This is a genomic window from Petrocella sp. (genome assembly GCF_059865615.1).
In genome coordinates this window covers 1-47,128 of record NZ_JCBCDA010000111.1, presented here as the reverse complement: position 1 = coordinate 47,128, position 47,128 = coordinate 1, and the positions used below count along the sequence as shown (strand labels likewise).

At 39.0% G+C, this 47,128-nt stretch carries 41 protein-coding genes; 4 read left to right on the top strand and 37 right to left on the bottom strand.

Features of this window, described 5'->3' with window-relative positions:
• The 9 genes from AC6F8J_RS12800 to AC6F8J_RS12760 form a co-directional block, all read right to left on the bottom strand.
• Positions 1–764 (bottom strand): ATP-binding cassette domain-containing protein (locus AC6F8J_RS12800; protein WP_500723798.1); only part of this gene is annotated, 764 nt, incomplete at its 3' end.
• The gene (locus AC6F8J_RS12795; protein WP_500723796.1) at positions 757–1,971 is read right to left on the bottom strand and encodes an FtsX-like permease family protein; all 1,215 of its coding nucleotides are present in this window, start codon (positions 1,969–1,971) and stop codon (positions 757–759) included. The genes AC6F8J_RS12795 and AC6F8J_RS12800, both read right to left, overlap by 8 nt.
• A complete protein-coding gene (locus AC6F8J_RS12790) occupies positions 1,968–3,200 on the bottom strand; it encodes an efflux RND transporter periplasmic adaptor subunit (RefSeq protein WP_500723794.1) in 1,233 nt (410 codons plus the stop codon). The genes AC6F8J_RS12795 and AC6F8J_RS12790 overlap by 4 nt, the downstream gene beginning before the upstream one ends.
• A 124-nt stretch (positions 3,201–3,324) precedes the next feature.
• Entirely contained in the window at positions 3,325–6,423 is a 3,099-nt protein-coding gene (locus AC6F8J_RS12785) for an efflux RND transporter permease subunit (protein ID WP_500723792.1), read from the bottom strand.
• Positions 6,423–7,685: an efflux RND transporter periplasmic adaptor subunit gene (locus AC6F8J_RS12780; RefSeq protein WP_500723790.1), complete on the bottom strand. Its 1,263-nt coding sequence runs from the start codon at positions 7,683–7,685 to the stop codon at positions 6,423–6,425. Before AC6F8J_RS12780 ends, AC6F8J_RS12785 begins: the two co-directional genes overlap by 1 nt.
• Positions 7,624–8,313 (bottom strand): TetR family transcriptional regulator, encoded by a 690-nt coding sequence (locus tag AC6F8J_RS12775; protein ID WP_500723788.1) that lies wholly within the window; start codon positions 8,311–8,313, stop codon positions 7,624–7,626. Before AC6F8J_RS12775 ends, AC6F8J_RS12780 begins: the two co-directional genes overlap by 62 nt.
• A gap of 204 nt (positions 8,314–8,517) precedes the next feature.
• A complete protein-coding gene (locus AC6F8J_RS12770; protein ID WP_500723787.1) occupies positions 8,518–9,633 on the bottom strand; it encodes a diguanylate cyclase domain-containing protein in 1,116 nt (371 codons plus the stop codon).
• Positions 9,634–9,800: 167 nt separating this feature from the next.
• Positions 9,801–10,442, bottom strand: a complete 642-nt coding sequence (locus AC6F8J_RS12765; protein ID WP_500723785.1) for an anaerobic ribonucleoside-triphosphate reductase activating protein — start codon at positions 10,440–10,442, stop codon at positions 9,801–9,803.
• A 225-nt stretch (positions 10,443–10,667) separates the two neighbouring features.
• Positions 10,668–11,360, bottom strand: a complete 693-nt coding sequence (locus tag AC6F8J_RS12760) for a YjjG family noncanonical pyrimidine nucleotidase (RefSeq protein WP_500723783.1) — start codon at positions 11,358–11,360, stop codon at positions 10,668–10,670.
• Positions 11,361–11,552: 192 nt separating this feature from the next.
• On the opposite strand from AC6F8J_RS12760, the gene AC6F8J_RS12755 reads away from it, so the two are divergent.
• On the top strand, positions 11,553–12,629 hold the full coding sequence (locus AC6F8J_RS12755) for a diguanylate cyclase domain-containing protein (protein WP_500723781.1): 1,077 nt from the start codon (positions 11,553–11,555) through the stop codon (positions 12,627–12,629).
• 25 nt (positions 12,630–12,654) lie between these two features.
• On the opposite strand, the gene AC6F8J_RS12750 is transcribed toward AC6F8J_RS12755, so the two are convergent.
• From AC6F8J_RS12750 to AC6F8J_RS12680, 15 genes are all read right to left on the bottom strand, one after another.
• A complete protein-coding gene (locus tag AC6F8J_RS12750; protein WP_500723779.1) occupies positions 12,655–13,860 on the bottom strand; it encodes a PatB family C-S lyase in 1,206 nt (401 codons plus the stop codon).
• On the bottom strand, positions 13,850–15,010 hold the full coding sequence (locus AC6F8J_RS12745; protein WP_500723778.1) for an aminotransferase class I/II-fold pyridoxal phosphate-dependent enzyme: 1,161 nt from the start codon (positions 15,008–15,010) through the stop codon (positions 13,850–13,852). The genes AC6F8J_RS12750 and AC6F8J_RS12745 overlap by 11 nt, the downstream gene beginning before the upstream one ends.
• Positions 15,011–15,031: 21 nt before the next feature.
• The gene (locus AC6F8J_RS12740) at positions 15,032–15,478 is read right to left on the bottom strand and encodes an Rrf2 family transcriptional regulator (RefSeq protein WP_500723776.1); all 447 of its coding nucleotides are present in this window, start codon (positions 15,476–15,478) and stop codon (positions 15,032–15,034) included.
• Positions 15,479–15,570: 92 nt separating this feature from the next.
• Positions 15,571–16,050, bottom strand: coding sequence for an L-2-amino-thiazoline-4-carboxylic acid hydrolase (locus AC6F8J_RS12735; RefSeq protein ID WP_500723774.1), 480 nt, complete (start codon positions 16,048–16,050; stop codon positions 15,571–15,573).
• Positions 16,051–16,074: 24 nt separating this feature from the next.
• The gene (locus AC6F8J_RS12730) at positions 16,075–16,836 is read right to left on the bottom strand and encodes an ATP-binding cassette domain-containing protein (protein ID WP_500723772.1); all 762 of its coding nucleotides are present in this window, start codon (positions 16,834–16,836) and stop codon (positions 16,075–16,077) included.
• Positions 16,833–17,603: an ATP-binding cassette domain-containing protein gene (locus AC6F8J_RS12725; RefSeq protein ID WP_500723770.1), complete on the bottom strand. Its 771-nt coding sequence runs from the start codon at positions 17,601–17,603 to the stop codon at positions 16,833–16,835. The genes AC6F8J_RS12730 and AC6F8J_RS12725 overlap by 4 nt, the downstream gene beginning before the upstream one ends.
• Positions 17,604–17,606: 3 nt before the next feature.
• On the bottom strand, positions 17,607–18,596 hold the full coding sequence (locus AC6F8J_RS12720) for an ABC transporter permease subunit (protein ID WP_500723768.1): 990 nt from the start codon (positions 18,594–18,596) through the stop codon (positions 17,607–17,609).
• 2 nt (positions 18,597–18,598) lie between these two features.
• Positions 18,599–19,474: an ABC transporter permease subunit gene (locus AC6F8J_RS12715; protein ID WP_500723766.1), complete on the bottom strand. Its 876-nt coding sequence runs from the start codon at positions 19,472–19,474 to the stop codon at positions 18,599–18,601.
• 27 nt (positions 19,475–19,501) lie between these two features.
• Entirely contained in the window at positions 19,502–20,644 is a 1,143-nt protein-coding gene (locus tag AC6F8J_RS12710) for an ABC transporter substrate-binding protein (protein ID WP_500723764.1), read from the bottom strand.
• 351 nt (positions 20,645–20,995) lie between these two features.
• Entirely contained in the window at positions 20,996–22,414 is a 1,419-nt protein-coding gene (locus AC6F8J_RS12705) for an amino acid permease (RefSeq protein WP_500723762.1), read from the bottom strand.
• 14 nt (positions 22,415–22,428) lie between these two features.
• A complete protein-coding gene (locus tag AC6F8J_RS12700) occupies positions 22,429–23,556 on the bottom strand; it encodes an FAD-dependent oxidoreductase (protein WP_500723760.1) in 1,128 nt (375 codons plus the stop codon).
• A gap of 4 nt (positions 23,557–23,560) precedes the next feature.
• A complete protein-coding gene (locus AC6F8J_RS12695) occupies positions 23,561–23,887 on the bottom strand; it encodes a (2Fe-2S)-binding protein (RefSeq protein ID WP_500723758.1) in 327 nt (108 codons plus the stop codon).
• Entirely contained in the window at positions 23,887–25,479 is a 1,593-nt protein-coding gene (locus tag AC6F8J_RS12690) for an FAD-dependent oxidoreductase (protein WP_500723756.1), read from the bottom strand. Before AC6F8J_RS12690 ends, AC6F8J_RS12695 begins: the two co-directional genes overlap by 1 nt.
• A gap of 104 nt (positions 25,480–25,583) precedes the next feature.
• On the bottom strand, positions 25,584–25,892 hold the full coding sequence (locus AC6F8J_RS12685) for a 2Fe-2S iron-sulfur cluster-binding protein (protein ID WP_500723754.1): 309 nt from the start codon (positions 25,890–25,892) through the stop codon (positions 25,584–25,586).
• A gap of 12 nt (positions 25,893–25,904) precedes the next feature.
• Complete coding sequence (locus AC6F8J_RS12680) at positions 25,905–27,041, bottom strand: tyramine oxidase subunit B (RefSeq protein WP_500723752.1); 1,137 nt, start codon at positions 27,039–27,041, stop codon at positions 25,905–25,907.
• 272 nt (positions 27,042–27,313) lie between these two features.
• Here AC6F8J_RS12680 and AC6F8J_RS12675 point away from each other — a divergent pair, with 272 nt between their 5' ends.
• Positions 27,314–28,141: a helix-turn-helix domain-containing protein gene (locus tag AC6F8J_RS12675; RefSeq protein ID WP_500723750.1), complete on the top strand. Its 828-nt coding sequence runs from the start codon at positions 27,314–27,316 to the stop codon at positions 28,139–28,141.
• A gap of 103 nt (positions 28,142–28,244) precedes the next feature.
• Here the strand turns inward: AC6F8J_RS12675 and AC6F8J_RS12670 are convergent, their stop codons facing one another.
• Together AC6F8J_RS12670 and AC6F8J_RS12665 are read right to left on the bottom strand one after the other, a co-directional pair.
• Positions 28,245–30,923, bottom strand: coding sequence for an EAL domain-containing protein (locus tag AC6F8J_RS12670; protein WP_500723748.1), 2,679 nt, complete (start codon positions 30,921–30,923; stop codon positions 28,245–28,247).
• Between the two features lie 97 nt (positions 30,924–31,020).
• Complete coding sequence (locus tag AC6F8J_RS12665; RefSeq protein ID WP_500723746.1) at positions 31,021–31,845, bottom strand: nitroreductase family protein; 825 nt, start codon at positions 31,843–31,845, stop codon at positions 31,021–31,023.
• 280 nt (positions 31,846–32,125) lie between these two features.
• Here AC6F8J_RS12665 and AC6F8J_RS12660 point away from each other — a divergent pair, with 280 nt between their 5' ends.
• Both AC6F8J_RS12660 and AC6F8J_RS12655 read left to right on the top strand, forming a co-directional pair.
• Positions 32,126–33,034: a substrate-binding domain-containing protein gene (locus AC6F8J_RS12660; RefSeq protein ID WP_500723744.1), complete on the top strand. Its 909-nt coding sequence runs from the start codon at positions 32,126–32,128 to the stop codon at positions 33,032–33,034.
• Positions 33,018–34,520, top strand: a complete 1,503-nt coding sequence (locus AC6F8J_RS12655) for a hypothetical protein (RefSeq protein WP_500723742.1) — start codon at positions 33,018–33,020, stop codon at positions 34,518–34,520. Before AC6F8J_RS12660 ends, AC6F8J_RS12655 begins: the two co-directional genes overlap by 17 nt.
• A gap of 116 nt (positions 34,521–34,636) precedes the next feature.
• Here the strand turns inward: AC6F8J_RS12655 and AC6F8J_RS12650 are convergent, their stop codons facing one another.
• From AC6F8J_RS12650 to AC6F8J_RS12600, 11 genes are all read right to left on the bottom strand, one after another.
• Positions 34,637–35,695 (bottom strand): inorganic phosphate transporter, encoded by a 1,059-nt coding sequence (locus tag AC6F8J_RS12650; RefSeq protein WP_500723740.1) that lies wholly within the window; start codon positions 35,693–35,695, stop codon positions 34,637–34,639.
• 35 nt (positions 35,696–35,730) lie between these two features.
• Positions 35,731–36,384 (bottom strand): DUF47 family protein, encoded by a 654-nt coding sequence (locus AC6F8J_RS12645; RefSeq protein WP_500723739.1) that lies wholly within the window; start codon positions 36,382–36,384, stop codon positions 35,731–35,733.
• Between the two features lie 42 nt (positions 36,385–36,426).
• On the bottom strand, positions 36,427–37,137 hold the full coding sequence (locus AC6F8J_RS12640) for a glycerophosphodiester phosphodiesterase family protein (RefSeq protein ID WP_500723737.1): 711 nt from the start codon (positions 37,135–37,137) through the stop codon (positions 36,427–36,429).
• A 15-nt stretch (positions 37,138–37,152) separates the two neighbouring features.
• Entirely contained in the window at positions 37,153–38,433 is a 1,281-nt protein-coding gene (locus AC6F8J_RS12635) for a TRAP transporter large permease subunit (RefSeq protein ID WP_500723735.1), read from the bottom strand.
• Positions 38,434–38,952 (bottom strand): TRAP transporter small permease subunit, encoded by a 519-nt coding sequence (locus tag AC6F8J_RS12630; protein WP_500723733.1) that lies wholly within the window; start codon positions 38,950–38,952, stop codon positions 38,434–38,436.
• 56 nt (positions 38,953–39,008) lie between these two features.
• Positions 39,009–40,085, bottom strand: a complete 1,077-nt coding sequence (locus AC6F8J_RS12625; protein WP_500723731.1) for a TRAP transporter substrate-binding protein DctP — start codon at positions 40,083–40,085, stop codon at positions 39,009–39,011.
• A gap of 216 nt (positions 40,086–40,301) precedes the next feature.
• Entirely contained in the window at positions 40,302–41,903 is a 1,602-nt protein-coding gene (locus AC6F8J_RS12620) for a response regulator (protein WP_500723729.1), read from the bottom strand.
• Positions 41,890–43,728 carry a histidine kinase gene (locus AC6F8J_RS12615; RefSeq protein ID WP_500723727.1) on the bottom strand — a complete coding sequence of 613 codons (1,839 nt, stop codon included), beginning with the start codon at positions 43,726–43,728 and terminating at the stop codon, positions 41,890–41,892. Before AC6F8J_RS12615 ends, AC6F8J_RS12620 begins: the two co-directional genes overlap by 14 nt.
• Before the next feature lie 2 nt (positions 43,729–43,730).
• Positions 43,731–45,041, bottom strand: a complete 1,311-nt coding sequence (locus AC6F8J_RS12610) for an extracellular solute-binding protein (protein WP_500723725.1) — start codon at positions 45,039–45,041, stop codon at positions 43,731–43,733.
• 112 nt (positions 45,042–45,153) lie between these two features.
• Entirely contained in the window at positions 45,154–45,282 is a 129-nt protein-coding gene (locus AC6F8J_RS12605) for a hypothetical protein (RefSeq protein ID WP_500723723.1), read from the bottom strand.
• Between the two features lie 13 nt (positions 45,283–45,295).
• Complete coding sequence (locus tag AC6F8J_RS12600) at positions 45,296–46,858, bottom strand: BCCT family transporter (protein ID WP_500723721.1); 1,563 nt, start codon at positions 46,856–46,858, stop codon at positions 45,296–45,298.
• Positions 46,859–47,128 lie beyond the last annotated feature (270 nt).

Sequence of the window (47,128 nt, the reverse complement as noted above, 5' to 3'; positions counted from 1 at the left end):
CGCATATGCTGGCAGATCTTGCAGTACACCGGTGCTACTTTCAAGAAGGCTTCTTCATCACCCAAGCTACTATTGAGGTAGTCTCTGCTGATGTTGCCATCGGTAAGCTCTATGACCCGGTCGGACTTGGCTGCAATATGGTCGTTGTGGGTAACGATGAGTAAGGTGGTGCCTAGGGTTTCATTGATGGTACGGAAAAGTCCGTAGACTTGATCTGTGGAATCACTGTCTAAGTTGCCTGTGGGTTCATCCCCAAGGAGGATAGCCGGGTCATTAATGAGGGCTCTTGCTATGGCTACCCGTTGTTGTTGACCGCCGGAGAGATTGGTGGCCTTGCTTTTGATAAATTCCTTAAGACCGACCAACTCTAACAATTCCTTGGCTCTGGCTGCTTTGACGTTGCTGGCACGACCTGCCTGAATCCATGTAGGGATTAAGACGTTTTCTATGGCGGAAAATTCCGGTAGCAAATGATGGAATTGAAAAATAAAACCAAGGTTCTGATTCCTAAAATCTGCCAGCTCGTTTTGCGTCATTTTAGAAAATGAAATATCATTAAAAAATACATCGCCTCCCGTTGGTTGGTCTAAAGCCCCTAATATGTTTAATAAGGTGGACTTACCGGAACCGGAGTAGCCAATAATGGAGGTGAACTCGTTTTTGCGAATCTCAAAGTTCAGACCATGTAATACTTCTGTCTTAATGGTGGTCCCATAGACTTTGGTTAATTGTTCTGCCTTTAATACAATGTTAGTATCAGCCATTACGAATCACCTCCACGGGGTTAAGCTTACTGGATCGGTTGGCGGGTACAAATGCAGCTATGGTACTGGACAAACTGGATATAATTCCAATCACTAGGATGTTCTGAGGTTGAATGCTAAGGGGAAACAGAGGAACCCCGGTGGATAGGGATGTCCCCCATAGAAACATCTCTACCAATCCGATACCTAAACCAGCGCCAGCAAGAGAACCGATGATCCCTAGGATGGAACCTTGTAATAGAAAAATACGACTGGCTTGACCGCTTTTGGTCCCCATGGCTTTGAGTATGCCCAGTTGTTTGGATTTCTGGACAACGGATACAGCTAAGACACTAGAGATACCTAAGGTCACTGCAAGTAAAACAAAAACTTGTATCATAATGGAGGAAGCACTCTGACTCTGAAGGGCTGCCAGTAGTGAACTGTTGCTTTCAATCCAGTTATCTACAACCACGCCATCTAGACGGCTTGCAATAGAAGCATCTATGGTCTCGGCATCAAAAATCTCCTTTACTTGCATCTCTATTTTGGTCACTTCGTTACCATAACCCAATAACTTCTGAGCTCTTGATAAGTCCATAACCATCCAGCTGCTGTTCACCGCTGAGTTCCCAAGATCAAAAATACCACTTATGACAAAGCTTTGACTGACGCCGGAGGGCAGATTCAAGAAAATAACATCACCAGGCTCTAATGCATAGTCTGTGGCAAAAGTATTACCTACCATAAGGTTATTGCCATCATAATTACTACTGCCTTTTATAATTCTGGTGGATATGTTATAGATCTCATCCGCTTTCTGGGGGTCAAAGCCCTTAATGAATACTGGCCTTGCCACACTGTTGTTCACATAAAAAGCATTGCCTTCTACTAGAGGGGAAATACCTCTTAGATCATCTCTTTCTTCAAGGACTTCTATCATGGACTGCCAGTTGCTTAATTGTACCGGTCGTGGGTCTGTATTGCCGGCTACGACGTTATCATCTGCCAACCCACTGATCTGTTGCTCAAAAGCGGATTGACCTGTGAGCCACACATGGGAACTGTTGCCAACGGTCTGATTGATTAGATTCTCTTGTAATCCACTGATTAAGGTGTTGAGAAAAACCATGACCGCCACACCAACACTAATACCCAGTAAGATAAAAATTGATTGGCCTTTACCTTCTTTTAGAAAGCGCATGGCCACTTTCCATTCAAAGATCATGGTCCATCCACCCCTTCTGTCTTAAGTTCGACTGTCTTACCTTCCTCTAAGCCTTCAGGCTCAAGGATCATCATACCCTTCTTCAGGCCATTTGTTACATAGACCGTTGGCAAGTTCTTGTTATACACTTCTATATCAACCGTCTCTACTTGTTTAGCTTCATTTTGGATATATACACCCAACCCGCCATTTTCAACCAAATAATTGCCGGGTATGGTTAGGGCATTTTCAAACGTAACGGTAGCCAAATCAACACGAATCGTCATGTTCTGCAAAAAAGCTTCTAAGTTATCCAGAATCTCCACTTTGATGTCTACGGTGCCGGTCTCTCTGTTAATAGCCGGTGCTATTTCATGAATGCGTCCTTTTGCTCTAAGTTGATCCGATACCAACAAGGCTTCTTGGTCTACACTGATGCTTGACAAATAACGTTCGTCCAGTGCTAGCCGAACGAATTTTCTACTGTCTGAAGCGATTTTCATGATGTTCTGTCCGGAACCTACCAACTCACCTTCCTTAACATAAGTCTCTAAGATGACGCCGGATATGGGGGCTTTGATATTATACTTCTCAAGGTCTTCTTCTTGTCTTCTGATGCTGTCTTTGGCCGCTTCTATAGATGCTGCCAGTTCACTTGCTGTATAGCTTGGATCTGCTATAGCTCTCTGTCTGGCTTCAACCGTTTTTATAGATTGGTCCAATTGCGCTTGTTGTTCTAATAAATTATCTAGTTCTAGTCTTGGGCTGATGCCTTCATCAACCAAGATCTCTGTCTGATTGATCTGATCCATGAGTTGAGCCATGGAAAGTTCTATGCTGGATCTTTCTTTACCAAGTACTTCTCTTTGCAGAGCAACACTGTTTCTATTGTTAGTATAGCCGGATTGATAATCGGCTAATCTGGCTTGGGCCAATTTAAGAGATGTCTGTAAATTATCGTATACATTCTTAGCGTCATTGTCATCAATGCTTATAAGTCTGTTCTCTATCTCAACGCGGTCACCGGCTTTCTTAGTCACTTCACGAATGATGCCACCGACTTGAGTGCTTACAATCACTTCTTTTTCGTAATCCACATAACCTAAGGCACTAACCACTTCTTCATATGGACCTTCCAAAACTGTATATGTCCGGGCTACAAGTGGCCTATTGTTGTTTGCCCACAAACTATAAGCAGATACCAGAATCAGCAGAACCACCACGCCAGCAATTATTGTTTTTTTATTCATAAAAAAGCCTCCCTTAACCTTCACGGGTATATTATTAATATGTGATAATCATTATCCTTTAGATTAATGATATCACATATTGTAATAATATACAAGTCCTAATGAAGGTCCGGGAGACATATTTCTATGCTTCTACTGCTTTTTTCTTCCTACTTACGAACTTCATATGCCAATCATCAAATATGGAATAGACAACGGGTATGAATACCAAAGTCAATAAAGATGAGAGCAAGAGGCCACCGATGACAACGGTACCCATGGAAGCTTGTAATTCTGCCCCTTCGCCGATGCCCAGTGATAAAGGCAAGAGGCCAAGTATGGTGGTCATGGAGGTCATCAATATGGGGCGTAAACGAATGGGCCCCGCAGTGAGAATGGCTGTTGTACGGTCTTCCCCCATCTTTCTTCTGGTACCGATGTAATCTAGAAGAACGATGGCGTTGTTAACCACAATCCCAGACAACATAATGAAACCGATAATGGAGGTGATGTTGAGGGTTCTATAGGTAATGAAAAGGGCAATGAGTCCGCCTGCAAAAGCCAATGGTATGGAAAACATAATGATGAACGGGGTCAATAGAGATTCAAATTGAGCCGCAATAATCATGTAGACCAAGAGTACCGCCAGTACAAGTGCCAGCCCTAAGTCTGCAAAAGCTTCTATCATGTCTTGATTGGCACCTCCGAAGCTAAAAGTATAGCCGGCTGGAATCTCAAGCTCTGCTACAGCGGCTTCATAGTCTTTGACCACGGCGGCAAGATCTCTCCCATAAGTACCGGCACTGACAGTTACAGTTCTAACTAAGTCTTCTCGAAAGATAGATATAGCGCCTGTATCTATGGTGATGGTGGCAATGGCATCAAGTGGTACAGAGCTTCCCATAGGCGAGTGGATCTCCATTTGTTTCAAGCTCTCAATGCTGTCTTTGTATCTGGTGTCACCTTCTATAACCACGTCCACTTCATTACCTTCTAGCTTATATCTGGTGGCTACACGACCGTCTAGCATGGTCTTGACTTGACTTGATACTTGTGCGGTGGTTAAGCCGAATCGAGAAGCGTTGTTGCGTTTGAGGGCAATCTCCACTTGAGGGCTGGCCGACTCTAGTGAGGAGCTGACATTCCTTGTTCCTTCAATGGTCTGTCCGATTTCCACCATGTCGCCTGCAATCTCTTCAAGGACATCCAACTCTTTGCCTTTGATGCTGATGGCTATGGCGGATCCGCCACCTGTCATCATGCCGGACTGGCTCACCGCTGCTACACTGGTCTTGACACCAGGTATGTCTTTGATTAATGCTTCTACTTGAACCACGACGTCAAAGACACTGTCCTCTCTTTGACCTAGTGGTACGAGGGCGCCGGTTATGGTACCTTGGTTCTGACCGGCTATGACAAAGTTCCCACCGGAAGTAGAGCTAAAGATATAATCGATGCTCTCCAACTCAATGATACGGTTTACTATGTCATCCATGGCGGCACTGGTTTCTTCTGTTTTAGCACCATCTTCCAGAGTTACGGAAATGCTAAAGGCACCTTCATCGGATTCCGGCATGAATTCCATACCTACAAAAGTAACCGAAGCTATACTTAATATCATAATGGTGATGGCTGTGAAGACAACTGTTTTTCTATGCTTTAAGCTCCAGTCAAGGGCTTTTCTATAACTATTATCAAGGCTTTTATATAGATTATCTACATGATCTAATAACCATGCGATTAACTTAAACTTGTTCTCATGGTGCTTGCCCTGAAACTCATCTACAATCAGAAGCTTGGAGGATAACATGGGAATCAAGGTTAGGGATACCACCAAGGAGGATAAGAGGGAAAAGGTGACTGTTAAAGCAAACTCTCTAAACATGATGGAAGTAATGCCTTCTACAAAGACCATAGGTAAAAACACAGCTACTGTGGTTAAGGTTGAGGCGGTAACGGCCATGGCCACTTCTTTTGCCCCCATGATGGCGGCTTCAAATCTATCATGGCCTTCTTGAACAAACCGGTAGATGTTCTCCAGAACAACTACTGAGTTATCCACCAGCATCCCGACGCCGAGGGTGATGCCTCCAAGGGTCATCATGTTCAGGGTAATGTCGTTAAAGTATAAGAGTATGCCTGTTGCAATAATGGATATAGGCATGGACAAGCCAATGATAATCGTACTCCTTATACTTCTTAGAAAAATGAAGAGTACCATAACCGCTAGGAGTCCACCAATCAAGGCGTTAGACCCAACCCTTGCAATGGCTTGGTTGATGAAGTCAGACTGATCGACTACCACTTTCAAATCGTAGGCTGTGCTCCTGCCAATCTCATCTAAGACCTTGTTGATCTCACCTGCAACAGCTACCGTATTGGTTCCGGATTGCTTTTGAATGGAAATGCTGACCGCTGACTTGCCATCTACTTTGGTAATTGAACTTAGATCTTCATTGGTTAGATTAACCGTTGCAACATCTGATAGACGGATCATACCCCCAGACGGCAATGTTATGGGTGTTTGTCTAATATCACCTAGTGATGAAAACTCACCAACGGTTCTAAGGAGTAGTTCTTTATCCCCTTTGTTAACGGAGCCAGCCGGTAGGTTAATGTTCTCAGCTGCTAATATACCGGCAATTTGGTCAATGGTTAAACCATAATTGCTCAGCATACCTGTATCCACACGAACAGAAACATAATTGGTGTAACCACCGTCAACACTGACAGAGGCAACCCCTTCAATACGTTCAAGTGCCGGTCTAATGGTCGAATCCGCGTACTCGTATAAGGTTGCAACGTCTGCACCGGATAAGGCTGCTTGGACTACAGCGGTAGCGTTGATATCAATCTGTAGAACCATAGGTGTGGAGGCACCATCCGGCAAAAAGCCTTTGACCATGTCTACCTTCTCACGCATATCCAAGGTAGCAAAGTCCATGTCTGTACCAAAATTGAAGACAACCACAACGACGGAGGAGCCTTCTGAAGTAATGGACTGAATCACGTCAATATTTGAAACGGTACCAACGGCTTCTTCAATCGGTCTGGTGACCAGATTCTCAATTTCTTCCGGTGATACATTGGGATAGTTGGTCTGAATGATGGCAACGGGTACTTCTATATTTGGGTAAAGGTCTATGGGTATTCTGGTCAGAGAAACAAACCCAAGGAGCACAACGATTAATACGAACATGACCGTTGTGACCGGTCTTTTTACGGAAAATGATGAAAAGTTCATTATTGATCACTCCTTATTACTTTGATTCTGCTCTTATCGTCAATGAGACCTATGCCTTTAGTAATGACCACATCTTCTAGCACAACTCCATCTAAGATCTCTGTATGGTGGCCGGTATCAATGCCGATTTTCACTTCAAGACGCAAGGCTGTACCACCTTCTCGCTCTACATAGACATAGTAAAGATTGTCCCTTAAGAGTACAGCTTCAGAAGGTACGTATAAAGTATCTGCTTTCTCTTCTGTTAGTATAATCACCGTTGCAAACATACCCGGCTTAATCTTTTGGTCTGCGTTCTCTAATCTAATGGTCAATGGATAAAGCAATGTTCTTTGATCCGCTGAGGTGCTAATGGTGTCAATGGTTCCTTTAAAGATTTGATCGCTTAAGGCATCTAGCTTGACATCTACTGTTGCACCTATGCTGAGTTGGTTGATGAGGCTCTCTGTTACACTGGCATCCACAATAATCTCGTTGATGTCTTCAATAACAATGGCCGGTTGGGTATTGGAAGCATAGTTATTATCACTAATATTAGATCTGGTGATATAGCCACTAATCGGCGCTGTCATGGTCATATCTTTTAGCATCTCTCTGGCTTGTCTTAGACCTTCCTGGGCTTGTCTTAGACTAGCATTGGCACTTTCTACGCCAATCTGCGCCTGATTGATTGTTGATTTGGATTGTTCTAATTGTTTCTCAAGAACGGATAAGGTCTCCGGTTGAGATTGAAGTCTGGCTTGTTCTAGCTCTGATTCTGATATGACCCCTTCTTCAAATAGGGTTTCATATTTTTCCAGATTAGAAGCCCCAAACGCATAGCTGTCATATTGCATGCTGTAGTTGCTTTGACTAAGTTCATAGCCTATCTGTGCTTGATTGATAGCTGCTTGTGCATTTTTCACACCGACCTGTGCCATGGATACGGCAATCTCTGCTTGCTTCACTTGATCTCTTATAGAACTTTCCTCTAAGGTGAAAAGCAGTTCCCCTTCCTCTACAAAGTCGCCAACTACCACCGATACTTTTTCTACCTTGGCAGGTATGGCTGGCATAATGTTGACAGCGTTCTTGGCTCTGGTTGATCCAATGAGCTCAACATAATTGCTTAAGTCGCCTCGCATAACCTGTTGACCTGAGACTGCGACTTCAGTCGTCGGCTCTCCTTCTGCGCTTTCCTTATTAATGATACTTAGCACCCTAGGTGCAATGACTGCGAGTATGATGATTAAAATGATTGCAAAACTCACGAACTTCTTCATCGTTGATCCTCCTAAAATTGGTCTCCTTGTTCTTAATGGCGATTAGATTCCTAAGTGCCGGCTTAAGGCCGAACTCTGTTAGTTCCAGTAAATTGTAAATAAATTCTTTGTCATCTTTAGCTTCTTCCAATATAATGCAAAAAGATTCTACCATGGCGGTGGATACGGCTGTCATTAAAAGTCTACTCTTAATAATCTCAGTCTCGCCAATGGATAATTCCTCTAGTAAAATCCTTGATTGTTCCTCTATGTGACTTTTTAATCGATCTTTTGCACCTTCGTATGGAGAACCCTCTGCTCTAAGAAGTAGAATAAACAATTCTTGTCTATATTCGATTCTGGCGTTCATGATCATATCCATGATGGCTGAATTCTCAAGAATGTTAACTTCTAACAGTTGAGGCTTAAAGGGTTGATCTTCGCAAGCTAGAAAAACTTCAATTAGAGGCTTGACCAGATGGGCAAATAGGTCTTCCTTGTTCTTGAAATAACGATATAAATTACCTACGGACATGCCGGCCGATTCAGCTATGCCACGCATAGAGGCTTTCTGATAACCATCTCTAATAAAAGCATCGATGGCGGCTTGATGAATCTTAGTCCGCTGGTCGTCTTTTAATATTTGCACAATAATAAACCTCCGTTCATTTTTAATCATTCTACCACTTGAAGCCGGATTAATCCATTAATAAAATATTAAAATGCTTTTAAAAAAAAGAAAGCTTTCTTTCCATTTTCTAATGAAAGAATGCTTTCAGTGGAATAAATCTTATAAGAGGTATGTAATCCAGTAAAAACGTATATCTTGAGATTAAAGGGTCAAAGGTTAAAATCAGACTTTTATCTGAATACGACTTTCTTTTTCATCATAGAGGTCTTCATCCGCCTTTGCAATAAATTCCATTGGATCCCTATGCTTCTTTGGCACCTTGGCATAAGCACCTATGCTGATGGTGACATACTCAGACACCCTTGAAGCTTTGTTTTCTATTGCTTCGTTTCTTAAGGCCTCATGTAAACTTTCTCTCACTTCTTCTAATTGATCCTCACTTAATTGACTAAAGATCATACAGATCTCATCGCCGCCATACCTACAAGCATAACCGCCATGTTCTCTAACGATTCTTTTGATATGCTGAGCGACAATCTGAATAACCTTATCGCCCTTTACATGTCCGTAACTATCATTATAGCCTTTATAATAGTCTATATCCACCATGAGTACTGTTAAAGGCGTCTTAGCTTCAACGGCCTTCTGATAATGCTCTAAAAGCTTATGATCTAGATTCCTTCGATTGTATAGGTTGGTGAGTGGGTCTCTTGAGGATAAACGCTCTAAGGCTTTTTGCTGTTCAATAATCTTCTGTTGCTTTACAAAGTCTCTATGGTGGTACTTATAGAAGATAACACTAATAATCCAAGAGGTTATGACCACTGTAGAGGCATTAAAGATGTTGCTCACAAGCTGATCTCCTGATAGACCAAGCACCGGATGGAGTATCAGATATAAGGCATGGTTACCAAAATAGATAAAAAAACTCTTGCTTGGAGAAATAACCGTTGCAGAGGCAAAAGCCATGAGCATGAAAAAATAGGTGAAGTTGTGCACACCACGCATCTGATCTATTAAAGTTATACCCATGGACCACATTAAGAGCAGAAAGCCGGAGATGACCAACCAGTTTTCCATAAAGGAATAGGTGAGTTTTTTTCTAATCTTCGTATGGGTGATACAAAAGAGAAAGATGCTAACATAGACCAATAAAAAAATATAGAAACTTCTATATATATAGAGATAGTCTCCATAGTTTATAGGTAAGACCGGTACAAATGAAATCAGCAAAAAAAGACCCTCTAAAAGAATGATGAGCGTGGATAAGATGCGGGTTCGATGTATATTCAGTTTTAACACTTCTAGATCAAAGGCTTTTTTTTCGTCTTTGTCCATGAGGCATATAAAATATTCATTGAGCCATTTCATTCCTGATTACCTAAATAGTCTTCTTTAGTTCTGTTTTGACACAGACCAAATCACTACCCTTTATTTTATATGATAGTCCTTTATAACCATATTGTCAAGTTAAATATGGGTCTATGGGCCTATTTTATCTTTTTTTATATATTTCTAATAGAAATACCATTCACTTTGGCAAAAGCTAAGAGTTCTTGATCCTCGTAAGGCTTTAGAGCCTGGCTATGATTCGGCCTGTATTGCTGTAATACATAATGACCTCTGTCTACCATCTCAAGAAGCATCCCTACATCCTCAAAGCTCACTTCGGGGTACATGGTCGTGCGAAACTCGTAGTGCTGTAGCTTTCTTACAAAATCATAACTTTCTCTAACTTGTTCAAAATCCATACCGGTAAGTGTCCTGTAGTTGGACGGCGCCGTTTTTAGATCCATTGCCACATAATCAATCAACCCTAAACTGTGTAAGGTTTTTAGCATCTCTGGGTTAGATCCGTTGGTGTCTAACTTAGTCGCATAGCCTAAGTTCTTAACCTTGGTGACAAAATCTATTAAATCTTCTTGTAGAGTAGGTTCTCCACCGGATAGGGTCACACCTGTTAGTATGCCTTTCCTTTTATCTAGATGTTCTAGAACTTCCTCTTCATCTATTAAGGAAGGTTGGTTCTTTAGATCTCTGTTATGACAATAGTCACAAATCATGTTGCAGCCTTTTGTAAAGACCGTTGCGGACAGATGACCATCAAAGTCAACCATAGAGGTCTTGATGTATGCAGCTATGTTCATATAATTACCTTATTCTTTCTTGTTCTTGATAATTATTTATCGTTCATATTATTATACCTTGCTTAAAGGGTCAAAACTAAGTTTCACTATATTCATATACCATATATATAGATTACCTTGATACATTCGTAACTATATATGGTATGTGAAAGTTAAAGTTTTAATGGATCTCTTCTTATGTTATTATCAAAGATAGCCTCATCGAATTGGTCCGTCGTTTCTTTATTAAGTAACGTTGAGGACGATGGTTAGGAACTCATGAAGATTATGTATAATATAATCCGGTTGAATGTCACTTGGCTTTTCTATATTGTTTTTGTTATACCAGCAGGTCCATATACCATAGCGCAGTCCACCTAAAATATCTGAATAGAGTCCATCACCGAGAATTATGGTACGGTCTTTGTCAAAAGGTCCTATTTGATTCTCTACTGCCTCGAAAAAAGCTTCGTTTGGTTTGTGAGCACCAACAACATCCGAGATAAAGATGGCTTCAAAGTATTTTTTTAGACCGCAGCGCTCAAGCTTAATGTCTTGGGCCAACTTGGTGCCGTTGGTGACGATGGCTAATCTCGCCCTGCCTTCTAATTTTTTTAATAAGGCTTCTGCTCCCGGCTCTAAGCTTACATGGTCTCCCATGGCAATCAGATAATCGTGGTTTACTTGGGCTGCATCACCATGTATACCTAACTGTGCAAAAAGTAAGTCGAAGCGAAGTATTAGGATTTCATTTTTTTTATAGATTCCTTTTTCAAAAAGCTGCCAAAGTTCTCTATTAATGAGTTTATAGACTTCAAAATACTGTTCTGTAAAGTGAATGTTATTCCTTTTCATAGCTTGCATTAAAGCTGCGTGTTCACTTCCTTCAAAGTCAATTAATGTATCATCAATATCCATTAAGATCCAATCATATTTCATCGTATGCTCCCATCTTAATTAGGTTATGTTTACCTAATTATTATAACAGACTTTTGTAAAAATCAAAGCTGATCCCTTTTGGGTCACATTGACAAATGTATTGCAAAATAGTAATATTATTTTATGTGTATGTGAAGAACCAATGTTATCGTATTGACACTTTAACCCCATTTTATACGTTGAGGTAAAACTATGAATATTAGAGACTTGCTGAACTTCAAGTCTACAGAACACTCGATACAAGATCAACTCTTTAACCAAATTCTTGTTATTATCATGATTGTTTCAGTGACCAATATCATCTTGAACCTGTTGATTCAGTACCCTTTTGAAGCCAACTATAAATGGTTCGTGATGCTTTTTGTCACAGGGTTGGTAAATAAATACAAGAATCACGCTTTATGGTTACGTTTTCCTTGTATTTTATTTATTATCCTTTTTATAGTACCCCTTGGTTGGTATAACTCAGGTGCTTATAGTAATAATGTGATTGCTTACGTCTTTTTGTGTTCCGTTGCTGTGAGCTTTTTATTTAGTGGCTGGCAAAGGCTGTTCTTCATCTCACTCTTAGTTACTATGATGTGTGGGTTTATTACTATTGAATACTTATATCCTGACTTTCTTCCTGTCCACACACCTGAACTGGCTTTCTATGATCGCATCATTCAAATACCTATGAGCTTATGGGTTGTGTTTCTTATGCTTCGTCAGTTTTCCATCACCTTCTATGAGAAAAATACGCTACTTAATATTTTAAATGCCAAGCTTGAGAATATGGCTTATCAAGACGAGTTAACCCAAGTCAACAACAGAGCCTATATTTTTGAAAAGTATCGCCATTCTATTGAAACTGACCAGCATTTTATCTCTTTAATGGTAGACTTAGATGACTTCAAAAATGTAAACGATTTCTATGGTCATCAAACGGGTGACAGGCTTCTTCGTGAAGTAGGTGAATTACTGAAAACACATTTTAAAGAAGACGGTCATATTGCCCGTTATGGTGGGGACGAGTTCATCATCATGCTCCATCTCGACTTAGAAACCGTGACCCAGAAGCTTAATCATTTTATTCATCAGTTTAATCTTCTGGATGTGGTCAAAAAAACCGGTGCCACATTAAGTGGTGGTTATGGTGTTTTTGAACATGATTCCCTTGATGAACATCTAAAGGATGTGGATGTGGCTCTATATAAAGCAAAGAAATCCGGAAAGAACAAAATTCTACAAATAAAAAATAGTATACATCCCCCTGATTATAGTGTTTAAAAAAAACTAACAGTCTTATGCCCTGTTAGTTTTTTGTTGTTTTAGTACGCATGGCTAAGGCCGTCGCCAGTTGTTCCATACCTTTTATTAATAAGGCTCTTGGACATGCCATGTTTATTCTCTGGAAGCCATGGCCACCTTGACCGAACATATTGCCGTCATCTAGCCAAAGCTTCCCTTCATGAACAATAAGCTGATTTAACTCTTGATCGGATAGGTTGTATTTATGAAGATATTCGGAAAAATCCAGCCAAAGCAAATAGGTGCCCTCCGGTTCAACCAACCTCACCCCTTCTAATTGGGTATTTATAAAACTTCTTACATACTTAAGATTATCCTTTAAATAGGCTCTTAGCTGATGCAACCATTCCTGACCATGTTGATAGGCTGCCCTACAAGCTACAATGCCCATAATATTGAGTTGAGAATAGCCGCCTTTTGCCATTTCTTCTTTGAAACGTTTTTTGTATGTCTGATTGGCTATGAGAATATTAGAAATCTGTAAACCTGCCAGATTAAAGGTTTTAGAAGGTGCTGTGCAAGTAATGGTCTGTTCCAGATATTCAGACTTTAGATCTGCAAAGACATGATGGGTTATATTCTCAAAGCTAAAATCACTGTGAATCTCATCGGCAATGATGATGACACCATGTTCTAGACAGATGTCTCCCATTCTTATAAGTTCTTCTTTGGTCCATATACGTCCGACAGGGTTATGTGGGCTACATAGTATAAAAAGCTTGACGCTTTCTCTTTGAATGCTTACTTCAAAATCTTCAAAATCAATCTCATACTTTCCACGGTTGTAGACCAATTGATTCACCACAACCTTACGTTTATTCATAGCGATGGTCTGACGAAAGGGATAGTAGACCGGTTCTTGAATCAGGACGCCATCACCTTCTTCTGTAAAGGCGCGGATGGCTTGACTGATTGCATAAACCACGCCGGGTGTCTTAACCAGCCATTTGGATTGGATCTGCCAATTAAACTGTGTTAGAAACCATTTTTCCAATACTTTATAATAGTCTTCTCGACTCTCTGAATACCCAAAAATACCGTGGCTGACCGTACTTTGTAAAGCCTCTATAATCGGCCCAGGTGTTCTAAAGTCCATGTCTGCAACCCACATCGGTAGCAAATCTTCAGGCATGCCTCTTTTTTTTGCAAAATCATACTTCAAGGAATCTGTGTTACTTCTGTCTATAATCTCATCAAAGTTATATATCACTTGATTTAACCTCCATTGCTTGTTCTAAATCCTCCAACAAATCCTCGATCGATTCTAGGCCGACTGATAACCTTAATAGCCTTTCATTGATACCTTTGGCTTCTCTCTCAGGCTTTGGAATATCACCATGGGTTTGCAACATGGGGTATGTAATCAAGGTCTCCACACCGCCAAGGCTTTCTGCATACTGGATAACTTGAACTTTTTCCAGTATTTGCCTTGCCAGGCTTTCAGATGCGACTTCAAAGGAGATCATTCCACCAAATCCACTGGCTTGGCTTTTTGATATGGCATATCCCGGATGGTCTTTAAGACCAATGTAATAGACTTGCTTAATCTGCGTCTGGTCTCTTAGCCAATTGGCGATTACAATAGCTGACTTTTGTTGATAATCCATTCTTACTGGCAAGGTTTTTATGCCTCTGATAATGAGCCAACTGTCAAATGGGGATAAACAGGCCCCTATGGTTTTGGCATAAAAGCTTAACTTTTCGTGAAGGGCTTCGTCCTTAACCACCAGCAAACCTGCTAGTGTATCATTGTGACCGCCAAGATACTTGGTGCCGCTATGTATAACCACATCCGCTCCAAGCTCCAAAGGCCTCTGGTAGTAGGGTGTTAGAAAAGTATTGTCTACCATGACCAGTAGACTATGGCTTTTGCCAAGTAGCGCCATCTGCCTAAGGTCTGTGACTTGCATCATGGGATTCGTAGGACTCTCAATAAATATGCCTTTTGTAGTCTTTTCAATAAGTGCTTCGACTTCCTTTGGATCCCTCATAGATGAAAAACTAAATCGTATGCCGTATTTCATACTGATATGATGAAACAGTCTATGAGAACCCCCATATAAGTCATCCGAAGCAATAATATGGTCCCCATGTTCAAAAAGTGTCATAAGGGTCGTGACTGCGGCCATGCCTGTAGAAAAAGCCAGTGCTTTATGACCGGCTTCCAACTGAGCTACAGTGTTTTCCAAATGCTCTCTTGTCGGATTCTGTAATCTTGAATAGTCAAACCCGGTACTTTCTCCAACACTGGGATGGGCAAATGTAGCCGACTGGTATATGGGCACACTGACTGCCCCTGTTGTATCATGTTTTCTCTCATCACCATGAATACATTGTGTGTTGAATGCTTTTTTGTTCAATGTAGCAACTCCTTTACTTGGCTAAATATAATACATATTTGTATTTTTACTCCGTAAGCTTTCAACTTCGATTTTTAGATCTTCTAAGTTCTTTCCCTTCAAGCACTTCTCTATGGCTTCATCTAAAGGTTCATAGACTTGATGCATGAGTACCACTTCTGTCTCAGGCCCATTAAAGGATGCCGTTTCCTTAGGACCTTCAAAGAGACCTGCTTCTGTCGCTTTCATGATTTCTAGTAGGGTTATCTCTTTCGGTTTCTTGGATAAATAGTACCCACCATGGGAACCTTTTATGGCGTTGACTAAGGCCTGTTTTTTTAGTAATGTAAAAACCTGCTCCAGATAGATCTTAGAAATATCAAGGCGCTCTGATAGGGTGACAAGTGATAGGGTTTGTTGGTCTTTATAATGGATTGCCATCTCAATCATGGCGACAATAGCGTACCGTCCTTTTGCTGAAATCTTCAAAATAACCTCCTATACATATAGACTTAGTATGATTATAATATAGCCCAATCAAAAGCGCTTGTCAAAATTTAATCCGGGCAATCATAGAAGTCTTACTTTTTTCGAACGTGTAATTTACAAGCGTCACATCCCTTAGCTATGGTATCGCCTAACTCAAATTCAAATTGATCATAGGTACTTATAATACCTCGGTCACCTTCCATGGCTATGTCACAATATATATCAATGTCTTCTTCCGAGATGCCCAATTTTTTCCAGGCTTCTACCAACGGACAGTAATGGAAGGTGACCTCTAAGTGATCCTCGGTCACCTCTGTTTCCATTTCAAATATTTTTTTGACATCGTTTGTTAAGAAAGCATCTGCAAACACCTTCAGGTCATCCGTATCCGGTAATTTGTGGTTGCCATGAAATGAGCCACATCTGAATACGGCATTTCTTGCAAACTCAGTATCTAATCCCATTTTTTTTGCTTCGTCCACCATAAGGGCAAACCATGTTGCTCTGTGTTCAATCGCTGATCGTAGCCCTTCTATGTGTTCGCCTTGATCTTTTTTATTATTACTTATCATGTTTTTCCTCCTAAAATTGTTTGTTTACAGGCTAGAGGCCTGAAAGGATTGAATGACTTCTTGTGATGTATTGTCTAAGACTTCTCCTAGATAAGCTTTTTTAACACCTTCATGATGACGTAAGTCCTTTGAAGCGCCACTTAAGGTAATCTCACCGTTTTCAAGTACATAGGTTCGATCTGAAATGCTTAAAGCTACGTTGGCATTTTGTTCAATTAATAATATACTTATACCTTCTTTATTTATGGTCTGAATCATTTCGAAGATTGTCTTGACCAACTTAGGTGCCAAACCTAAAGAGGGCTCGTCCAGTAGTAGTAGCTTGGGTTGACTCATAAGGGCTCTGCCAATCGCCAACATCTGTTGCTCCCCACCGGATAAGGTGCCTGCTTGTTGATGTTTTCTTTCCGATAGTCTTGGAAATAAGTCGTATATTTTATGCATTGTATTGTTTACCACTTGACGATTGTTTATGATGTAGGCACCTATTCTTATGTTCTCTTCAACGCTTAGTCTTGGAAAGATGCCTCGCCCTTCCACAACCATACTGATACCTTTTTTTACGAGTTGATGGGGACGGTTCTTGGTGATCTTCTCTCCTTTAAAAAAAATGTCACCCTTTCTTCCCGGATGGATGCCTGCGATGGATCCGAGTAGTGTACTTTTTCCTGCACCATTGGCACCAATCAAACTAATGATCTCTCCTTCATTCATGACCAAATCAACACCTCTTAGAGCATGGATATGACCGTAACTGGTGTATAGGTCTTTGACTTCTAAAATCATAAATGCACCTCACTATCACCGAGATAAGCCATGGCGACGGCTTCATTGCTCTGTATCTCATGGGGTCTGCCTTCTGCTATCTTTTTGCCATAATCCATGACATAGATATAGTCAGAGACGTTCATGACCACGCGCATATCATGTTCTATCAGCAAAATGGTATAGCCAAGCTTTTTTAGATTGGATATAAAAAATCTCAGATCTTCCGACTCTTGATGGTTCATACCTGCTGCCGGCTCATCTAGTAAAAGTAGCTTGGCACCTGTCGCCATCGCCCGTGCTATTTCCAACTTACGTTGTTCTCCGTAGGATAGATGATCTGCATAATCTGACAGACGTTCCTCTAAGCCTAAGGCAGTAAGGAGCTTGGCGCCTTCTTGCTTCTTTTTGTTCTCAACTTCATAAAAGCGTTTGGTTCTAAAGAGTCCGTCAAAAAAACTGTAATTCGTGTTGATATGGGCTCCGACCAAAACATTTTCAATGACTCGCATATCTGAAAAAAGCCGGATATTTTGAAAAGTTCTTGCTATGCCTTTTGAGACAATTCTTCTGGCATGTAAACCGTCAATGGCTTCCTCATTCATATAGATCCTGCCCTGGTCTACCTTATATATACCGGTTAGAATGTTAAACAAGGTTGTTTTTCCTGCACCGTTTGGACCGATGATACTCACCACTTGGCCCTCATTTATATAAAAGTTAAAATCATTGACTGCTGTTAAACCGCCAAAACTTAGACTTATATTTTCTGCTCTTAACAAGTTCATCCTCTATTCCTCCACTTCAACCATCCGATAAGGCTTTTTTATTTCACTTGGTATAGGATATTGTTTCCTAGATCTCCAACCCAAAATACCCTGAGGTCTAAAATGCATCATAATTATAAGTACAAAGCCATATACGACAAAACGCCATGACATTAAGGGTCTTGCAATCTCAGGGAAAATTATTAGAAGCGCCGCGCCCAAATACATGCCCCTAATGGTTCCCATGCCACCTAGAATCACCATACATAAGATTAGAATGGATAAATCAAAACCAAAGGAATTATGATCGATATAAGAAGATAAGGTTGCGTAAAAACCGCCTGCCAAACCGGTAATACTTGCTGATAAAACAAATGCCAAGATCTTATACCTGTCAATATGAATACCCATCATGGTTGTTGCCAGCTCATCTGACTTAATCGCTCTTAATGTTCGACCGATCTTGGAATTGATGATGGTATAACAGCCTAAAGTAACTAGCCCTAAAATAAATAACATCAAATAGTAAATACCATGGTTGGCCAAGTTCAAGACGTAACCTAAGATGCTCGGTTTTGGTATTTGACTCATGCCTAGGGTTCCATTTGTAACCGAGTCCCAATTCATGATGACCACTTGTACAATCATGGCAAAACCTAAAGTCACGATGGACAAATAGCTACCTGATAAACGAATGGTTGGAAGCCCTAGGATCAACCCCATGACACCGGACAATATGCTTCCGATAATAACTGCCACAAGGAAACTAACAGAATGTTGTATCATAAAGTAGGCTGTTCCATAAGCGCCTATAGCAAAAAATCCGGCATGACCAAGAGATACCAAGCCTGTATATCCCACCAATATGTTCAGGCCAAGGGCTAAAATGGTATAGATGCCCATGAGTATAACAATACGCATAACATACTGGGAAAAGCCAAGTAGAGGCAACCCTAATAGTAATAAAATCATAGATGCTATTAATACTTTGTCTACTGCAAATTTTTCAGACATGTTTACACCTTATTTAAGCCTTTCTTACCAAATAATCCCATAGGCCTTAGTATCAAGACCAAGATTAAAACGATAAATGCTACAGAGTCTCTATACTCTGCCCCAAACCAAGTTGCTGCAAGTGCTTCCGTCAGCCCTATCAATAAACCACCTACAATCGATCCGTAAAAAACACCAATACCACCTAGTACCGCTGCTGAGAAAGCTTTTAACCCAATCATCATGCCCATGGTTGGATACACAATTTCATAATGACTTCCGATTAAGACACTGGCTATAGCAGCCGTGAGCCCACCTAAGAAAAATGTAAATGAAATGATAAAACTTGTGGGTATCCCCATTAAAGCGGCATTGGTTTCATGTTGTTCTACAGCCCGCATGGCCAATCCAATTTTTGTATACTTGACTAGGACGGTTAGGGATATAAAAAGCACTACAGATACGACCAGCATCAAGATCTGTATGTTGGTGATTTGAGCTTCTCCTATCATGATACTTCTAGATTCAATAAGCTTTGGAAAGGACTTACGTCCGCTTCCAAAGCCAACTACCAAGAGATTCTGAATAATATATGAAACACCTATGGTGGTTATGAGTGCTGAAATATTCGGTGACTTTTTCTTTCTTAGAGGATGAAGGGCGATCTTGTCAATGAGAACCCCTAGTAGGCCGGATAAGAGTATACCGAAAGCCACAGCCGGTAATAGCCCAAAGTTCATACCAATAAAGAAAATAACCATATGGGCTCCAAATGCATAAACAGCGCCATGAGAAAAATTCACTAACCTTAGAATACCAAATACCAAGGTGTAGCCTACTGCAATCAAAGCATAGGCCATACCAAGAGCCATACCGTTAAGCAACTGTTGTAGCATCATCCCTATGACCTCCTTTCAAAACCGTGGTTAATCTTCATAAGGTACAAAGTTACCGTCTCTTACGATTAGCTTTGTATAATTCTTAGTTGCATCACCTTTTTCATCAAACTTAGTTTCTCCCGTTATACCCGGATAAGTAATGTTGTTTAATGTAGCTCTTAGAGATGGTCGATCTAAGTTACCACTCACTTTGATGGCCTCTAAAAGAATACCTATTGAGTCATAAGCTTGTGCCGCTAAGGCTGAAGGTTCACTACCAAAACTGTCCACATAAGCATCTACGAATCTTTTTATTGCCGGATCTTCCGAATCACTGTAAAAACTTACCGGGAATATAATACCTTCTGTTGCTTCCCCACCCAGTTCGATGAGCTGCTGTGCATAGGCATTAGATAATCCAAGTATTTGTATATCCGGATCTGCCGCTTTGTATTGTCTTGCTAATGGGGCTAATAAGGCGTACATACCGACACTGATAACCGCTTCTGCACCGGCATCTTTAAGCTTTGCTATGACAAGGCTATAATCATCGGATCCTTCCACCACTTCTTCATGTCCAACCAAAGTCAGTGCTTCATTGTTGCCTATCATATCCGCAGCTATTGTACCGGCTGTTGTTCCCCAGTCCGTCTTAATGGCTACAATACCAACTTTTGATAGTTTTAGATCTTCTGTTAGCAAGGATTCAATAACTTCAAACTCATTGCTGATGACGGCGTTGTTTCTAAATATATAGTCACCGATAGATGAATAATCTGGGTGAGATGCGGTATTGGATATTTCTATAACTTGATTTTCTTCATAAATTGGGGCTGCAACCATGCTTACACCGGATGAGAAATGCCCAAGTACGCCAACAATCTCCGGTGTGCTTACTATTTTTTGTGCTATGGTTGCTGCTTCTTCACTGGAATTCTTATCATCATAGGAAAGCAATTCTATCTCTCTACCTAAGACGCCGCCCTTTGCGTTCCATTCATCAACTTTGATCTGAGCTGCGAGTAGAAAACTTTGGCCATATTCTGCTTGATCACCGGTCATAGGAAATGCCACGGCTATTTTGATCGGGCTGTCTTGATCTTTATCTGCCTTTGCTGTACAGCTTGATAACAAGGCTAAAACCATGGATGCTACTAGAATGAGACTCAATACACTTCTTAACTTTTTCATAAGATACCTCTATCTTTCTTTGATTCTATCTTGGTTGTTTGCTTGTGACTGTTCTTGATTCTTATTCTTCTCATGTGATGTATCTCCTTTTCTATATAACATATAATATATATATGTTATATATGTTTTATCTTGTATAGAATTATATAGGCTTAAGGACTCAATGTCAAGATAAAAAAAAAGAACCCATCAAAGGGAGTTCAACTTAGGGATTTACAAAAACAAGTAATTTTTTGACCGACTCTCTTCAAGCGAGAGCCAAAGAAAAGACCACACCAAGGGATTAAACCTTTAGTGTGGTTTTTATCATATTAAAATTAACTAGTATCTGTTGATTAGCATGTACCCTCATTAAATGGACTTTACTACTTGTGCTTGCACCTCTATAGCAGCTTCTAACTGGGCATCTATTTCGCCGTCTTCTCGAATAACCGCTTCAACGGAAATAGTTTCAAAAAGCCCTTTTTTCATAACAAATTTTACCCAGATAAAGCTAAATAGTATTAGGCCAGCACCAAAGATGGTCGCCATAGTGTAGATTTCAGTTCTTAACTCTGGGATATCAATAATATTAAACATCATATAAAGCATCCCCAAAATACCAATGATTTGTGGCAAACCAAACAACCTTACAGCAAAGCTTCTTTTAATATCGGGTCTTTTGAATCGAAGGACTAACACATTGATATGGGCGATGATGTAAGAGAACATCCAGAACATAGCCCCTGCTAGAATGAAGCGTGTTAAGTCTTGGGCAGTGGTAATACCTGTTGAAACGGTAATGGCAATCATCCCCACAATAAGCGATAGACTTAAGTGTGGCACACCATATTTGTTGGTTTCAGAAAATACTTTTGGAAACATCCCGCCTTTTGATAGACCATGAAGCATCCGAGATACACCTGCAAATACCGTGTTTAGTGTACTAATGACAGCACCAATACTAATGACAGACATCCACAGACTACCTGTTGGTCCTAAAAGATTGGTAGCAAAATCCATATGGGGTTGATTGGAAGTTTGTAACACTTCATAAGGCACATAGTTGGATATCGCAAATACCATAATGGATTGGATAATTAAAAGCATCAACAAACCAATAATCATACCCAGTGGAATATCCCGTTTCGCATTTTTCAAGTCTTTTGTTAAGGGTGTTACAAATTCAATACCGATAAATAACCAAAAGGCTAAGGCTGACATGGATATGATGGAAAGTCCCATAGGGTTAAAGGTGGTATCGATTTGTTGAACCACTTCCCCACCACCAACAGTAAACGCACCTGTTAAGGCTAAAATGAGTAATGAACCAATCATAAAAATCGTGACCACAAGCTGGGTCCTTGCAAAAGATTTGATACCAAAATAATTTACCATAAAAAGGGCCGCTATAATGATTAAGCTAATGAGTGTCGGAGAAACCCCTGGTAAAAAGGCTGAATTAACTATAATACCAATTACCGCCGCTTCAGAACTACCAGCAAAAATATTACAGATAAAATACCCCCCAAGCACAGCAATCATAGATGGGAAGGGACCTATAGCCGCCAAGGTATACTGGCCTAAGCCACCCGTAATCGGCATCATGCCATTAAGCTCTGCAAATGAAAACGCTACTAAAATATTCAAAAAACATGCCACTGCCATGGCAATGATAAACCCTTTACCTGCAAAGCCAACGCCTTGAGATAACATAATCAAACAACTGGTTGCTACAATCAAACCGATGCCTGTTGCAATGACACTAGGTAATCCAATTTTTTTATCCATTTCTTTATCCTCCATTATAGTTTTGTTTTAAATCGATCATAACGAAATGCATCCATATTTAAGGTTGGTTCTAGGTCCATAGCCATTTCAGAAAGTAGCATGCCGACAGTTGGGGCAATGCCAAACCCATGACCAGAAAAACCACATGCTAAGATTAATCCTGGTGCTTCTTCCACATGACTGATCACCGGGATGTGATCGGCACAATCATCAATATACCCACTCCATGTGCGAATGATTTTTAGTTCCCCTAAATTGGGAAAGTATTTCATAATCCCTCTGCAGATACAGGATGCTGTTGTACTAACTGTTGGCTGCTTCTCATCTTCAATGGCATAGGCATCTAGACCTGAGGTACCACCAAATACAAAGGAACCATGGGTACTTTGATGCCCATAAAAGTCGGCCTCAGCTGTGCCTAACATTTGATAAAACATTTCTGGTTGTTCCTCTGTCACAAGGACTTCCAGCAGCACGGGGTTCATGGGAATGTCCACACCAATGGTTTGAGCCAGTTTACGACTGGCATAGCCTGCCGCTAAAATAATTTTATTTGCTGTATAGGTTGTATTATTTTCTGTGATGACTTTATTGGCTTCGCCTTTTACTTTTCTAATCTCTTTAACGGCTTCTCCTGTAATAAACCGAGCCCCTAAGGCCCTTGCTTTTTTATAATAGGCTAGTGTGACCAACAATGGGTTGGCATGGCCATCCGTTGGACACCAACTAGCGCCCCCAATCTCGTCTGAAAGATACGGGTTGATGGCTCTTGCTTCCTTAGGGGTAATCATCTGAACCTCAAGACCTTGTGCCTGAGCACGCTTGGTTAAACCTTGAAGGATTTTTAAATCACGCTCTGTTTTACCTAAACGCAAATTCCCTTCTTGGTAATACTCGACTTCTACACCCAAATCCTTAGATACCTTTGGCCACAAGTGTTTTACACCATACATAGCTAGGGGAAGTTCTGCTGGATGTCTGCCCGATTGCCTAACGCCGCCGCCATTTCTTGTAGATCCCCCATTGCCAATATGATCCCCTTTTTCAAGGACAATAACCGAATAGCCTTTTTTTGAAAGGTTGTAAGCTGTCGCATTTCCGATGACACCACTACCAATAATAATCACATTTGCGTCCTTCATCCGATCACACCCCTTTCTTGTCATTAGCTAAAACTTGCATTTTAATCGGTCTCATTGGAGCTCTGCCTACCGCTGTTTCCAGACTATTTGGGGCAATATCCAGCTCTCTTGCAATCACATTTTTCACTAACTTACCACAGGTTTGTCCTTGGCACAGACCCATACCGGTTCTCAAATATTTGCGCACTTCTTGTAGTGTAAACATGCCATCATGGACAGCTCTACGAATTTCTCCTTTTGTCACTTCCTCACAGCGGCAAATCACCATGGCATCATCGGGCTGTTCCATAAAAACACCAATATCTCTTGAACGGTCATTGATTTTTCCCATTAGACAGTGACCTCCTTCATTTGCTTAAAAAATCTGGCTTGCATACCCATATCCCTAGGCACTTTTATGGTGAGTAAATGGGTGTGGTCATAGGCTTTCATGGATTTGATGTCAACCACTTCTGCTGCACAAAGCTCAGTACCACTGCGACTAAGGGCTACGCCCTGATCCCCTTCTTCAGGTAAAGGCAGAAATTCATACGGTAGGGTGACATGACTAAACCCTGGTTCTTTGTCCTCATCTATGAGAAAAATGGCTTGACCTGAACACGCCGCTACACACATGCCACATCCGATACAAGGTTTCGTTTCATCATAGATGGGTAGATCTGTAATAGAGTCCCCTACAACAATGCAATTTTTAGGGCAAGCGTCTTGACAGGGGTTACATGGAATGTTTTGCGTACATTCAATGACCGGATGAATGCCTGATACTGCTTTTATCCCTGGATAATGAGCCATCTCCTCATCGATCATGTAACCTTTTTCAAGGAGACTCATGGAAACGCTGTAACCTTCATCTGTTTCTTCAATCAGCTGGCCTTTCTTGCCTGGTGCAAACATGCCTTGCCTTAAACGCTCTAGTGATGCTTCTTGCTTAGCCACTTCTTTTTCTAGGTCATTTTCTTCTAGATACCCTAAATAACAGGCGGCGGCAAGACCAGCAATACGCCCTTCAATCATAGCTGAGCTTGCTTCTTCAATTCCAGACACATCTCCTGCAACATAAATGCCAGGCACACTGGTTTCACCGTAATTATTACATCGGGGCACTGTGCCCCCTTTAGCCGTATTTTCTTCCATGTCACAACCTGCCATTTTTAACAACTGAGACACGGGGGATAAACCAACAGCTAAACAGATGGTATCGACTTCAAAGTTTTTCTCACTGCCTGGAATAATTCGCCAATGGTCATCCACTGCCCCTATGGCAACATCCGTTAGACATGTGCCGCCTTTGGCTTCAATAATGGTGTGCTTCATATAAAAAGGGACACCCATTCTGGCTATCTTCGCAGCATGGACCCCATAGCCACCAATTCTTGGTGCTGCGTCCACAATGGCTACCAGGTCACAGCCTGCTTGTAACAACTGATACCCTACAACTAAGCCCACGTTACCACTACCCAACATTAAGATTCTCTTGCCAGGCCTAACGCTGTGTAAATTCATCATGGTTTGCGCAGCACCAGCACCAATCACCCCAGGTAATGTCCAACCTTTAAAATTAATCATATTTTCAGAGGCCCCGGTAGCCACAATAATGGCATCGGCTTTATAACGCACTAGGGTGTCTTTGATATGAATGGTCACTTCTTTAAAGGGATACATCCCTACCACAATCGCTTTTAAAACCACTTCCACACCTATTTCCCTGGCTTGTTTTAAAAGTGCTTCACCGATGTTATAGCCTCTAATTTTGGCTTGATGCTCTTTAGAGCCAAAAAATTTATGAATTTGTTTAAAAAGCTGACCGCCTGGTTTTTCATTTTCATCAAACACAGCCACTTGTAAGCCGTTTTTTGCTGCTTGAATGGCTGCAGAAAGACCTGCTGGACCAGCACCAATCACAATCAAATCATAACGTTTCATTTTTTAGCCACCTTCCTATAGTGTCAAGCCTAAAACCATTGATTTTTAGGCTTTGGTTTAAATAGTTACCTCGCTAACCAGAGCTTTCTATTGGTACCTGAATTCTATAGCCCCTTAACAGAAGCACCGTATTGGGTCTCAATCACCATACCCCCTACTAAAGGTGTCACACAAGTGCGTACATTGGCTGTACCATCCACAACCATCACACAATCGGTACATCTGCCAATGGCACAAAAAACCCCTCGAGGCGAAGCTTTTTTTGTATGGCGATGTACCATGACACCGGCCGCTTTTAAAGCAGCCGATATGGGTTCTCCTAAAAAACCTTCCATGGTCTTTCCATCTAGGGTAAAGACCACTTTCTCACCTTTAACCATTTCTCCTAGAATTGGATGTTTTTCGATGCGCATAAGCAACCTCCTTTAAGCAAGATGGGGTGTTTCCCATAGATTAATGCTATGTCCGACACCTTTTTTAATGGCATTTCTATAAACAATAGTGCCCCATGCAACGTCTTCAATGGGCATACCACCAACTGAGAAAATAACAATTTCGTCTTCCTTTCGGTGTACAGGGACGGTTCCCATTAAAACATCGCCTAAATCATCTACGCGATCTTTTGTTAGCTTACCCTCTGTGATTAAATCCATACAATGTACTGCAGGTATGGGGATAATGGCATAAGCAGGATAAGGCATTTCTTCTGCCCATGCTTCATATAAATGAACGTTATCGGCTACATGTCTAGCCCGATGGATCATAAAGTCTTCATCAAATCTTGCTGATGCGGGACAACAGATGACCGTACCTGGTTGAATCCATTCTTCTTTTACATATGGGTATAGATTCACATCACCAGTAGGTGTTGATGTTGCAATGATGACCACATCTGAATCCCTAACAGCGGCTTCAATGGTGTCCACAATTTCAATATTTTTTATGGTTGGAAATTCTTCTTGAACGAATTTAATGAAGTTATCTAAGGAGTTTTGACTTCTGCCATTTATTTTTACGGTTTCAACACCTTTTCTAACGGCTAAAGTTGCCGCAAAGGCTGTTTTGCTCATAACCCCAGGACCCACAACCCCTACCACTTTCACATCTTCTTTTGCAAAATACTTCACACCAACACCTGGTACAGCACCGGTTCGATAGGCACTTAAAACATTAGCTGACATATGGGCTAAGGGTGCCCCCGTGTCTTTGTCATTGAGGGTTAACATCAGAATAGATCGTGGTAGCCCCTTCTTTTTGTTATCCACGTTAGAGCCATACCATTTCATACCCACCATATCAAACTCACCGCCTAGATAGGCTGGCATGGCCATAAACCTTCTATCCGGGCCATTCACAGGCATATTTGGAAATTCAGATGTGTCGGGAAACATCATCATCACACCATGAGAATTGCCATTAGCTCCCCCCATGCGATAGTCCCCAGTTTTTAACAACTTAAACATGGACTCCATCGCTTCCACACAACCTGGCATATCGGTCACACCCGCTTCAATCATATCCTGCTCACTTAAGTACAAAAAATCAACTTTTGTATCCACCATCACCATACCTACCTTTCTTCGTTAAAATGTTTCTACGCAAAAAGGCGCTACAACGTTTGTTCGTCGTAGCGCCTTTGCTATCGTTTGGGTCACCTTTGATAGTGACTATTATAGGCAATAAGGCAATCTAAGTCTTGTAAAAATCGGAAATGTTTAATTGTTCACTTGCACTTATGTATAAAAGGTGTATAATAAATCCCATGTAGACAACGAAGTCTGATGCCTTAATTGGCCTCGGACTTTTTTATTTTCACTAAAGCGAGGTGTTTATAATGACAGGTTCCTTAATCCAACCCTATTTTGTAATGTCTAATACAAAATACTACAAATCTGTGATTAGCCAGATGGGTATCTCTCATTTTTATACTTTTAATAAGCATACGTTTAGTCCCTGTGATATGATCGCTGTGCCAGACGGCTGTATCGATATTCTTTTTAATTGTAATAAAAAAAGACCTACTGCAGATGTCTGTGGATCCGTTTTACGATCCCATAGAGTCTTAGTCGAGAAAGAAACCCCCTATTTTGGTGTGCGTTTCTATCCAGGACAGGGCTATCCTTTTAAGAATATTGCTTTAAAAGAAATCATGAACCACCAAATTCCACTTAATGATATTATTAATGCCCGTGACCTAATGGAGCAAATCATCTCTACCCGTGATTTTAGTCAGCAAGTGCAGGTTTTTATGGACCACTACACCAAAACCCTTCAAAAATCGAATGCCCTCTATGAACCAAACCCATTAAAAACTTATCTAACCAGCAGAATCATGAGCACTGGAGGCCAAATTAAAATTATGGATTTGGCCCATGAAGTCCATTACTCCGAAAGATACCTGCATATGAAGTTCATAGAATACTTTGGTTTAAGTCCAAAAGTATTCTGTAAAATCATTCGATTCCAACACATTTTAAACCATCTTAATGCCACCACATTAGATTTAAAGCAAGATCCTTTATTAAACCTAGTATGGGATACCGGTTATTATGACCAATCCCATATGATTAAAGATTTTAGACAGTTGTCCCAAAGCTCGCCAACACACTATCTGGAGCTGGTCAAAAAGTCCGATTACAAGAACAGGATTATTATCGTATAATAGGCTCACACCTTTCCTGATCTATGATTGTCGCACCCTCTAATCGGTTCTTTTTTTGGCTTATTCCTGTCTTTTTTAGTTTTTTCATTCTTATTTTAGCTCTCTATACTTCGTATTTTTTATCAAACTCCTGCTCTAGCTCTTCTACTTCCATAGGCTTACTAAAATAATAACCTTGGATGGCATCGCATTTGCCATATTTAAGTCGCTTAACCTGTTTGTGCTCTTCAATGCCTTCTGCAATGACAAGTAGGTTTAAACTATGGGCTAGAGCGATTAGGCTATCCATAACTGATATGTTATCCATCTCTAAAAACTCCATGCTGAGTGAACGGTCAAGTTTTATGGTATCAATCGGTAAAAATGTCAGATAACTTAATGAGGAGTAACCCGTTCCAAAATCGTCAATGGCAATCTTAATACCATGAGACCGAAGCTCTTTTAGAAAAACTATGGTGGACTCTTTGTTTTCAAGGAAAATATTTTCTGTGATTTCTATGATTATATAACTGGGGCTAACGGCGTTCTCCCTAAGTAGGTTCATCAAATACGCTTTATAGCCATAATCATACATCTGTACAACCGAATAATTAATGGCCACTGGCTTAATGACATACCCCTTTTCCATCCACCTTCTAATCTGTTCTACAACCAACTTTGTTACAATACGTCCTATGGCTATGATCATACCGTTATCTTCGGCTATTGGAATAAACTCACCAGGTGACAATTTATTGTTTTTCAATCTAAGGAGTGCTTCAAAGCCGGCCACTTTACCTGTGGAAAGCTCCACTTGAGGTTGATAGACCATCTTAAAACCATCTGAATCAATAGCTTCTCTTAGAATGGCTTCCGTTTTGGATTTGTTGATTTGATGCTCTGCCATCTCTACACTAAAAAAGGCATAATTATTTTTGCCACTGTTTTTAATGGTGTACAAGGCAAGGTCTGCGTTCATTATAAGCTGATTAATATCATCACTGTCACTTGGAAATAATGATATACCCATGCTAAACTCTATGTTCACTTCATTATTTTCTATATAGAGCTTTCTATTGAACAATTCGTTGAGATGATGAATGAATTCTAACAGTTCGTTTTCACCATTGGTCCACATATATAGTAATAAAAACTCATCTCCACCGAATCTGGAAACAAATACCCGATCACTTGCCAATGCCTCAAGTTCTCTGGATATAAACATCAAGACTTGATCTCCAAATAGATGACCTAGAGTATCATTGATGCCTTTAAAATTATCTAGGTCAAGTAGCATGACAGCGCCCTTTTCATCGGCTTTTAGTACTTGGTTTAACTTTTTGTAGAAGCTACGACGGTTTGGTAATTCTGTTAAGGGATCATGATCAGCTAAAAAGTGAATGTAAGCCTTTTGAGATTCTATCTCCTCAACTTGTGCTGTCAATTCCTCTTCCGAGGCCGTTAAAAGCTCATTTTTATTGGTTATCTCTAACTGAGATGACATGATTTGATCGATATAGCTATAGACCTTGTCCAGTAAGTTATTGATTGATTTTGTAATACCAATGAATGGGTTATCCTCAGATAAACTTAGACTGTATCTGGATTTGTCCCCAATGGCTATGTTCTTGATCTCTTCATCCATGTCATATATGTTGTTTGAGAGTTCAATAAAATTCGTTTGCATGTCATGAAGGGCAGATGTAATTGCGCCCACCTCATCTTTTTTGTGACTTATCGATATGAGATCCTTATCTTCTTCATAGGCGTCAAACTTAAAGCTTGCCATTTTGTTAATGACTCCTGCAATCTTAAGAATCGGTCTTGTTATATAGCTGGATATGAGGGAAACAAATAGTAACATAATCAATAGTGTGATAAAGTAAATTAGAATTAATGCGTCTGTAAGTACCTTGGATTGGGCAATGACCTCCTTCCTATCGATTATGGCAATGTATTTCCATCCACTATATGGGGATATATGCACATTAAAAACTTTATCTTCTCCATTAATCTGACCTTCATAAGAATAACCGTCATACCTATCGATGTTAGAAAAAACATCTAGTTCAAGTTCTTCAATAGAGGCCAATATCCATTCTTCATGTTTGGGGCTATTGATAAACTTGTTACTGGGACTTAGGACCTTAACATAGCCGGTTTCACCATAGCTTAAGTTATTTATTCGTGTCACCAAATCATCTAATCGAATGACCAAGCTTAAAACACCTATATCGGTATAACCGAACTTCACATTTTGGGCAATACTAATAACCAGTTCATTCGTAACACTGGTCCGATAGGGCTCGGATACAATCACGCCTTCTGTTCCTATAGCATTCATATACCATGGCCTAAGTCTGGGATCATACGGTGCATTAGGTTTGAACTCAGGGTATTCTACATAGCCACCATACTCTGTACCAAAGGCAATCAAGCCCAAAATATCATGAGATTGTTTCATGTTTTTAAATAGGGCCAATACTTCTCTTTCCTCAATGGATAAACGGCGTCTAAATGTTTCCGCCTCATAATCCACATAGCTGTTAAGTTGTCCGTCTTCATGAAGGATACGTTCATCTTTTGCCATCATGGAGACCAGATTCTCTGTTTGAATTAAAATGGTCTCGTCTACAAAGTCTGCTGTTTGTCCTAGTAGTGTATTGGTGCTTTCTATGTTTTTATTATAGAGCCATGTTTCTGCCTGGTTTTTGATATAAAGGCCACCAAAAAAATAGGGTATCAGACAACCCAGAAAGATGCTTAGGATGAGTTTGTTTTGTATGGACAGTTTCTTAACCATATAGCCACCTTATTATTCTAGCCCATTTTGTGTTGCATTCAGGACATTTCGCTGTCTTTTATGTTACTATATATTCTTTGGATTTGCAATTTTTTTCTTATTTTTCCGATATGCATCCTGAACCTACGCTGATGACATACTCCCAATTTTCCTTCTCCATAATTGATTTTTCTGTTTTTTCAAAATAGTTCTTTTTCCCCGTTGCCAGTTCGTAGTGACACAAGGCGATGCCCATGTCAATCATTTGAATGTCATAACCCAGTTGATTACCATATTTTGGCGTCCTATGTAGATAAAAATGGGCATTTCTTACTGAATCTATAACGATACGCCAAGGTTGCTGGTTTGAAGCACTTGGTGCGATGCGGACATATGTTAGTTGTTTTCTAAGTTTGGTATCTTCTATAAGCGACTTTTCTTGATCATAAAATAATGAATCAAAGTCTTTTCGACTGTCTGAATGGGCCATTTTTCTAAAAAAACGGTCCGTCAATGTTTTTTTGCCAGCACTATAGCCTATAGGTGATATAATCGGTATGAACGTATCCGGTGTCAGTGTCTTAACTTGGTTAATCTTGTTACGGTTAAAGGTACCGCCAAGCCAACAAGTCGCTATGCCCATGGACTCAAGGTAGAGCACAAGTTTCTCAAATACATAGCCACAGTCTAGCATGGCTTTTTCATTGTTTTTGCATGCGGTAATTAAGTATGCCGGCGCTTTTTTTATAACACCATAGCTACCAATCTTTTCACTCTTTTGCCCAACTGCTTTCTGGTAATGAATGGTTATGACATTGCCATTTATCCCTATTCTATTTTTATCATCTTCTAGGTAGGCTATCAATTTCTTTTCATGGTCCTCTGACAAAGGTTTGCCATTATAAGATCGTTCTGATTTTCTATTCATCATTGCTTTTTTCATAGTTTCTCCTCTATAGGTCTTGATAAAGTATTTTTATTATGGTGAATGGGTCAAAACTAACTTTTACTAAATTGACCTTCATTATACAATTTGAAACTTTGCTTGTCTAGGTGATTCACCTCATGTAAAACTTTTGACACACTTATTTAACTTTACAAGCTATCTTCACTTTAGTAAGCTTAAAAGGAAACATTAATATCTAATTTACTTAGTTAAGTTGAGTAAAGTATAGAACGATATCATTTTTCTACTACACAGATAATAAGGGAGAGATTAAATTATGTACAGTTGTAAACGGTATTTTGGTCACGTTGTTTTTGTTATATTATTAACATTGTCTTTGGGTTTCCTATCTGCTTGCACCGCTTCAAACTCCAAGGATAGCCAAGCACCCTCTTTTGATCCGGAAACCTACCCTCGTGTAGATGGTTCCACTGTTACCATACCTTTGTCCGAGGCTCTAGCCGGAAGACTTATGGGTATGACCCTTGACGAAGTTCGACCCTATATTCTACATAATAAAACCCATCAGGCTTATGTGAATCTTATTGATCAGAAAACCGATTTGATTTTTGTAACAAGCCCTTCTAAAGAGGCGCTTGATTTGGCTGCTTCAATGGATGTGACCTTAGAAGTTATTCCTATTGTAAGCGAAGCTTTTGTTTTTCTGGCTCATGTGGACAACCCTGTTGATTCCCTAACATACGAGGAAATTCGTTCCATCTACGCCGGCGAAATTACAAACTGGTCTCAGGTAGGTGGTGCTAATCTACCAATAGTAGCTTACCAACGTCCCCTCAACTCAGGTAGTCAGACCGGTTTTCTTGAATTGGTTATGAAGGATAAATTACCAATGGAACCGCCTTCTGAACAGATCATTGCAGGTATGAGTGGCCTTATTGATGCTGTCGCTGCTTATGAAAGTGCACCAGATGCCCTCGGCTATTCTTACTTTTACTTTGTCGTGGATATGTGGGGGAATGATGATGTCCGTTTGCTTAAAGTGGATGGTGTTTATCCTAGCCCTGAGACCATCGCTTCCAAAGAATACCCCGTTGGGACTGCCTACTATGCTGTCATTCGTTCTGATGAAGCTGAAGATAGTCCTGCAAGACAAGTTATAGAGTGGCTTCTAAGTGATGAAGGCCAACTTCTGGCAAAGGAGACTGGCTATGTTCCCTTGCAATAACTTTCCTGTTAAATATCTAATACTTGGCCTCCTACTATTACTCACCTTCATCATAAGCGGTTGCACGCAAGATACAGAGCCCAGTAGTGATGTAATCGTGGAACCAAATGAAATAAAGCCAATTGTTGACCAAGAAGAAGCAGCTGTAGAAACGCTACGATCACCTTTGGGTCCGATTATAAACACTCCTTGTGATGTTTATTTTGTTACCGATAATCCACTTGAGTTCAATTATATTGAAGAAAAAACATTTGATCGATTCTACAAAAGTTATTTTCAGATCTTGGGACTTAAGGATCAAATTGTTGAAGATAAGATTAATACAGCCATCTATGACTTGTATCATTCTTATTTACCCTATATTGAAGAAGGTTTATTGCCGCCTTTTAGAGGTTATGCTACCAATCCCAGTGCTCAAGGAGAACTTCAGTCTTATTATCTGGAGGTATTGCATCAATATAACAGCAACCATGTACTTTCTGTTCTTCTTAGACTTTCCGCTGAGTACAAGGGAGAACTTGGTACGGATCCAGCTTATTATAGTCTATATGACACTTTGAATTTTGATTTGAATACCGGAGAAGAACTCCTTTTAATGGATGTTTTTACCAATGATACAGATGGTCTTGCAATCCTAAACGACGCTGCACTCAATGAAGTTAGGAGGCAACAACTGCTGGCTGATGCTGAAGATTTCTACGGATCTGGTTTACAATTGATCGCACCCTTCAAAGGTTTTTTACCGACACAAAAGTTCTATTTGGCTTATGATAGCCTTAACCTTATTCTAGATCATGAGACACCGGCCTTTAATATCGGTTTCAACCCTCATACCTTTTCAATTCCTCTAGGCAGTAGTCTTGGTAACATTGCCATCAACAAAAGGTTCTATCATGATGAGGATCTTTTTGTCGAAGATGATGGGGTCAAGCGATTTATAACCAGTTATGATGACAATCAAGCCGACTACCAAACAAAAAATTATATAGAGGACGGCATACAATTCTATATTGAATATACTTATCCTACAGGTGCAACCGATGAAGTGAAGTCCGTTATGGATGCTGCTTTTGATGAACACAAGGCTATGGTTCTAAATCACCACAAGGACCAACCCTTAGAACAGGCTAACTTATATTCTTACCTGCTTAAGGTCGGTCCTTATACCAATGTTAACTATTATGTTTATTTTTACGGTCCGGGAATTGATGGTTCTCTATCTTTCTATGATGTTCTAAATGCATCCGGTCAAATTATGACGCTGTCTGATATGTTTGATGACGGCTATGACTACAAATCCGTCATCAATAAACACATCGGTAAAGAACTAAATTATGACGACCCAACCTTGGCGTTTGGTATCAGCGAAACATATCTACAGATTACCATTCAAGCCCATAATTCTAAGAACAATAACTATTACTCTGACTACTACGAAGTGCCTTATAATGTGTTTGGTTTTGAGGATGGGCTTAAGATTTTTTGATTTTTTTACTTACAAGAAGTTCTATATAACCATAGTTTTATGACTATAAAAAGCATCGAACCCTTTACTAGTTTGACTAAGGGCTCGATGCTTTTATAATTTATTTGGGAGTATTATTAAAGAACCACTGTTTGCTGGAAAACATTTTGCATAAAAGCTAGGGTCAGAAAAGAGATGACCATTGAAAATAATGGGGTAAGTACCCATCCTATACCAATCCTACCAAGTTGCTTTAAATTTATATTTTTCCCTCCTTTGGAAATCCCTATTCCAATAATCGCACCTACGACAGCTTGTGATTGCGAAACGGGTACCAGTGGAAAAGCCGGTAATCCCCTAGAAGTTAGCCAAATATATAAACTTTCTGATGAAAATAAGAATAAGACCGTTGAGGTTGCAAGAACCACAATACAAGCACTTATTGGAGATAGCTTAAATATGCTTGCTCCAACGGTCATCATAACCTTTTTTGAGTATGTAAATACACCGATTGATATGGCGATACCTCCAAGTAAAAATAATTGTTGCGTACCGGACAAGCTAAAAGCTAATCCTAAATGTATGGTTTCAAAAGGGGATACATTCATAAAAACACCCATTACATTTGCAATATTGTTCGCACCTAAGCTGTAGGCGCCAAAGGCGCCTGATACTATTAGGGCGATTCTGGTGTATTTATATAGCTTTACAATATGTGTTTTTGTATTGTCTAGTCCTTTTTTTACAATCCAATAAAACATCATACCAAACATGGCTGCAAGTATGGGCGTAAAAACCCATGTGGCTGCTATTTTTTGCAATACAGAGAAATCCGTTTTTATGCCTGCAAAAAAGTTCCATCCTATGATGGCGCCTACAATTGCTTGAGAAGTTGACACCGGTAACCCCTTACTTGTCATGAACATGACTGTTGCTGCGGCTGAAGCAGAGACGGCAAATGCGCCTCCAATGGCATTAATAGCACCGAGTGAGCCTAGAGTTTGTGATGCACCAGCTCCACTTACGACTGCACCGATGGTTACAAAGACACTACATATTATTGCAGCTGTCCTAAACTTAACCATCCTTGTTCCTACAGCTGTTCCAAATATATTTGCGGCATCATTTCCCCCTAAGGACCAACCCATAAAAACGCCTGCTGATAAAAAAATAATTGATATTACAGAGCCTTGCATGTAAATCTCACCTCTTAATTATGTTTTATACGTATCTAGATACCTCTCTTGAATTTGAAGACCGAAAGCTTTATTGCCATTTGTTCGGCAATATCTGATAAAGCCGCTGTTTTTTCCACAAAATAGCTTAGATGCATCTTTTGACTGAGATCTAATTTTTCATTATTCTGAAATATTTTGCTTTTAAGGACTTCTTCAAGCTTATCCACTTCTGATTCATAAAAATATACCTTGCTTATATAATCATCTATGGTTTTTACATGGGTGAAGAATAATCTTACACCACCCATTAGTGCTTCAACCGCTTTTAATGATATTTTTGCAATCTCAATGAAATCTTCTGAATAATCTTCTTCCATATAAGGTCTTTCTATATCTAAATCCAGTAATACTTGCTTTGATACATCGCTAATGTCATCCATTGCATCCATCAACTCAAGAATATCTGCACTCAAATCCGGAATGAGATTATAACGATATAAGGTGAATTTAAGATTCTTTAGGTGTCCATCTGCTTCTTTCTCGTGTTCTATGACAGCTCTGACTCTTTCCTTGAATCGTTTGTCATTTTTGTGTATATAGTCCTTCATACCTTCATAGAAAATCATTGCACCCTTGTGCAGGCAACATAAATATTCTTCTATTTCATTTTCGAGCTCTTTATTTCTATCAAGAAAAATATCTTTCATTTAGCTTTCTCCTTTTTATTAGGATTAGGATTAGGATTAAGATTAGTCCCAAGACATAATATCCGGATAATTTGTGAATATGCCATCTACGCCCATTTCCTTAAACATTTTTGCAATACTAGATTCATTGACGGTGTATGATAGAATTTTCAAGCCATTTTTGTGGGCTTCTTCAATTAACGCTGCATCAATAAATTCAAACCCTAGATTAAGGCTATAACTATTAATGCCTCGAGACATTAAATAATCAACCGGCTTTATAATCTTGGCTTCAATAAGAGCACCTGTCTTTACCTGCGCTTTTCGGTGAACTTTTTCAATGCAATAATGATCAAATGAAGAAATTACTGTTTGACTCAATCTGTTTGAAGACTTAAGAATCTCTACTATTTTTTCCTCCACTGCTCTTTTTTCAAACACTGCCTTCTTTATTTCAACATGAAGGGTAATGTCTTTTGGTATCATCTCTAACACTTCTGTTAACAAAGGAATGGCTTCTCCCATGAATGCTTCAGAGAACCAACTTCCTGCATCACATCTTTTGATTTCTTCAAGAGTTTTGTTCATTATATAACCCTTGGCATCTGTTGTTCTGTTCAATTTGTAGTCATGAATGACTACGATTTCTTCGTCTTTTGTCATTTGTACGTCAAACTCTATGGCTTTTGCTCCCATTTCGACCGCTTTAATAAAAGACGCTAATGTATTTTCAGGAGCATAACCCGAAGCCCCTCTATGTGCAATAATCTCCATATTAACCTCCTAGGTTTACATAAGATTTGGTAGGAATAAAATTAATGCAGGGAAGAATGTGACAATCATCAAAGCAACAATTAAGGCTCCAATCAAAGGTAGACTTTCCTTCACAAACTCATTCACCGGTGTCTTTGTTATCGAGCATGTTGTAAACATCATTGAACCAAAAGGTGGTGTAACGCCTCCAATCATTATATTAACAATGGCTATTGTACCAAAATGAACAGGATCAACACCGAGTCCTACGATAACCGGCACAACCAATGGTGCAATTATAATGAGTGCTGCGCCACCTTCCAGAAACATACCCATGACTAAAAGCAAAAGATTAATGATGAGTAACATAACCCATTTATCGGTTGTAAGTCCCATTAAACCGTTTGAAATGGCCTGTGGAATCCTTTCCCAACTCATATAATAACCAAAGACTGAAGCAGAAACAATGATTAAAACGACTGTACCCGAGCCATAAATAGTATCTTTGATAATGGCCTTAAAGTGAGAAATTTTTAGTTCCTTATACACAAAAAATCCTATTAAAATCGTTATAAGGACTGCTATGGCTCCAGCTTCTGTTGGTGTAAACATACCAAATCTCAATCCCAGAATAACACCAAATGGTAGTAAGAGTGACCAGATGGATTCCTTAAGTTGCTTTAATATTTCAATAATTGTGGCTCTTTTTTCTCTAGTAGGTAAGTATTTTCTTTTCTTAGATATAATGCCAACCGTTATCATAAGACAACTACACATGATTAAGCCGGGCATGTAACCTGCCGCAAACATTTTCGCTACTGAGACATTTGCTATGAGTGCATATATAATCAAGTCTATACCCGGTGGGATAACTGGAGATATGGCTGAGGAGGATGCTGTAATCGCTGCTGAAAATGCCCGACTATAACCTCTTTTCTCCATCTCAGGAACCAGCATTTTTGACTGCATAGCCGCATCCGCATTGGCTGAACCTGATATCCCACCCATTAGTGTACTGAGAACAACATTGACTTGAGCCAAACCGCCTGTCATATGCCCGGTTAAAACTTCTGCAAAGCTCATAAGTTTATTGCTGATACCGGAGTAATTCATGATAGAACCTGCCATTATAAAGAAGGGAATAGCTAATAATGGAAATGAGCCGGTACCTGATACGAATTTTTGAAGAATCAGATCTGTCGGCATACCCACATTAATGAACCCAAAATACAAAAGTGCTGCAGCCAATAAAGCAAAGGCTATTGGAATACTTGAAAAATACAGAACCAAGACTAGAACAATTGGTAAATAAGCCATCTATACACCCTCCCTTGTCATCATTACTTCTCTTATGTCCTGATACAAAAATCTTATAGAATGGATTGTCATCAGGCCAAAGCCCACGGCTAATGCAGAATTAACATACATCGAAGATATGCCTAAGACAGCCGTTGGTTTAATGGCGGATAATCTAGTGAAAATTACACTTAAGTAAAAAATGTAGGAGGTAATCACCAATAACATGATGTTCACCAGTAGCTTGACAAGCTCTCTGAATTTTCTATTGCCTTTTTTTATCAAAAAATCAATACCAATATTCATTCTATGTTTGTAAGTTGCACTGGCACCGACAAAAACACTCCACACAAAACTTATTGTGGCAACTTCTTCTGCCCAGTACAGGCTTGTATTAAAAAAATATCTAAGAACCACATTTGCAATAACAATGGTAACGGTTAAACAAATACAAAATCCACTGATTATTTCTTCAATATTGCTATAAATATGTTTAAACGTCTTCACTTTATGACCCATCCTCCTGTCAATTTTGGTCATAAAAAACTCCCTTGCATTCTAATACCTTACAACAAGAGAGTTTTCATGATTTCTACTTAATTTCTTATTTTTTTAAGCTCATCTTGAATTTGATTATACATATCAATGTTTACTCCCGGTAATGTTTCAAATAATCCTTTTGTCGCTTCGGTAAACGCTTCAACATCAACTTCGTTAAAAACAACGCCGTTTGCTTCTAATTCTTTGACGGTTTCTGCATATTCAGCTTTTAGCAATGCAATACTTCGCTCGGCTTCTCGCTCTACTTCTTCCTCGATAATCATTCTATATTCTTCCGGTATGTTATTCCATACATCTACAGAAATATAGAAACCACAGGTTCCCAAAAAGTGATTGGTCAATGCAACATTTTTTTTGCCTGTTTCATATACTTTGGTTTGTGCATTTGTAAATTCCGATCCTTCAAGACCATCTACAACGCCTTGTTCCAATGCACTAAAAGTTTCACCCCATGGTAGCGGTACAGCTGTTGCTCCCATTGCATTTAGTGTTTCTATAAACAATTGGCTACCGGGTGTTCTAATTTTCATGCCTCTTAGATCTTCCGGTTTTGTAATTGTTTTATCCGTGATGACACTTCTAAAACCAAAGATAAAGTCTAGTGCTAGGATTTTTATGCCTTTTTCTTCTGCTTTCATTTTCCAGCCTTCGACCATATCCGTTCTAACAAGTTCAACGTACTCATCATAATTATGAAATAACATTGGTCCAACTAAAGCCGTAAATTCAGGAACGTAATCACCGATGTAGGATGGGTCCTCAACTGAGATAAAGTTTGCACCTCTTACGACTTGCTCCACGCCATCTTTATATGTGGCAATTTGTCCGGATGGAAACGTTTGTATTTCGATAGCCCCATTTGTTCTCTCAAGAATATTCTCTGCAATAATATCCATGGATTTGGTTAATTGCTCATCGGGATCGAAAACATGACTTAATCTTAATACCAATTTGTAATCATCTGCTACCGTGTTTGATTCTGACTCTGTGACACTTGCAGGGTCTACTTCTGCAACTGGTGTTGTTACTGCTTTTGTGCAACCACTAAAAGCGATAGCCAGAATAGCTGAAATCATCAATAGCGTTGCCATTTTCTTCATTATTTGCTTCATTTTTATTCCTCCCTGTTATTTTATAAATGGTTAAGGTGTCAAAACTATATAGTTGAACTTTTGCATACAATATATAGTTATGAATGCATCAACGTAATCTATATATTGTATGTGAATTTAGTGAAACTTAGTTTTGACCCTTTAACCATAAATAGATTATATCAATATTTTTTCTGAAATGATTTACTAAGATTAATATTTATTATTGATTATTAACTATTTTCTTCTCTTATTTCTATATTCTTTGGGCGTTATGCCTGTATTTTTTTTGAATGCAACAACAAAATGCTGTGAATTCCTAAAACCTGTTGATTCAGCAATTTCATATATCTTCATATTTGTTGATTCAATGAGTCTTTTAGCCTGCATAACCTTATGATTTAAAATATAGGATGATATTGTGATACCTGTCTCTTCTTTAAAGATACGTGATAAGTATACCTTATGTATATTTAAAGCTTCTGAGATCTCATTCAATGAAATGGGTTGGTCATAGTTGTCAATCACGTATCTCATCGCATCCTGAATGTGTCTACTGTATTTGTTGTTCTCTTTCTTTATCTGTATCAATCTTTCAAAACAGTCATGAAACCAACGGATGATTTCATCTACAGTATCTACCTCATCCAACATATTGGCCGGTATATAACTATATCCTAATAGCTCCTTATAAGTAATATTGTTTCTATAACAAATATCCGATAGTAAATAACACATCTGACCATTAACTTCTTTCAGAAAATTATATTGCATAAATCCCTTAAGATTTTCTCTGTACAAAGCATTTATATGATCTTTCATCCTACCTATATCGCAATCTTCTAGCGCAACTTTTATTTTATCAATTTTTGATTCTAATGCTTGTTCTGACATTTGTGTTAGCCTCGGAATCGATGTATTATGAAAAATATTTTTACCTTTACCCAAAAAAAGCCTATATTTTAGAGCCTGATAAGCTTCATTGTATCTTTCCATAAATCCGTCCAAATCATTAAAATCTCTGCTGACAGCCATGGTCATAGTATGGGTTTGATCTGTTTTTGAAAAGAATGTTCTAAATCTGCTTAAAATATTAATCGTACTTTGTAACTTAATATTTTCATTTATACTATTTGCAATTCGTATGATTACGATGGCTTTACCACTTCCCATATACGCAAAATCATGTATTAGGTCCTGATTTTCTTTTTGATTAAATGATTCTAGAGCATAAACTAAACTATTTTTCATTTCTTCTCGATCATATTCGTTGCCAGATAAATTGCTTTTGTAATAATCATCAAATCCTATTATAACAATTCGATACATGCAGCCTTTATCTATGTCTATAAAGTTACGTACTTCTTTACTTCCTTGCCTTGCTATGTATTCAATCAGCCCTTTATTATGCACCACAATACGCTGTTGTTTGTCTAATAAATTCTTCTTCCTTTTTTTGTCTCTATTCTCCGCGATGTTAAGTAGCAAATGGTTTAGTTCATCTTTCTTAAGTAAGTCTTTGATCAAATAATCTTCAACATTTAACAAAAAAGCTTCCCTGGCAAATGAGAAATCTTCATGGCAACTTAGGACAATGAATTTTTGTTCTTTATCGAAGCTTCTAATTTCCTTAATCAAATCTAAGCCATTCATGATTGGCATTTGTATGTCTGTGATAATAATATCAGGTTCAAACATATGATATGCCTCTAATGCTTCTCGACCGTTTTTTGCTTCCCCACAAATCTCAAAACCCAGTCCATCCCAATCAATAATATGCTTAATTAACTCTCTTGCTGGTTTTTCATCATCCACTATAAGTACTTTATACATCTCCATACGTATCATCTCCTATGCCAATTAATGGTATTTCAAAAGATACAACCGTACCAATTCCTTCTTGACTATGTATCTTTAAACGACTTGCTTTATCATAGTAAAGGTTCAAACGGTCCTTAATATTCTTAAGACCAATATTGTTAAAACCTTTCTTGCCTGAGAATGCTACTTGTTTGTTTTCTTTTTCTTTTTGATTCAGTAACTCAAATATTTTATCTTTAGACATTCCTATACCATTGTCTTCAACCTCAATCAAAATACTATCATGATCTGTTTTGCTAATCCTAATCTCAATAAATCCTTCTTCGTCCTTATTCATAATGCCATGATAGACTGAATTCTCAACAATGGGTTGCAGTATCAATTTTGGAATCTTGACCGCCTCAACACCTGCTTCAACGCTTAGTTTTATCTTTATTGAGTAATCATAACGAATCTCAAATATATTGAGAAAACTTCTAACACATTCGAGTTCCTCAGTAATACTAATAAAATCCCTGTTAATAGACATACTAGACCGTAACAACAGGTTAAAAGATTCAATCAAATCCACAAGTCGATAAGCTTTTTCCTCAACCGCAAGATATTTTAGGCCGTTTAAGGTATTATGAATAAAATGCGGGTTAATCTGAGATTGCAATATATCCAACCTTAGTTTAAGATTGTTCATTTCATATTCATGTTTTTCGTTTTGTTCTTGTTTAACCTGCAAAAACAAAACCTGCACATCTACAATCATTTTGTTAAAACCTTCAACCAACGTTTTTAACTCATCTTCACTTTTGGCATGAAGTGGCTTTGGCCATCGTCCTTTTTCCAGTACTTCCATTGCATGCGTCACCTCAATAATGGGTTCAGTAATTTTTCTTGATATAATAAAAGATATCAAAATAACAAGTAAAAGACTGAATCCTGTTAAGAGAAATACAATTTTGCTGATCATTTCACTTTCTCTATTCATTGTTCCATAGGAGATACCCCCTATAACAACCCAATCCTTATAGTTCTCCACCGGCCTCGTTATGATGTATGTATTTAGATTTTCAACTGTGATATCATGGATGCCTTCATTCCTTTTTGTCATAAACGCCTTTACTTCTTGATTGTTTAAATGACTATTACCAACACTATGTATGATATTTGCCTTTTCATCTACTAGAATCACAAAATCAAATTCCTCTTGACAAGCTTGGGTAAACTTCCTGAAAATATTGTCTTTTTTTATGTTAAGTAACAAGTAACCTATCTGTACAAAATTATTTGTATTAATATATGTTGAGAAGTAGGTTATTGTCGCTTTTGTTTCAGAAGTATTATGGTACTGTCTATTCGGAAAACTTGTTGGCTCAGAAAATCCACTAAGCCTGTTCGATTGTACCAGTTCATAAAACCAAGAAAATTCTTCAACAATCTCTTTATATGGTTCTATTTTATAAAGAGGATCCAGAATATCCAGATTCATATCAAAGGCGAAAATTGAATTTACATTAATATTTTCATAGGCATATTGCCTTAATACTTCTGAAATCTCTCTTTCTAAATATTGATCACTACTACTACTACTATTACTGACTTCAATGATGAGTCTTTGAAGTGACTCATCATCCTGAATTGAATTCTGCAGTTCAATGACTTTTCCAAGTTCCTCTTCAAGATTTTTAACAATAATATCCATTTTTTGATCTGTTATGATGGCCATTCTTCTCATCAACTCATTAGAATAGATGTAGCTAATAATCATAGTTATCACTAATATGACACAGACTACTACAACTGAGACGCTAATGGTAATTCTGTTTCTAATATGCTTCATCTTAAATCTCATGCTTACCTCCCTTGATTTCTTATTTCATCAAGAATAGGTTGTGTTTCTGTTTTTGCTATTTCTAATGCTTCTTTAGCCGAAACATTTTCTACCAGAACTTTGTAAGCAGCATTATTTAAAGCATCATATATTTTCCCATCTGTAGGGTCGATGAATATTTTTGTACCAAACTTCACTTGACTTATAGGGATAAAGTAGTCTGGATTTTCAAGTATATGACTGTAAAAAGCATCTTCATCCATAGATGATTTTCTTACCGGTAAGAATCCGGTATTGGTTAACCAGTCTAAACTTTTTTCTTCACTGGTTAAAAAATTTATCCACACTATTGCCCCTTCTCTTTCTCTTGCATCCACATAAATGGGTATACTTAAGGAATATAGGTCTACAACAGCCCTTGGATTATCCAACTTATTCTCCCAAGAGGGAAGCAAGTATGTCCCTATAACACTAGAATCTAATTCTCCTCGATCACCACATGATCCAATATACATAGCAGTTCTTCCCTGCATAATATCATCAATATTGGCAAATCTATTACCTGTAATGTCTCCGCCATAGTGCACTTTAATAAGGTTTTTATCATGGATATGCTCTCTAAAAAATTCCCAAGCTTCAATCCACTCTTTTGTATCAATCACTATTTCTCTGCCATCTTCACTGAGAAAATTCCCGCCATTACTAATAGCACCATCAATCAAGTTTTTGGCACCATTCATTATTTCGCAACCATAGACCAAGATTTCATCTTCATCTTTTTGTGTTAGTTTACCCGCAACGGAGGACACCGCTTCCCATGTTAGTAAATCAACCGGTTTGATATGGTGTTCTTCAAAAAAATCGCGTCTATAATACAAAACCGTCGTTTTCCCATACATTGGAATTCCCATTAGATTATCCTTGATTTTATTTTGTTCTATATAAGATTCGATAAAATCATCCATCTTACCATCCGGATTAAAATCGTTCACTTTATCCATAACGCCTTTTGAAGCCAGATAATACAAATGTTGATTTTCTAATAAAACAACCGAAGGTACTTTTTTCCTTGCTATAGCTGATTTTAAAGCTTTAAAAGTTTCTTCATTACTGGATTGTTCCACACCTACTACAGTATATAGTTCCTGACTATTATTGAATGTATCTATATAGCTTTTCATCAATTCACTTGAATATCCCGTCAAACCGTACCAAAATTCTACTTCCACTTTTTTCTTACTGTTTTCAACCCTTATATAGTCCGGATCAAAACGGCTACATCCTACCAAAATAATCAACAACAATAAACTTGATATAATTCTTAAACATCTCATAATATGCCCATCCCCGTAACCCTATTATTTTTAAAATACATTATATCATATAATCCCTTCAAACAACGACGAAATCCTACCTTGCATTGTAGCATTGTATGATTAATCGTTTTTACAAAAAAATCAGGTCAAATCCTAAAATTAAGGATTTACCTGATTTTTGATATTGTTGCGGTATGGATTTTGAAAAAGCTATGGCTTGTACATGCAGTAGTCCGGCGAGCCATGCCGCTTTCTCCATATATATTCCTCATTTATTCCTTCGCATATGTATCGAATTTCTCAGGCTTACTCATGATTCTAAGTAAGGCGACTAGGCTAAAGAGACCTAAAAACAAAGCGGGAAAACCACCTAGATAGGACATCATCTTAATGCCGTCTATTCCAAGTGTGGCAATAAATACCAATGAAACTGCTCCAACGATTATACCCCAAGCGACTTTTATGAGTAGAGGGGCTTCTTGACTACCCTCACGTATGCCTGTTGTACATATACTGGCCATGGCATTGGTTGTTGAGTCTGTGGCTGTTATGAAGGATATAAAGACGGCGACGAGATAAATAGCGATAATGATGCCCGATAAGGGTAGTTCTCCCAGAACCGCATAGGCGGCCGCAGCCGATCCCTGCTCGTTCATAATAGCTAGGACATCTACTCGACCTGTCATCTGAAAATTCAAGGTTGTACCTGAGAGTATGGTCATCCAAATAACACTAAATATGCTTGGTATCACGAAGTTCATCATCACGACTTCTTTGATTTTGTAACCATAGGCAATTCTGGCTAGAAATACAGCGGAAACTGGCGCCCATGCCATCCAGTTAGACCAATAGAACATGGTCCATCCTGAAGCCCATGTATCTCCTGCAGCGGTCCCTGTGAATAATGCTTTGCTGAAAATATTATCCAAAAATCCACCAAATGCTTCTGTACCGATGCTAAAAAAATACACTGTCGGACCCAAAATTAATAGTGCTGCAATGATGATGTAATACAAATAAACATTCACATCTGATAAAATCCTAATACCTTTCATTAATCCTGTTCCTGAGGAAATAATAAAAGCTATGGTACCAATAATCGTAATGATAATCCATAGATACTTATCATTGTTCATTCCAAAAAGTGCGTTGACGCCACCCCCCATATTCATGACGGCTGTACCAAATGAAGCGGATATACCTGTAGCGACTGTAAATAATACGATTGCATCAATGACACCATTGAACTTCTTCTGTACACCTACTGTTACAAGGGGACTAATCTGAGAACCTACACTGAAGGAACGCTTCATATTATAATAGGCAAAGGCAAAAACGATGGTTGGTACCGCGTATATAGCATATGGAATAAAAGTCCAGTGTAGGTACATGGTTTCCATTGCAAAAATGGCCGCTTCTGCAGACATAGGTTCTATACCTAAGGATTCCGGCGGATAGGCCAAATGCCATATGGGCTCGGCTGTACCCCAAAACAAGATACCTGCTGCTATGGTGGTGCATAAGGTTACAGCAAACCAAGATGATTTTTTTAGTAATGGTGTGGCGTCCGGTCCTCCCAGTCTTACCTCACCTAATGGGGAAAAATAGACAAAAACGATGATGATTACACATAAAACGCCAGATATACTAAACAGCCATCCCATGTCGATTACCATGAAGTTTTTGGCTTTTTCTGTTATGGCTAAAAAAGCTTCATAATTGGTAAAATTCAATATGATTGTAAGTAAAAGTAATATAAATGCCGGCAGAAAAACTAAGGGTCTGATTCTTTGTTTTACTTCACTCTCTATTGTAGTAGAATTATGATTATCCAAAACGCAAAACCTCCTGTCTTATTCAGGTTATACCTCTAATAAAATTATGAATGCAAGGAAATGACAATCAGATGACCCCTTTTCTTCCGAGCATCTATTGCCATTTCACTTGCTTTATATCTTCTTTATTGGTTAAAGGGTCAAAACTAAGTTTCACTAAATTTACATACAATATATAGATTACGTTGATGCATTCATAACTATATATTGTATGCAAAAGTTCAACTATATAGTTTTGACACCTTAACCTTTATTAAATATGTTATGATA

Excerpts from the sequence above, each read along its gene's own strand:
- AC6F8J_RS12725 (WP_500723770.1), bottom strand. The coding sequence starts at position 17,603 with ATGAACTTGTTAAGAGCAGAAAATATAAGTCTAAGTTTTGGCGGTTTA.
- AC6F8J_RS12655 (WP_500723742.1), top strand. The coding sequence starts at position 33,018 with ATGTTCCCTTGCAATAACTTTCCTGTTAAATATCTAATACTTGGCCTC.
- AC6F8J_RS12690 (WP_500723756.1), bottom strand. The coding sequence starts at position 25,479 with ATGAAACGTTATGATTTGATTGTGATTGGTGCTGGTCCAGCAGGTCTT.
- AC6F8J_RS12790 (WP_500723794.1), bottom strand. The coding sequence starts at position 3,200 with ATGAATAAAAAAACAATAATTGCTGGCGTGGTGGTTCTGCTGATTCTG.
- AC6F8J_RS12680 (WP_500723752.1), bottom strand. The coding sequence starts at position 27,041 with ATGGTGGATACAAAAGTTGATTTTTTGTACTTAAGTGAGCAGGATATG.
- AC6F8J_RS12780 (WP_500723790.1), bottom strand. The coding sequence starts at position 7,685 with ATGAAGAAGTTCGTGAGTTTTGCAATCATTTTAATCATCATACTCGCA.
- AC6F8J_RS12720 (WP_500723768.1), bottom strand. The coding sequence starts at position 18,596 with ATGTCTGAAAAATTTGCAGTAGACAAAGTATTAATAGCATCTATGATT.
- AC6F8J_RS12610 (WP_500723725.1), bottom strand. The coding sequence starts at position 45,041 with ATGAGATGTTTAAGAATTATATCAAGTTTATTGTTGTTGATTATTTTG.
- AC6F8J_RS12645 (WP_500723739.1), bottom strand. The coding sequence starts at position 36,384 with ATGAAAGATATTTTTCTTGATAGAAATAAAGAGCTCGAAAATGAAATA.
- AC6F8J_RS12700 (WP_500723760.1), bottom strand. The coding sequence starts at position 23,556 with ATGAAGGACGCAAATGTGATTATTATTGGTAGTGGTGTCATCGGAAAT.
- AC6F8J_RS12605 (WP_500723723.1), bottom strand. The coding sequence starts at position 45,282 with ATGGAGAAAGCGGCATGGCTCGCCGGACTACTGCATGTACAAGCCATA.
- AC6F8J_RS12620 (WP_500723729.1), bottom strand. The coding sequence starts at position 41,903 with ATGGAGATGTATAAAGTACTTATAGTGGATGATGAAAAACCAGCAAGA.
- AC6F8J_RS12685 (WP_500723754.1), bottom strand. The coding sequence starts at position 25,892 with ATGCGCATCGAAAAACATCCAATTCTAGGAGAAATGGTTAAAGGTGAG.
- AC6F8J_RS12695 (WP_500723758.1), bottom strand. The coding sequence starts at position 23,887 with ATGGGAAAAATCAATGACCGTTCAAGAGATATTGGTGTTTTTATGGAA.
- AC6F8J_RS12615 (WP_500723727.1), bottom strand. The coding sequence starts at position 43,728 with ATGAGATTTAAGATGAAGCATATTAGAAACAGAATTACCATTAGCGTC.
- AC6F8J_RS12710 (WP_500723764.1), bottom strand. The coding sequence starts at position 20,644 with ATGAAAAAGTTAAGAAGTGTATTGAGTCTCATTCTAGTAGCATCCATG.
- AC6F8J_RS12625 (WP_500723731.1), bottom strand. The coding sequence starts at position 40,085 with ATGAAGCAAATAATGAAGAAAATGGCAACGCTATTGATGATTTCAGCT.
- AC6F8J_RS12785 (WP_500723792.1), bottom strand. The coding sequence starts at position 6,423 with ATGAACTTTTCATCATTTTCCGTAAAAAGACCGGTCACAACGGTCATG.
- AC6F8J_RS12795 (WP_500723796.1), bottom strand. The coding sequence starts at position 1,971 with ATGATCTTTGAATGGAAAGTGGCCATGCGCTTTCTAAAAGAAGGTAAA.
- AC6F8J_RS12660 (WP_500723744.1), top strand. The coding sequence starts at position 32,126 with ATGTACAGTTGTAAACGGTATTTTGGTCACGTTGTTTTTGTTATATTA.
- AC6F8J_RS12640 (WP_500723737.1), bottom strand. The coding sequence starts at position 37,137 with ATGGAGATTATTGCACATAGAGGGGCTTCGGGTTATGCTCCTGAAAAT.
- AC6F8J_RS12715 (WP_500723766.1), bottom strand. The coding sequence starts at position 19,474 with ATGATGCTACAACAGTTGCTTAACGGTATGGCTCTTGGTATGGCCTAT.
- AC6F8J_RS12635 (WP_500723735.1), bottom strand. The coding sequence starts at position 38,433 with ATGGCTTATTTACCAATTGTTCTAGTCTTGGTTCTGTATTTTTCAAGT.
- AC6F8J_RS12675 (WP_500723750.1), top strand. The coding sequence starts at position 27,314 with ATGACAGGTTCCTTAATCCAACCCTATTTTGTAATGTCTAATACAAAA.
- AC6F8J_RS12770 (WP_500723787.1), bottom strand. The coding sequence starts at position 9,633 with ATGGACAAAGACGAAAAAAAAGCCTTTGATCTAGAAGTGTTAAAACTG.
- AC6F8J_RS12630 (WP_500723733.1), bottom strand. The coding sequence starts at position 38,952 with ATGACCAAAATTGACAGGAGGATGGGTCATAAAGTGAAGACGTTTAAA.
- AC6F8J_RS12650 (WP_500723740.1), bottom strand. The coding sequence starts at position 35,695 with ATGCAAGGCTCTGTAATATCAATTATTTTTTTATCAGCAGGCGTTTTT.
- AC6F8J_RS12760 (WP_500723783.1), bottom strand. The coding sequence starts at position 11,360 with ATGAAATATGATTGGATCTTAATGGATATTGATGATACATTAATTGAC.
- AC6F8J_RS12765 (WP_500723785.1), bottom strand. The coding sequence starts at position 10,442 with ATGAACATAGCTGCATACATCAAGACCTCTATGGTTGACTTTGATGGT.
- AC6F8J_RS12735 (WP_500723774.1), bottom strand. The coding sequence starts at position 16,050 with ATGATAAGTAATAATAAAAAAGATCAAGGCGAACACATAGAAGGGCTA.
- AC6F8J_RS12705 (WP_500723762.1), bottom strand. The coding sequence starts at position 22,414 with ATGGATAAAAAAATTGGATTACCTAGTGTCATTGCAACAGGCATCGGT.
- AC6F8J_RS12665 (WP_500723746.1), bottom strand. The coding sequence starts at position 31,845 with ATGAAAAAAGCAATGATGAATAGAAAATCAGAACGATCTTATAATGGC.
- AC6F8J_RS12730 (WP_500723772.1), bottom strand. The coding sequence starts at position 16,836 with ATGATTTTAGAAGTCAAAGACCTATACACCAGTTACGGTCATATCCAT.
- AC6F8J_RS12670 (WP_500723748.1), bottom strand. The coding sequence starts at position 30,923 with ATGGTTAAGAAACTGTCCATACAAAACAAACTCATCCTAAGCATCTTT.
- AC6F8J_RS12755 (WP_500723781.1), top strand. The coding sequence starts at position 11,553 with ATGAATATTAGAGACTTGCTGAACTTCAAGTCTACAGAACACTCGATA.